Origin of the sequence: Streptomyces sp. NPDC002088 (assembly GCF_040296605.1) — a bacterium.
GTDB lineage: Bacteria > Actinomycetota > Actinomycetes > Streptomycetales > Streptomycetaceae > Streptomyces.
Genome location: NZ_JBEOXO010000020.1, coordinates 1 through 54,835 on the forward strand (window position 1 = coordinate 1; position 54,835 = coordinate 54,835).

55 protein-coding genes, 1 tRNA gene and 2 pseudogenes (1 of these 58 cut by a window edge) are annotated in these 54,835 nt (G+C 71.0%); 36 read left to right on the top strand and 22 right to left on the bottom strand.

The window, feature by feature from the left end; genetic code table 11:
- Window positions 1-158 precede the first annotated feature (158 nt).
- Together ABT114_RS33765 and ABT114_RS33770 are read left to right on the top strand one after the other, a co-directional pair.
- Complete coding sequence (locus ABT114_RS33765; RefSeq protein ID WP_351146730.1) at window positions 159-515, top strand: hypothetical protein; 357 nt, start codon at window positions 159-161, stop codon at window positions 513-515.
- A gap of 171 nt (window positions 516-686) precedes the next feature.
- Entirely contained in the window at window positions 687-1,799 is a 1,113-nt protein-coding gene (locus ABT114_RS33770) for an amidohydrolase family protein (RefSeq protein ID WP_351146731.1), read from the top strand.
- A gap of 71 nt (window positions 1,800-1,870) precedes the next feature.
- On the opposite strand, the gene ABT114_RS33775 is transcribed toward ABT114_RS33770, so the two are convergent.
- From ABT114_RS33775 to ABT114_RS33785, 3 genes are all read right to left on the bottom strand, one after another.
- The gene (locus ABT114_RS33775; RefSeq protein WP_351146732.1) at window positions 1,871-2,884 is read right to left on the bottom strand and encodes a COX15/CtaA family protein; all 1,014 of its coding nucleotides are present in this window, start codon (window positions 2,882-2,884) and stop codon (window positions 1,871-1,873) included.
- Window positions 2,885-2,994: 110 nt separating this feature from the next.
- Window positions 2,995-4,188 carry an FAD-dependent oxidoreductase gene (locus tag ABT114_RS33780; RefSeq protein ID WP_351146733.1) on the bottom strand — a complete coding sequence of 398 codons (1,194 nt, stop codon included), beginning with the start codon at window positions 4,186-4,188 and terminating at the stop codon, window positions 2,995-2,997.
- A gap of 102 nt (window positions 4,189-4,290) precedes the next feature.
- A complete protein-coding gene (locus ABT114_RS33785) occupies window positions 4,291-4,422 on the bottom strand; it encodes a hypothetical protein (protein WP_351146734.1) in 132 nt (43 codons plus the stop codon).
- Window positions 4,423-4,636: 214 nt separating this feature from the next.
- Between ABT114_RS33785 and ABT114_RS33790 the strand changes: the two genes are divergently transcribed.
- Both ABT114_RS33790 and ABT114_RS33795 read left to right on the top strand, forming a co-directional pair.
- The gene (locus tag ABT114_RS33790) at window positions 4,637-5,347 is read left to right on the top strand and encodes an IclR family transcriptional regulator (protein ID WP_351146735.1); all 711 of its coding nucleotides are present in this window, start codon (window positions 4,637-4,639) and stop codon (window positions 5,345-5,347) included.
- A gap of 326 nt (window positions 5,348-5,673) precedes the next feature.
- Window positions 5,674-6,927 (top strand): MFS transporter, encoded by a 1,254-nt coding sequence (locus ABT114_RS33795; RefSeq protein WP_351146736.1) that lies wholly within the window; start codon window positions 5,674-5,676, stop codon window positions 6,925-6,927.
- Window positions 6,928-7,098: 171 nt separating this feature from the next.
- On the opposite strand, the gene ABT114_RS33800 is transcribed toward ABT114_RS33795, so the two are convergent.
- Genes ABT114_RS33800 through ABT114_RS33810 form a run of 3 tightly spaced genes read right to left on the bottom strand, consistent with a single transcriptional unit; the run spans window position 7,099 to window position 9,639 of the window.
- Window positions 7,099-7,815 (bottom strand): ABC transporter permease, encoded by a 717-nt coding sequence (locus tag ABT114_RS33800; RefSeq protein ID WP_351146908.1) that lies wholly within the window; start codon window positions 7,813-7,815, stop codon window positions 7,099-7,101.
- 56 nt (window positions 7,816-7,871) lie between these two features.
- Window positions 7,872-8,795 (bottom strand): ABC transporter ATP-binding protein, encoded by a 924-nt coding sequence (locus ABT114_RS33805; RefSeq protein ID WP_351146737.1) that lies wholly within the window; start codon window positions 8,793-8,795, stop codon window positions 7,872-7,874.
- A gap of 31 nt (window positions 8,796-8,826) precedes the next feature.
- Window positions 8,827-9,639, bottom strand: a complete 813-nt coding sequence (locus tag ABT114_RS33810) for an AAC(3) family N-acetyltransferase (RefSeq protein ID WP_351146738.1) — start codon at window positions 9,637-9,639, stop codon at window positions 8,827-8,829.
- A gap of 161 nt (window positions 9,640-9,800) precedes the next feature.
- On the opposite strand from ABT114_RS33810, the gene ABT114_RS33815 reads away from it, so the two are divergent.
- The 8 genes from ABT114_RS33815 to ABT114_RS33850 are packed head-to-tail and all read left to right on the top strand — an operon-like array spanning window position 9,801 to window position 16,389.
- Window positions 9,801-10,562 (top strand): helix-turn-helix transcriptional regulator, encoded by a 762-nt coding sequence (locus tag ABT114_RS33815; RefSeq protein WP_351146739.1) that lies wholly within the window; start codon window positions 9,801-9,803, stop codon window positions 10,560-10,562.
- The gene (gene sufB / locus ABT114_RS33820) at window positions 10,559-11,980 is read left to right on the top strand and encodes a Fe-S cluster assembly protein SufB (protein ID WP_351146740.1); all 1,422 of its coding nucleotides are present in this window, start codon (window positions 10,559-10,561) and stop codon (window positions 11,978-11,980) included. Before ABT114_RS33815 ends, sufB begins: the two co-directional genes overlap by 4 nt.
- A 60-nt stretch (window positions 11,981-12,040) precedes the next feature.
- Complete coding sequence (sufD, locus tag ABT114_RS33825) at window positions 12,041-13,222, top strand: Fe-S cluster assembly protein SufD (RefSeq protein WP_351146741.1); 1,182 nt, start codon at window positions 12,041-12,043, stop codon at window positions 13,220-13,222.
- Window positions 13,222-13,551, top strand: a complete 330-nt coding sequence (locus ABT114_RS33830) for a non-heme iron oxygenase ferredoxin subunit (protein WP_351146742.1) — start codon at window positions 13,222-13,224, stop codon at window positions 13,549-13,551. The genes sufD and ABT114_RS33830 overlap by 1 nt, the downstream gene beginning before the upstream one ends.
- 7 nt (window positions 13,552-13,558) lie before the next feature.
- On the top strand, window positions 13,559-14,323 hold the full coding sequence (gene sufC / locus ABT114_RS33835; RefSeq protein ID WP_351146743.1) for a Fe-S cluster assembly ATPase SufC: 765 nt from the start codon (window positions 13,559-13,561) through the stop codon (window positions 14,321-14,323).
- The gene (locus tag ABT114_RS33840; RefSeq protein WP_351146744.1) at window positions 14,320-15,576 is read left to right on the top strand and encodes a cysteine desulfurase; all 1,257 of its coding nucleotides are present in this window, start codon (window positions 14,320-14,322) and stop codon (window positions 15,574-15,576) included. The genes sufC and ABT114_RS33840 overlap by 4 nt, the downstream gene beginning before the upstream one ends.
- A 16-nt stretch (window positions 15,577-15,592) precedes the next feature.
- Window positions 15,593-16,060: a Fe-S cluster assembly sulfur transfer protein SufU gene (gene sufU / locus ABT114_RS33845; RefSeq protein ID WP_351146745.1), complete on the top strand. Its 468-nt coding sequence runs from the start codon at window positions 15,593-15,595 to the stop codon at window positions 16,058-16,060.
- On the top strand, window positions 16,057-16,389 hold the full coding sequence (locus tag ABT114_RS33850) for a metal-sulfur cluster assembly factor (protein ID WP_094214784.1): 333 nt from the start codon (window positions 16,057-16,059) through the stop codon (window positions 16,387-16,389). The genes sufU and ABT114_RS33850 overlap by 4 nt, the downstream gene beginning before the upstream one ends.
- 89 nt (window positions 16,390-16,478) lie before the next feature.
- Here the strand turns inward: ABT114_RS33850 and ABT114_RS33855 are convergent, their stop codons facing one another.
- Window positions 16,479-17,315: an AbfB domain-containing protein gene (locus tag ABT114_RS33855; RefSeq protein WP_351146746.1), complete on the bottom strand. Its 837-nt coding sequence runs from the start codon at window positions 17,313-17,315 to the stop codon at window positions 16,479-16,481.
- A 243-nt stretch (window positions 17,316-17,558) separates the two neighbouring features.
- Here ABT114_RS33855 and ABT114_RS33860 point away from each other — a divergent pair, with 243 nt between their 5' ends.
- The gene (locus ABT114_RS33860) at window positions 17,559-18,575 is read left to right on the top strand and encodes a sulfotransferase family protein (RefSeq protein WP_351146747.1); all 1,017 of its coding nucleotides are present in this window, start codon (window positions 17,559-17,561) and stop codon (window positions 18,573-18,575) included.
- On the opposite strand, the gene ABT114_RS33865 is transcribed toward ABT114_RS33860, so the two are convergent.
- A complete protein-coding gene (locus ABT114_RS33865) occupies window positions 18,565-20,364 on the bottom strand; it encodes a DUF8508 domain-containing protein (RefSeq protein ID WP_351146748.1) in 1,800 nt (599 codons plus the stop codon). The two genes, ABT114_RS33860 and ABT114_RS33865, sit on opposite strands and share 11 nt — an antisense overlap.
- Window positions 20,365-20,556: 192 nt before the next feature.
- On the opposite strand from ABT114_RS33865, the gene ABT114_RS33870 reads away from it, so the two are divergent.
- On the top strand, window positions 20,557-20,877 hold the full coding sequence (locus tag ABT114_RS33870; RefSeq protein ID WP_351146749.1) for a DMT family transporter: 321 nt from the start codon (window positions 20,557-20,559) through the stop codon (window positions 20,875-20,877).
- The gene (locus ABT114_RS33875) at window positions 20,877-21,467 is read left to right on the top strand and encodes a TetR/AcrR family transcriptional regulator (protein ID WP_351146750.1); all 591 of its coding nucleotides are present in this window, start codon (window positions 20,877-20,879) and stop codon (window positions 21,465-21,467) included. The genes ABT114_RS33870 and ABT114_RS33875 overlap by 1 nt, the downstream gene beginning before the upstream one ends.
- Here the strand turns inward: ABT114_RS33875 and ABT114_RS33880 are convergent.
- Window positions 21,433-22,329: a winged helix-turn-helix transcriptional regulator gene (locus tag ABT114_RS33880; RefSeq protein WP_351146751.1), complete on the bottom strand. Its 897-nt coding sequence runs from the start codon at window positions 22,327-22,329 to the stop codon at window positions 21,433-21,435. The genes ABT114_RS33875 and ABT114_RS33880 overlap by 35 nt on opposite strands.
- Window positions 22,330-22,477: 148 nt before the next feature.
- Between ABT114_RS33880 and ABT114_RS33885 the strand changes: the two genes are divergently transcribed.
- Both ABT114_RS33885 and dapD read left to right on the top strand, forming a co-directional pair.
- Entirely contained in the window at window positions 22,478-23,686 is a 1,209-nt protein-coding gene (locus tag ABT114_RS33885) for an MFS transporter (RefSeq protein WP_502988434.1), read from the top strand.
- Window positions 23,687-23,756: 70 nt separating this feature from the next.
- Entirely contained in the window at window positions 23,757-24,746 is a 990-nt protein-coding gene (gene dapD / locus ABT114_RS33890) for a 2,3,4,5-tetrahydropyridine-2,6-dicarboxylate N-succinyltransferase (RefSeq protein WP_351146753.1), read from the top strand.
- Between the two features lie 76 nt (window positions 24,747-24,822).
- Here dapD and ABT114_RS33895 read toward each other — a convergent pair whose 3' ends face one another.
- A complete protein-coding gene (locus tag ABT114_RS33895) occupies window positions 24,823-25,326 on the bottom strand; it encodes an HAD domain-containing protein (RefSeq protein WP_351146754.1) in 504 nt (167 codons plus the stop codon).
- A 139-nt stretch (window positions 25,327-25,465) separates the two neighbouring features.
- On the opposite strand from ABT114_RS33895, the gene ABT114_RS33900 reads away from it, so the two are divergent.
- Entirely contained in the window at window positions 25,466-26,026 is a 561-nt protein-coding gene (locus ABT114_RS33900; RefSeq protein ID WP_351146909.1) for a SigE family RNA polymerase sigma factor, read from the top strand.
- Window positions 26,023-27,234 carry a WD40 repeat domain-containing protein gene (locus tag ABT114_RS33905; RefSeq protein ID WP_351146755.1) on the top strand — a complete coding sequence of 404 codons (1,212 nt, stop codon included), beginning with the start codon at window positions 26,023-26,025 and terminating at the stop codon, window positions 27,232-27,234. The genes ABT114_RS33900 and ABT114_RS33905 overlap by 4 nt, the downstream gene beginning before the upstream one ends.
- 12 nt (window positions 27,235-27,246) lie before the next feature.
- Here ABT114_RS33905 and dapA read toward each other — a convergent pair whose 3' ends face one another.
- Both dapA and ABT114_RS33915 read right to left on the bottom strand, forming a co-directional pair.
- On the bottom strand, window positions 27,247-28,149 hold the full coding sequence (gene dapA / locus ABT114_RS33910) for a 4-hydroxy-tetrahydrodipicolinate synthase (RefSeq protein WP_351146756.1): 903 nt from the start codon (window positions 28,147-28,149) through the stop codon (window positions 27,247-27,249).
- A gap of 65 nt (window positions 28,150-28,214) precedes the next feature.
- Complete coding sequence (locus tag ABT114_RS33915; protein ID WP_351146757.1) at window positions 28,215-28,970, bottom strand: class I SAM-dependent methyltransferase; 756 nt, start codon at window positions 28,968-28,970, stop codon at window positions 28,215-28,217.
- Window positions 28,971-29,082: 112 nt separating this feature from the next.
- On the opposite strand from ABT114_RS33915, the gene ABT114_RS33920 reads away from it, so the two are divergent.
- From ABT114_RS33920 to ABT114_RS33945, 6 genes are all read left to right on the top strand, one after another.
- Entirely contained in the window at window positions 29,083-29,223 is a 141-nt protein-coding gene (locus ABT114_RS33920) for a hypothetical protein (RefSeq protein WP_351146758.1), read from the top strand.
- A complete protein-coding gene (locus ABT114_RS33925; RefSeq protein WP_351146759.1) occupies window positions 29,220-29,912 on the top strand; it encodes a hypothetical protein in 693 nt (230 codons plus the stop codon). The genes ABT114_RS33920 and ABT114_RS33925 overlap by 4 nt, the downstream gene beginning before the upstream one ends.
- A gap of 55 nt (window positions 29,913-29,967) precedes the next feature.
- The gene (locus ABT114_RS33930; protein WP_502988435.1) at window positions 29,968-30,399 is read left to right on the top strand and encodes a phage holin family protein; all 432 of its coding nucleotides are present in this window, start codon (window positions 29,968-29,970) and stop codon (window positions 30,397-30,399) included.
- A complete protein-coding gene (locus tag ABT114_RS33935; RefSeq protein WP_351146760.1) occupies window positions 30,396-30,893 on the top strand; it encodes a DUF3618 domain-containing protein in 498 nt (165 codons plus the stop codon). Before ABT114_RS33930 ends, ABT114_RS33935 begins: the two co-directional genes overlap by 4 nt.
- A gap of 216 nt (window positions 30,894-31,109) precedes the next feature.
- Window positions 31,110-31,730, top strand: a complete 621-nt coding sequence (locus ABT114_RS33940; protein WP_351146761.1) for an ArsR/SmtB family transcription factor — start codon at window positions 31,110-31,112, stop codon at window positions 31,728-31,730.
- A gap of 13 nt (window positions 31,731-31,743) precedes the next feature.
- Window positions 31,744-32,499: an SRPBCC family protein gene (locus ABT114_RS33945; protein ID WP_351146762.1), complete on the top strand. Its 756-nt coding sequence runs from the start codon at window positions 31,744-31,746 to the stop codon at window positions 32,497-32,499.
- Window positions 32,500-32,559: 60 nt separating this feature from the next.
- Here the strand turns inward: ABT114_RS33945 and ABT114_RS33950 are convergent.
- Window positions 32,560-32,910 (bottom strand): annotated as a pseudogene (locus tag ABT114_RS33950) (endonuclease/exonuclease/phosphatase); the annotation flags it as partial.
- Between the two features lie 211 nt (window positions 32,911-33,121).
- On the opposite strand from ABT114_RS33950, the gene ABT114_RS33955 reads away from it, so the two are divergent.
- The 6 genes and pseudogenes from ABT114_RS33955 (at window position 33,122) to ABT114_RS33980 (ending at window position 40,168) form a co-directional block, all read left to right on the top strand.
- Complete coding sequence (locus tag ABT114_RS33955) at window positions 33,122-34,564, top strand: hypothetical protein (protein ID WP_351146763.1); 1,443 nt, start codon at window positions 33,122-33,124, stop codon at window positions 34,562-34,564.
- A gap of 173 nt (window positions 34,565-34,737) precedes the next feature.
- Window positions 34,738-36,186 carry an alkaline phosphatase PhoX gene (locus ABT114_RS33960; protein WP_351146764.1) on the top strand — a complete coding sequence of 483 codons (1,449 nt, stop codon included), beginning with the start codon at window positions 34,738-34,740 and terminating at the stop codon, window positions 36,184-36,186.
- A 42-nt stretch (window positions 36,187-36,228) separates the two neighbouring features.
- Window positions 36,229-36,304 (top strand) — tRNA-Met (locus ABT114_RS33965).
- A gap of 376 nt (window positions 36,305-36,680) precedes the next feature.
- On the top strand, window positions 36,681-38,261 hold the full coding sequence (locus ABT114_RS33970; RefSeq protein WP_351146765.1) for a TROVE domain-containing protein: 1,581 nt from the start codon (window positions 36,681-36,683) through the stop codon (window positions 38,259-38,261).
- Window positions 38,262-38,503: 242 nt separating this feature from the next.
- Window positions 38,504-39,091 carry an endonuclease VII domain-containing protein gene (locus tag ABT114_RS33975; RefSeq protein ID WP_351146766.1) on the top strand — a complete coding sequence of 196 codons (588 nt, stop codon included), beginning with the start codon at window positions 38,504-38,506 and terminating at the stop codon, window positions 39,089-39,091.
- 18 nt (window positions 39,092-39,109) lie between these two features.
- A pseudogene (locus ABT114_RS33980) lies at window positions 39,110-40,168 on the top strand (1-aminocyclopropane-1-carboxylate deaminase).
- Here the strand turns inward: ABT114_RS33980 and ABT114_RS33985 are convergent.
- On the bottom strand, window positions 40,143-41,588 hold the full coding sequence (locus ABT114_RS33985; RefSeq protein WP_351146767.1) for an MFS transporter: 1,446 nt from the start codon (window positions 41,586-41,588) through the stop codon (window positions 40,143-40,145). The pseudogene ABT114_RS33980 and the gene ABT114_RS33985 sit on opposite strands and share 26 nt — an antisense overlap.
- A 143-nt stretch (window positions 41,589-41,731) precedes the next feature.
- Here ABT114_RS33985 and ABT114_RS33990 point away from each other — a divergent pair, with 143 nt between their 5' ends.
- On the top strand, window positions 41,732-42,298 hold the full coding sequence (locus ABT114_RS33990) for a TetR/AcrR family transcriptional regulator (protein ID WP_351146768.1): 567 nt from the start codon (window positions 41,732-41,734) through the stop codon (window positions 42,296-42,298).
- A 94-nt stretch (window positions 42,299-42,392) separates the two neighbouring features.
- Here ABT114_RS33990 and ABT114_RS33995 read toward each other — a convergent pair whose 3' ends face one another.
- The 7 genes from ABT114_RS33995 to ABT114_RS34025 all read right to left on the bottom strand — a co-directional run bounded on the left by ABT114_RS33995 (window position 42,393) and on the right by ABT114_RS34025 (window position 49,800).
- On the bottom strand, window positions 42,393-43,613 hold the full coding sequence (locus ABT114_RS33995) for a TerD family protein (RefSeq protein ID WP_351146911.1): 1,221 nt from the start codon (window positions 43,611-43,613) through the stop codon (window positions 42,393-42,395).
- A 97-nt stretch (window positions 43,614-43,710) separates the two neighbouring features.
- Entirely contained in the window at window positions 43,711-44,700 is a 990-nt protein-coding gene (locus tag ABT114_RS34000) for a zinc-dependent alcohol dehydrogenase family protein (RefSeq protein WP_351146769.1), read from the bottom strand.
- The gene (locus ABT114_RS34005) at window positions 44,697-45,545 is read right to left on the bottom strand and encodes a carbohydrate ABC transporter permease (protein ID WP_351146770.1); all 849 of its coding nucleotides are present in this window, start codon (window positions 45,543-45,545) and stop codon (window positions 44,697-44,699) included. The genes ABT114_RS34000 and ABT114_RS34005 overlap by 4 nt, the downstream gene beginning before the upstream one ends.
- Window positions 45,542-46,477, bottom strand: a complete 936-nt coding sequence (locus ABT114_RS34010) for a carbohydrate ABC transporter permease (RefSeq protein WP_351146771.1) — start codon at window positions 46,475-46,477, stop codon at window positions 45,542-45,544. Before ABT114_RS34010 ends, ABT114_RS34005 begins: the two co-directional genes overlap by 4 nt.
- Window positions 46,474-47,844, bottom strand: a complete 1,371-nt coding sequence (locus ABT114_RS34015) for an ABC transporter substrate-binding protein (protein ID WP_351146772.1) — start codon at window positions 47,842-47,844, stop codon at window positions 46,474-46,476. The genes ABT114_RS34010 and ABT114_RS34015 overlap by 4 nt, the downstream gene beginning before the upstream one ends.
- Window positions 47,845-47,922: 78 nt before the next feature.
- On the bottom strand, window positions 47,923-48,693 hold the full coding sequence (locus tag ABT114_RS34020; protein WP_351146773.1) for a DeoR/GlpR family DNA-binding transcription regulator: 771 nt from the start codon (window positions 48,691-48,693) through the stop codon (window positions 47,923-47,925).
- A gap of 297 nt (window positions 48,694-48,990) precedes the next feature.
- Complete coding sequence (locus ABT114_RS34025) at window positions 48,991-49,800, bottom strand: NAD-dependent epimerase/dehydratase family protein (RefSeq protein ID WP_351146774.1); 810 nt, start codon at window positions 49,798-49,800, stop codon at window positions 48,991-48,993.
- Window positions 49,801-50,071: 271 nt separating this feature from the next.
- Here ABT114_RS34025 and ABT114_RS34030 point away from each other — a divergent pair, with 271 nt between their 5' ends.
- Both ABT114_RS34030 and ABT114_RS34035 read left to right on the top strand, forming a co-directional pair.
- The gene (locus ABT114_RS34030) at window positions 50,072-51,013 is read left to right on the top strand and encodes a 5-dehydro-4-deoxyglucarate dehydratase (RefSeq protein WP_351146775.1); all 942 of its coding nucleotides are present in this window, start codon (window positions 50,072-50,074) and stop codon (window positions 51,011-51,013) included.
- Window positions 51,010-52,176, top strand: a complete 1,167-nt coding sequence (locus ABT114_RS34035; protein WP_351146776.1) for a hypothetical protein — start codon at window positions 51,010-51,012, stop codon at window positions 52,174-52,176. Before ABT114_RS34030 ends, ABT114_RS34035 begins: the two co-directional genes overlap by 4 nt.
- Here ABT114_RS34035 and ABT114_RS34040 read toward each other — a convergent pair.
- A complete protein-coding gene (locus ABT114_RS34040; protein WP_351146777.1) occupies window positions 52,113-53,345 on the bottom strand; it encodes an MFS transporter in 1,233 nt (410 codons plus the stop codon). The genes ABT114_RS34035 and ABT114_RS34040 overlap by 64 nt on opposite strands.
- A 151-nt stretch (window positions 53,346-53,496) precedes the next feature.
- Here ABT114_RS34040 and ABT114_RS34045 point away from each other — a divergent pair, with 151 nt between their 5' ends.
- Window positions 53,497-54,081, top strand: a complete 585-nt coding sequence (locus tag ABT114_RS34045) for a TIGR03086 family metal-binding protein (protein ID WP_351146778.1) — start codon at window positions 53,497-53,499, stop codon at window positions 54,079-54,081.
- A gap of 51 nt (window positions 54,082-54,132) precedes the next feature.
- Window positions 54,133-54,835 carry the 5' portion of an MBL fold metallo-hydrolase gene (locus ABT114_RS34050; protein WP_351146779.1) on the top strand. It continues 47 nt past the right edge of the window, so 703 of the gene's 750 nt are visible here — the first part of the coding sequence; it begins with the start codon at window positions 54,133-54,135; its stop codon lies beyond the right edge, outside the window.

Sequence of the window (54,835 nt, forward strand, 5' to 3'; positions counted from 1 at the left end):
TTGTCGTCCCGTTTTGGGGGGGGCCGGGGGTCCCACTCTTATTCTTTAACCCCCCGGCCTTTTTTTTTTTTTTTTTTGTGGGGGGGGGGGGGGGGGGGGCCCCCCCCCCCCCCCCCCGCCCGTCGCCGTTTGATCTACTCGTCGGTAGCATCCTGGCCATGGCAGAAACCAAGCAGGTTGACGAGGGCACCGACGTCAAGCAGGCCGCGAAGGCCGAGCGCACCGCGGCCAAGCTCGCCAAGCGGATCAGCTCCTTCTCCAAGGAGCACGGCGGGGCCGAGGGCCACGTCGCGTACATCGGGGAGCGGGGCGCCCGGATCGTGCTCGTCGGCGAGGACGGCGGCTGGGGCGACCTGGTGGCGCCCTCCTACGCGGTCGCCGAGAAGGCCGTGCAGAAGTCCGGGATCACCGTCCACGAGGCGTTCGACGGCGAGTTCGCGGCCAAGGTGAAGACCGGGCCGTACGAGTGGAGCCGCATGGCGGGCATCCAGGTGGGCGGCCCGGCCAACGGCTGAACAGCCCACCCTGAGCGGCGCGGGCCGGTGACATCACGCGGCTCCGCCGCGAGGGCGCGACCAGCCACAGACGGCCCGCAACCGCCGAACGACCCATGGCCCCCGCCACCTGACACCTCGTTCACCCGTTAGGCCCCGCAGAACGACGTAGTCAACCCGCGGGGAGCCCGGATGATCGACACGCCGTCCCTCGTGGACCAGTACTGCCACGGCGTACTGAGAACAGAGCTGGGCCTCGGCACCTTCGAGGCCCAGCTGGCCCGCACCGAGGGCCCGCCCGCACCTGGCACCACCCTCTTCGACACGCAGACCGGGTTCGCGGTACGACGCTGGTGCCCCCCACTGCTCGGCCTGGAACCGCACTGCCCACCCGCCCGCTATCTCGCCCGGCGTCGTGAAATCGGCGTACTGGAGGCGGGCCGCCGGCTGCTGCGCGGCAGCGGCATCACGACCTACCTCGTCGACACCGGGCTCCCCGGCGACCTGACCGGCCCCCGGGAGATGGCGTCCGCCGGTGAGGCGAACGCCCACGAGATCGTGCGCCTGGAACTCCTCGCCGAACAGGTCGCCGACACCTCCGGCACCGTCGAGTCCTTCCTCGCCAACCTCGCCGAGGCGGTGCACGGCGCCGCCGCGCAGGCCGTCGCCTTCACCTCGGTCGCGGGGGTCCGGCACGGGCTGGCGCTCGCGCCCGAACCGCCCGGGCCGGGAGCGGTACGCGGCGCGGCCGGCCGCTGGCTGGCCGGACGGCGGGTCGGCGGGGAGCTCAGCGACCCGGTGCTGCTGCGCCACCTGCTGTGGATCGCGGTCGCCTCCGGGCTGCCCCTGCAACTGCACGCCGGGCTCGGTGAACCGGGGCTGCGCATCGACCGTACGGATCCGGTGCTGCTCACGGACTTCGTACGGGCGACGGCGGGCCTGGGCACGGACCTGGTCCTGCTGCACGGCTACCCGTACCACCGGCACGCCGCCCACCTCGCCGGCGTCTTCCCGCACGTGTACACGGACTCGGGGGCCGCGCTCGTGCGCACCGGCGCCCGCGCCGCGACCGTCCTCGCGGAGATCCTGGAGCTGGCCCCCTTCGGCAAGATCCTCTTCTCCAGCGGGGCGCAGGGGCTGCCCGAGCTGCACGTGGTCGGGGCCCGGCTGTTCCGCGAGGCCCTCGGCCGGGTGCTCGGTTCCTGGGTCGCCGAGGGGGCGTGGTCGCTGGCGGACGCGCAGCGGGTGGCGGGGATGGTGGCGGCGGGGAACGCCAGACGGGTCTACGGGCTGGAAAAAACGTGACTCACGCGCGCGTGGGGCACGACGTGGGAACGTGACTCACGCGCGCGTGGGGCGCGACATGGACATGTGACTCACGCGCGCGTGGCGACCGTCGCCTCGGCCGCCGGGTCCGGCAGCTCTGTCTCCGCCGTCCCCGGCCGCTCGCGCAGCGACAGGAGCACCCGCAGCACTGCGATCCACACCAGGCACGAACCGAGCATGTGCAGCCCGACCAGGACCTCGGGCAGGTTCGTGAAGTACTGGACGTAGCCGATGACGCCCTGGGAGAGCAGGACCAGGAACAGGTCGCGGGTGCGGTCCAGCGGGCCCTTGGGCGCGTCGACCGCCTTGAGGACGAACCACAGGGCGAACGTCAGCGTCACCACGATCCAGGCCAGTACGGCGTGCAGCTTGCTGATCGTCTCCCAGTCCAGCGGCATCCGCTCGACCTCGCTGGAGTCGCCCGCGTGCGGACCCGAGCCGGTGACCACCGTGCCGACGGCGATCAGCAGCACCGAGGCGGCGACCAGGAACCACACCAGCTGCTGCACCGACTTGCCGACCAGCGGCTTGGGCGCCCTGTCCCCCTCCCGGGTGCGCTGCCACATCACGGTGGCGACCGCGATCAGCGCGGAGGAGAGCAGGAAGTGGGCCGCGACCGTGTACGGGTTGAGGCCGACGAGCACCACGATGCCGCCGAGGACCGCGTTGCCCATCACGACCCAGAACTGAGCCCAGCCCATCCGGGTCAGGCTGCGCCGGTACGGCTTCTCGGACCGCGCGGCGATGATCGCCCAGCCGACCGCCGCGCACAGCACGTACGTCAGCATGCGGTTGCCGAACTCTATGGCGCCGTGGAAGCCCATCGCGCTGGTGGCGGTGAGGGAGTCGGTGGTGCACTTGGGCCAGGTCGGGCAGCCGAGGCCGGAGCCGGTCAGGCGCACGGCACCGCCGGTGACCACGATGACCACCGACATGACGAGGGCGGCGAGGGCCGCCCGCTGAACCGTCCGGGGCTGCGGGGTCCAGCGTGCGGCGATGAAGGCGAGCGGATTGCGCAGGGCCGCTACGGCGTCGGCACGGGTCACGTTTTGCACGCGCCCCATGCTAGGCCCGAGCTTGTGCGTGAATTCACGCGGGTGCGCATGTCGGGACAGACCGGCGGCGGGCAGCAGAAAGCGGGGCCAGGCGTACGCCGGACCCCGCTTCCGCGCGTTCACGCAGCTCGGTGGCCCCACAGCCAGGCGGCCGGGCTCAGATCGTCGGAGGCGCGGTTGCGGAACGCCTCGTCGCGCAGCAGCGCGGCGACGCCCTCGACGTGCCACATCTCACCCCAGACACGGGCGGTGGACTGCACGCGCGCGGTGCGCGGCGCGCGCTCCGCGGCGTACTCCTCCAGGGCGGACGGCCAGGCGACCGTGCCGTCGGCGGCGGTGTGCCGGGTGCTCGCGGCGGCCAGCGTGGCCGCGTCCTCCAGGGCCTGGCAGGCGCCCTGGGCGAGGTACTGGAGCATCGGGTGGGCGGAGTCGCCCAACAGGGCCACGCGGTCCTTGGTCCAGCAGGAGATCGGCTCGCGGTCGGCCATCGGCCACCACCGCTGCCGGCCTAGGCCGGGCAGCGCGCGGCGCACGGGCTCGCAGGCGGCCGCGAAGACCTCCTCCATCTCCTCCGGACCGCCCCACTTCTCCGCGCCGCGGTCGAAGCCGGGGCTGTGGAAGACGGCGACCTGGTTGTAGAGGGAGCCGGAGCGCAGCGGGTACTGCACGAGGTGCAGCTTCGGGCCCATCCAGACGAGGACGTCGCGCAGGTTCTCGCCGCCCTTCACGTCCTCGATCGGGATGGTGCCCCGGTAGGCGACATAGCCGGACTGGATCGGCTCGTCGTCGCTGAAGAGGGCACGGGTGCGCGAGTGCAGGCCGTCGGCGGCGATCAGCGCCGCGCCGGTGTACTCGGTGCCGTCCTCCGTGCGGACCGCGACGGAGCCCGGCCGCTGGTCGATGTCCTCGACGCGTGTGCCGGTCAGCAGCTCCACGCCCGCCTCACCGGCGGCCCGGACCAGGATGTCCAGCAGGTCGCTCCGGTGGACGACGACGTACGGGCCGCCGAAGCGCTCCTCGTACGCGGCGTCCAGGCGGACCCGCGTCAGCTCCTTGCCGTCGACCGCGTTGTGGAAGACCAGGTGCTCGGGCCGCACGCCCGCCTCGATGACCTGGTCCAGGACGCCCAGGTCGCGCAGGACGCGGGTGGCGTTGGGGGCCATCTGCAGGCCCGCGCCGACCTCGGTGAAGGCGGACGCCTGCTCCAGCACGGTCACCTCGTGGCCCGCGCGACGGGCCGCGAGGGCGGTCGCCACGCCGCCGATGCCGCCGCCGATGACGATGAGCCGGTCAGGGCTGTTCAGGCTGCTCATTGCTTGCTCCTTGCAAGATCGTGCGGGGCCCGGTCGCGAGCTTGCGCTCGGCGGCTCTCGGCGGGTGCGAGCCCTCGCGGTTGTGCTCGTTCTCGCGCTGGTTCAGAGCCAGCGGGGCAGCACGGCCTGAGCGGAGCCATACGCCGCCCGGGCGCCCTCCCGGTCGGTGGGCCGCAGCAGCACCGCCGGGCAGTCGTCCTTGGCGCCGACCGTCGCCGCTTCCTGTTCTGACATGAGGACACGTCCCTTCCTCGTACAGGCGCCGCCAGCTGCGGAACGGCGCCGTCTCGCATGGCTGAATCATTACGCAGAGATTTCTATGAGAAGAACAGAGTGGGATTAGAATTCCTCTATGAGGAACTCAGGCAGCTCCGGGAAGACCGGGACAACAACTGGCGCAGGGGACGCTCCTGGCGCATTCCAGGCCCACGGCCATGGCCTGGAATCCGTGGACAACGCCCTGACGCTGCTGCTCCTGCTGCGCAGCCGCGGCCGCGTCCGGCTCAGTGAGGCCGCCGACCACCTGGGCGTCGCCCGCTCCACCGCCCACCGTCTACTCGCCACCCTCCGTGGCCGCGGCTTCGCCGTGCAGGGAGCCGACAAGGCGTACCGGCCGGGGCCCGCGCTCTACCGCCTGGGCATGTCCCAGCGCTCCGACTACGAACTCGTCGAGACGGCCCGGCCGCACATGCTGTGGCTCAACGGCAAGCTGGGCGAAACCGTGCACCTGGTGGTGCGGGCCGGGGGCGAGGTGCGCTTCCTGCACAGCATCGAGGGCACCCACGCGCTGCGTGTCGGCAGTCGTTCGGGCGCCGTCCTGCCGGGGCACCGCGCCTCCGGGGGCAAGGCGCTGCTGGCCGATCTGAGCGTCGCGGAGCTCACCGAGATCTACGGGGCGGGCGACGACCGGGGCGAGGAGACGGATCCCGAGACGCTGCACCGCCGGCTCGCCGCGGTGCGCCGCCGGGGCTATGCGATCAACATCGGCGAAACCGAACGGGGTGTCTCCGCCGTCGGTGCGGCCGTCCGGGAGCCCGGCGGGCGCGCCGTCGCCGCGCTCACCGTGTCGGCGCCGTCGCTGCGCTTCACCCGGCCGCATCTGGACGAGGCGGCGGGGGTGCTGCTGGAGGCGGTACGGCGGATGGAGGCCGCGCTCTGAGGCGCTGAGCCGGGGCGCCTGCCGCGGCCGCCGCGGGCGGTGACGGCGGGACGTGCCGGAGGGAGACGGCGGCGGGAGCCGGCCGGGGAGGAACGGCTGCCCATGACGCGAGCGGCAGACATCGTACGGACGGGTTCCCTCCGCGCAAGCAAGTCGGCCTGGAGTGCCGCACAGCGGAATTACAGGGGCGCTCTGTTGCCCTGCGCGTAACGCCGCTGATTCCATCCCGGTCACCGACAGGTCGCCCGCGCGCCGCCGGAGGGACACCGACACGCGCGAACCCCGGCCCGAGGGTTCCCCGTCTCCCCGCGACAGGACGTGGCCGCATGATCACCGAGGCTCAGGCTTCCGCCACCAGCACCTCCGCCCCACCCCGCTCATCCGCACTGACCTGGGCCGTCATCGCCCTGTGCACGGCGGCGATCACGGTGGAGGGTTTCGACCTCATCGTCTACGGCGTGGCACTGCCCGCCATGCTCGACGACGGCTCACTGGGGCTCGACAAGTCCTTCGCCGGCACCCTCGGCAGCCTCGCCTACGCGGGCATGCTCATCGGCGCCGTCGTCTGCGGGCCGCTCGCCGACCGGCTCGGCCGGCGTCGCCTGCTGCTGGCCTCCGGCGCCGTCTTCACCGTGTTCACCGTGGCCTGCTCGCTCGCCGCCGAGTCCTGGCAGTTCGGCCTGTTCCGGCTGCTCGCGGGCATCGGCATGGGCGGTGTGATGCCGTCCTGCGTCGCGCTCGGCAAGGAGTACGCGCCGCGCGGGCGTTCCGCGCTGGTGGCGACCGTGGTGCTCGCCGGCATCCCGGTCGGCGGGGTCCTGGCCGCGCTGACCGCGACCGCCTGGGGTGAGCCCCTGGGCTGGCGCGGCCTGTTCGGCATCGGCGGCGCCCTGTCGGCGCTCGTGTTCGCCGCCGCGTACTTCCTGCTGCCGGATTCCCGCCCCGCACCCGCACCCACGGGCGAGGCCGGCCGCGAGGTCTCTCCCGACCGCGAGGCGACCGGGATTCGGACCGTGCTCTCCCATGCCTACGCCCGTCGCACCATCCTGTTCACCGTCGCCAACTTCGCGGTGCTGCTTGCCTGGTACGGCCTGAACACCTGGCTCACCCAGCTGATGCGGGAGATGGACTATCCGCTCGGCTCGGCGCTGCGCTTCACCCTTGTCCTCAACCTCGGTGCCGTCGTCGGCTCGTTCGCTCTGGCCGCTCTCGCCGACCGGATCGGGCCGCGCCTGGTCACCGCGGGCAGCGCCGTGCTCGCGGCGCTCGCCGTGCTGGGCCTGTCGCAGGGCGGCAGCACGGCCGTGATCCTCGGCGCCACCGCGCTTGCCGGCGTCGGCGCCCAGTCGGCGCTGACCATGCTCAACGACTGGGTCGCGTCCACCTATCCGGCGTCGGCCCGCGCCACCGCGCTCGGCTGCGTCTCCGGCTTCGGCCGCGGCGGCGCGATCCTGGCACCGCTGCTCGGCGGCTGGATCCTGGACGCCGCGCTGGGGCCGGCGACCGTGTTCTACGTCTTCGCGGGGTCCGCGTTGGTGTGCGGCGTCGCGCTGCTGGCGATCCCGGCCCGCCGGGACTGACGGTTCGCCGAGTTCGCCGAGTTCGACGAGTTCGGAGACTGACAGCGGGCCCGCGCTTCTCGAAGCGCGGGCCCGCTCATTCCCTGTGGAGCACGTACGCCCGCGAAGATTCCTGGTGGCGCACATGCTCCCGCGAAGATTCCTGGTGGCGCACCTGCTCCCGCGCAGGAGTCACTCCCAGCGGAAGAACTTCCCCGCCGCCCCCAGCGCGACGACCGCCCACACCGCGAGAATCCCGAGGTCGCCCCACGGCGTCCCCGCCCCGTGCTGCAGCACGTCCCGCAGCCCGTCCGAGAGAGCCGAGATCGGCAGCAGCCCGAGGACGTCCTGGGCGCCGGACGGGAACTTGTCCAGCGGCACGATGACACCGCCGCCGACGAGCAGCAGCAGGAAGACCAGGTTGGCGGCGGCCAGCGTCGCCTCCGCCTTCAGCGTGCCGGCCATCAGCAGGCCCAGGCCCGAGAAGGCCGCCGTGCCCAGGACCAGGAGCAGCAGCACGGCGACGGGGTTGCCGTGCGGCGACCAGCCCAGGGCGAAGGCGATCACCGTCACCAGGACCACCTGGAGGACCTCGGTGACCAGCACGGAGGCCGTCTTCGCGGTCATCAGGCCCCAGCGGGGCAGCGGGGAGGAGGCGAGCCGCTTCAGCACGCCGTACCGGCGCTCGAAGCCGGTCGCGATGGCCTGCCCGGTGAACGCCGTCGACATCACGGCGAGGGCGAGGACGCCGGGGGTGAGGAAGTCGACGGCCTTGCCCGCGCCGGTGTCGACGATGTCCACGGCGCTGAAGAGCACGAGCAGCAACGTCGGGATCACGACCGTCAGCAGCAGCTGCTCGCCGTTGCGCAGCAGCATCTTCGTCTCGAGCGCGGCCTGGGTCGCGATCATGCGGGGGAGGGGGGCCGCACCCGGCTTCGGGGTGTAGGCACCGGTGATGGTCGTCGTCACGAACGCAGCTCCTTGCCGGTGAGCTCCAAAAAGACGTCTTCGAGGGTGTGCCGCTCCACCGAGATCCGGTCCGGCATCACCCCGTGCTGCGCGCACCAGGAGGTGACGGTGGCCAGCAGTTGGGGGTTCACCTTGCCGGCGACCCGGTACGAGCCCGGCGTCAGCTCCGCGGCCGTACAGTCCGCGGGGAGTGCCTTGAGCAGGGACCCCACGTCCAGACCCGGTCGGCCAGTGAACCGCAGCGTGTTCTCCGCGCCGCCGCGGCACAGCTCCTCCGGGGAGCCCTGGGCGATGACCTTGCCCGCGTCGATGATCGCGACGTCGTCGGCGAGCTGCTCGGCCTCGTCCATGTAGTGGGTCGTGAGGATCACGGAAACGCCGTCCGTGCGCAGATCCCGGACCAGGTCCCAGGTCGCGCGGCGGGCCTGCGGATCCAGGCCGGCCGTCGGCTCGTCCAGGAACACCAGCTCCGGGCGCCCGACGACGGCCATCGCCAGCGCGAGCCGCTGCTGCTGGCCGCCCGAGAGACGGCGGTACGTCGTACGGCCGCAGCTGCCGAGCCCGAGGCGCTCGATGAGCGCGTCCACGTCCAGGGGGTGCGCGTGCAGCTTCGCCACGTGCCGGAGCATCTCGTCGGCCCGGGCGCCCGAGTAGACACCGCCGGACTGGAGCATCACACCGATCCGGGGCCGCAGCTCACCGGCCTGTCTCACGGGATCGAGGCCCAGGACGCGCACCGTGCCGGAGTCCGGCTTCCGGTATCCCTCGCAGGTCTCGACGGTGGTCGTCTTGCCGGCGCCGTTCGGACCGAGCACGGCGGTGACACCTGCCCCGGCCACCAGGTCGAGGCCGTTCACCGCGGTTTTCGTCCCGTACCGCTTCACCAGGGCCTGGACCTGGACGACAGGCTCACTTCGCATGGGTCCAGAGTCTAGGTACGCGCCGGTCGTCTCAGACGGGCGGGTGCAGGATCTCCTCCTCACGGGGCCGGTGCAGTGCCAGCCACCGCTCCGCGTACGTCACCGCGTCCACCACGGGGAACAGCCGTACGTCGGCCGCGCCCACCGTGCCCCGTACGACCGGGCGGTCCCGCTCGAAGTCATGGCCCAGCTCGTCGAAGCGGTCCGAGGAGATCGACACCTCGGTCACCACCTCCCAGCCGGCCACGCCCGGCCGTCCCACCTCGACCTGCGGGGACGGGATCCGGTACTCGGCGAGGTGGAAGCCGGTGCAGGTGTCGTAGCCCGCGCCGAGGAGCAGCACCCGGGCGCCGAGGGCCTCCAGCCGGGCGAGTGGGCTGCGCTCGCCGAGGCGGCAGTCCGGCGCGTGGCCGTCAGTGATCACCTCCGCCCGCGGGCCGATCGCCGCGAACGACGTCTGTGGATGCGCGCTGCGTACGGCGCCGGGCCAGGTGCGGACGGTCTCCGGGATCACGCCGACCCCGCGCGAGGGCGTGACCAGCGGGTCGTACGCGGGCATGGACGCCCGGATCGTCTCCCACCACTCCTCGGGGACCGGGGGACTGCCCCAGATCGCCGGGTCCGAGAGGTCGCCGGACTGGGTGGGAACCACCAGCGTGCCGTCCGGGCCGAGCGCGTCGAGCAGTCCCCGGACGACCGCGACGGCACCTCCGCAGACCCAGCCGAGCGAGCTGAGGGAGGAGTGGACGAGAAGGGTCTCACCCTGCTGGACGCCCAGCGTGCGCAGCTGCTCAGCGATCGTGCCCCGGGTGACAAGTGGGCCGGTGGGAGGGGGTGTGGGCATGGTTCGGGAGTGTTCCGGAAGGGGCGTGCCGGCGCCACCGGTTTGATCGATCAAAGATCGTTTCCCCAGGTCAGCTTAGGTATACCTAAGTGATGCAGGGCACGGTACGGCCGTGCGGACGCGGCTTGCCTGGCTCTGAGGAATTACGCAACAATGGTGTTGTGAAATACGACGGCGAGGCTCGGGAGACCCCCACGGGGGCCCCTCAGGAGGAGCTCGCGACCGGAGAGCGCTCGACGCGCAACCGGGTCGCGCGGTCCATCCTGGACCATGGGCCGTCGACCGTCGCCGAGCTCGCCGGGCGGCTCGGGCTCACCCAGGCGGCCGTACGGCGGCATCTGGACGCACTCGTGGCCGACGACGTCGTGGAGCCGCGGGAGCAGCGGGTGTACGGCGCACGCACGCGTGGCCGTCCCGCCAAGGTGTTCGCCCTGACCGACTGCGGCCGGGACGCCTTCGACCAGTCGTACGACGAGCTCGCCGCGGACGCCCTGCGCTGGATCCAGGAGCGGTTCGGCGGGGACGAGGCGGTCGTCGCCTTCGCCCGCGCGAGGATCGCCGAGCAGGCCGCCGCGTACCGCAAGGCGATCGAGGCCGCCGCCCCCGAAGAGCGCACCGAAGCCCTGGCCAAGGCCCTGAGTGCGGACGGGTACGCTGCTACGGCGCGTAGCGCGCCCTTCCCGCAGAAGGGTGAGCAGCTCTGCCAGCACCACTGCCCGGTCGCCCATGTCGCGGAGAAGTTCCCGCAACTGTGCGAGGCGGAGACCGAGATCTTCTCCCAGCTGCTCGGCACGCACGTGCAGCGGCTGGCGACCATCGCGCACGGCGACGGCGTCTGCACGACGTTCATCCCCAAGATTTCCCACACGCAACTCAATAGCCATAACGCATCTGCAAGCACGGCCGGGAGGAACCCCGCATGACTCTCCCCACGGAGACTGCTCACCCCGAACTCGAGGGTCTGGGCAAGTACGAATACGGCTGGGCCGACTCCGACACGGCCGGCGCCTCTGCGAAGCGCGGCATCAACGAGGACGTCGTCCGCGACATCTCCGCGAAGAAGAACGAGCCGGAGTGGATGACCAAGCTCCGTCTCAAGGGCCTGCGCCTCTTCGAGAAGAAGCCGATGCCGAACTGGGGATCGGACCTGTCGGGGATCGACTTCGACAACATCAAGTACTTCGTGCGCTCCACGGAGAAGCAGGCGGAGTCCTGGGAGGACCTGCCCGAGGACATCAAGAACACGTACGACAAGCTCGGCATCCCGGAGGCGGAGAAGCAGCGCCTCGTCGCGGGTGTCGCGGCCCAGTACGAGTCCGAGGTCGTCTACCACCAGATCCGCGAGGACCTGGAGGAGCAGGGCGTCATCTTCCTGGACACCGACACCGCGCTGAAGGAGCACCCGGAGCTCTTCAAGGAGTACTTCGGCACCGTCATCCCGGTCGGTGACAACAAGTTCGCGTCGCTGAACTCGGCCGTGTGGTCCGGTGGCTCGTTCATCTACGTCCCGCCGGGCGTGCACGTGGAGATCCCGCTGCAGGCCTACTTCCGGATCAACACGGAGAACATGGGCCAGTTCGAGCGGACCCTGATCATCGTCGACGAGGGTGCCTACGTGCACTATGTCGAGGGTTGTACGGCCCCGATCTACAAGTCGGACTCGCTGCACAGCGCCGTGGTCGAGATCATCGTCAAGAAGAACGCCCGCTGCCGCTACACGACCATCCAGAACTGGTCGAACAACGTCTACAACCTGGTCACCAAGCGCGCCGTGGCGTACGAGGGCGCGACCATGGAGTGGATCGACGGCAACATCGGCTCCAAGGTGACGATGAAGTACCCGGCCGTCTACCTGATGGGCGAGCACGCCAAGGGCGAGACCCTGTCCATCGCCTTCGCGGGCGAGGGCCAGCACCAGGACGCCGGCTCCAAGATGGTCCACATGGCGCCGAACACCTCCTCCAACATCGTCTCCAAGTCGGTGGCGCGCGGCGGCGGCCGTACCTCGTACCGCGGTCTGGTCGAGATCGGCGAGGGCGCCCACGGCTCCAAGTCGAACGTGCTGTGCGACGCGCTGCTCGTCGACACCATCTCCCGCTCCGACACGTACCCCTACGTGGACGTCCGCGAGGACGACGTGTCCATGGGCCACGAGGCGACCGTCTCCAAGGTCAGCGACGACCAGCTCTTCTATCTGATGAGCCGGGGCATGACCGAGTTCGAGGCGATGGCGATGATCGTGCGCGGCTTCGTCGAGCCGATCGCCAAGGAGCTGCCCATGGAGTACGCCCTCGAGCTCAACCGGCTGATCGAGCTGCAGATGGAAGGCGCGGTCGGCTAAGACCGCCCTCCGGAACCAGCTAGCGAATTCTGACGTAGGAAAGAGAGCAGACCGACAGCCATGGCTGAGGCTCAGAACATCCCCGTGGGCTCCACCACCGCGGGCCAGATCGCGGTGGCCGCCGAGTCGACCGTCGCCACGCGCATGAGCGCGCCCCCGTCCTTCGACGTGGCGGACTTCCCGGTCCCTCACGGCCGTGAGGAGGAGTGGCGGTTCACCCCGCTGGAGCGCCTGCGCGGGCTGCACGACGGCACCGCGGTCGCCACCGGCGACGGCGTGAAGGTCGACGTCCAGGCCCCCGAGGGCGTCACGGTCGAGACCGTCGGCCGTGACGACGCGCGGCTCGGCAAGGCCGGCACCCCGGTGGACCGCGTCGCCGCCCAGGCGTACTCGGCGTTCGAGAAGGCCGGTGTCGTCACCGTCCCCAAGGAGACGGTGCTCACCGAGCCCATCCGTATCGCCGTGCACGGCGAAGGCGGGGTCGCCTACGGCCACCAGGTCGTGGAGCTCGAAGCCTTCGCCGAGGCCGTCGTCGTCATCGACCACACCGGTGACGCGGTGCTCGCCGCCAACGTCGACTACATCCTGGGCGACGGCGCCAAGCTCACCGTCGTCTCCGTCCAGGACTGGGACGACAAGGCCGTGCACGTGGGCCAGCACAACGCGCTGATCGGCCGGGACGCCACCTTCAAGTCGTTCGTGGTCACCTTCGGCGGCGACCTCGTACGCCTCCACCCGCGTGTCCAGTACGCCGGCACCGGCGGCGAGGCCGAGCTCTTCGGTCTGTACTTCACGGACGCCGGTCAGCACCAGGAGCACCGTCTCCTCGTCGACCACAACACCCCGCACTGCAAGTCGAACGTCGCCTACAAGGGCGCGCTCCAGGGCGACAACGCCCACGCGGTGTGGATCGGCGACGTCCTCATCGAGGCCAAGGCCGAGGGCACGGACACGTACGAGATGAACCGCAACCTGGTTCTGACCGACGGCGCCCGCGTCGACTCCGTGCCGAACCTGGAGATCGAGACCGGCGAGATCGTCGGCGCGGGGCACGCGAGTGCGACCGGCCGCTTCGACGACGAGCAGCTCTTCTACCTGATGGCCCGTGGCATCCCCGCCGAGGAGGCCCGTCGTCTGGTGGTCCGCGGCTTCTTCGCCGAGCTGGTCCAGCAGATCGGCGTCGACGACATCGAAGAGCGCCTTCTCGTGAAGATCGACGAGGAGCTGGAGGCGTCGGTCTGATGGCTGACTCTTCGACGTTCCTACGCGTCTGCGGGCTGAGCGAGCTGGAGGAGGACACCCCGAAGCGGGTGGAACTCGACGGCACGCCGGTCTCGGTCGTGAAGACCGAGGGGGAGGTGTTCGCGATCTACGACATCTGCTCCCACGCGAACGTCTCGCTCTCCGAGGGCGAGGTGGAGGACTGTCAGATCGAGTGCTGGCTGCACGGCTCCAGCTTCGACCTCCGCACCGGCAAGCCGTCCGGCCTTCCCGCGACGCGCCCCGTCCCCGTATACCCCGTAAAGATCGAAGGGGACGATGTGCTCGTCTCCCTCACCCAGGAGTCCTGAGGCACCCATGGCAACGCTTGAAATCCGAGACCTGCACGTCACCGTCGAGGCCGACAACGCCACGAAGGAGATCCTCAAGGGCGTCGACCTCACCGTGAAGCAGGGCGAGACGCACGCCATCATGGGCCCCAACGGCTCCGGCAAGTCGACCCTCGCCTACTCCCTCGCGGGTCACCCGAAGTACACGATCACCAGCGGCACCGTCACCCTCGACGGCGAGGACGTCCTGGCGATGTCCGTCGACGAGCGCGCCCGCGCGGGCCTGTTCCTGGCGATGCAGTACCCGGTCGAGGTCCCCGGCGTCTCGGTCTCCAACTTCCTGCGCACCTCCGCCACGGCGATCCGTGGCGAGGCCCCCAAGCTGCGTACCTGGGTGAAGGAGGTCAAGGAGACCATGGAGCGCCTCCACATGGACCCCGCCTTCGCCGAGCGCAACGTGAACGAGGGCTTCTCCGGCGGTGAGAAGAAGCGCCACGAGATCCTTCAGCTGGAGCTGCTCAAGCCGAAGGTCGCGATCCTCGACGAGACCGACTCCGGCCTGGATGTCGACGCCCTGCGCATCGTCTCCGAGGGCGTCAACCGCGTCCGCGAGACCGGCGAGGTCGGCACCATGCTGATCACCCACTACACGCGCATCCTGCGCTACATCAAGCCCGACTTCGTCCACGTCTTCTCCGCCGGTCGGATCGTGGAGTCCGGCGGCGCCGAGCTCGCCGACAAGCTGGAGAACGAGGGCTACGAGGCATACACGAAGGGTGGCGTATCCGCGTGACGCAGCTGCCGGGCCTCCTCGACACCGAGGCGATCCGCAAGGACTTCCCCGTCCTGGACCGACTGGTCCACGACGGTAAGAAGCTTGTGTACCTGGACAACGCGGCGACTTCGCAGAAGCCGCGCCAGGTGCTGGATGCCCTCAACGAGTACTACGAGCGGTACAACGCCAACGTCCACCGCGGTGTGCATGTGCTCGCCGAGGAGGCCACGGCGCTGTACGAGGGCGCGCGCGACAAGGTCGCCGCGTTCATCAACGCGCCGAGCCGCGACGAGGTGATCTTCACCAAGAACGCCTCCGAGTCGCTCAACCTCGTGGCCAACATGCTGGGCTGGGCCGACGAGCCCTACCGGGTGGACCACGAGACCGAGATCGTCATCACGGAGATGGAGCACCACTCCAACATCGTGCCCTGGCAGCTGCTGTCGCAGCGCACGGGCGCGAAGCTGAAGTGGTTCGGCCTGACCGACGACGGCCGCCTCGACCTGTCCAACATCAACGAGATCATCACGGAGAAGACGAAGATCGTCTCCTTCGTCCTGGTGTCGAACATCCTGGGCACGGTCAACCCGGTCGAGGCGATAGTCCGCCGCGCGCAGGAGGTCGGGGCCCTGGTCCTGATCGACGCCTCGCAGGCCGCGCCGCACATGCCGCTGGACGTGCAGGCCCTCCAGGCCGACTTCGTGGCCTTCACCGGCCACAAGATGTGCGGCCCGACGGGCATCGGGGTGCTGTGGGGCCGCCAGGAGCTCCTGGAGGACCTGCCGCCCTTCCTCGGCGGCGGCGAGATGATCGAGACGGTGTCGATGCACTCGTCGACGTACGCTCCCGCTCCGCACAAGTTCGAGGCGGGCACCCCGCCGATCGCGCAGGCGGTCGGTCTGGGCGCGGCGATCGACTACCTGTCCGCGATCGGCATGGACAAGATCCTCGCCCATGAGCACGCGCTCACGGAGTACGCGGTGAAGCGGCTCGCCGAGGTCCCCGACCTGCGGATCATCGGCCCGACGACGGCCGAGGACCGGGGCGCGGCGATCTCCTTCACGCTCGGCGACATCCACCCGCACGACGTGGGCCAGGTCCTCGACGAGCAGGGCATCGCGGTCCGGGTGGGCCACCACTGCGCCCGCCCCGTGTGCCTGCGCTACGGAATTCCTGCGACTACGCGAGCGTCGTTCTATCTGTACTCCACGCCGGCCGAGATCGATGCTCTGGTCGACGGTCTGGAGCACGTACGGAACTTCTTCGGCTGAGGGGCGTGCTGAAAAGGTGAAGCTGGACTCCATGTACCAGGAAGTCATCCTGGACCACTACAAGCACCCGCACGGGCGCGGTCTCCGGGATGGCGACGCCGAGGTGCACCATGTGAACCCGACGTGCGGTGACGAGATCACGCTGCGCGTGAAGTACGACGGCACGACGATCGAGGACGTCTCGTACGAGGGCCAGGGCTGCTCGATCAGCCAGGCCTCGGCGTCCGTGCTGAACGACCTCCTCGTCGGCAAGGAGCTGGCCGAGGCGCAGAAGATCCAGGAGACCTTCCTGGAGCTGATGCAGTCCAAGGGCCGGATCGAGCCGGACGACGCGATGGAGGAGGTGCTGGAGGACGCGGTCGCGTTCGCCGGTGTCTCCAAGTACCCGGCCCGGGTGAAGTGCGCTCTCCTCAGCTGGATGGCGTGGAAGGACGCGACGGCCCAGGTGCTGGGCGGAGCCGACGCCGAAAGGAAGACGGCATGAGCGAGACCGTTGAGATGAAGCCCGCCTCCGAGGAGGAACTCCGCGAGGCGCTGTACGACGTCGTCGACCCCGAACTGGGCATCGACGTGGTCAACCTGGGCCTCATCTACGGCATTCACATCGACGACGCGAACATCGCGACGATCGACATGACGCTGACCTCGGCGGCCTGCCCGCTGACGGACGTGATCGAGGACCAGGCCAAGTCGGCCACGGACGGCCTCGTGAGCGAGCTCCGCATCAACTGGGTGTGGATGCCGCCGTGGGGCCCCGACAAGATCACGGACGATGGGCGCGAGCAGCTTCGGGCGTTGGGCTTCAACGTCTGAGTCCGTGTCGTCCGAGTCCGTGCCCGCGGACATGCGACGGACATGCAGTGGCCCCCGGCAACCGCCGGGGGCCACTGTCGTTCCCGGTCTCAGCTCAGGCCGTCCACCAGCCGGAACGTCGAGTCGGCGCGGTACAGGTCGGTGTTCTGGTACGGGTCCAGGCGGAGCTGGAAGTTCTTGTGGCGTAGGAAGCGGCCGGGGTAGTTGACCGACTCCAGCATGACGGCGCCGGAGGCGGAAGCGGACGTGCGGGGGCAGAAGGTGGCGTCCTGCTCGAAGAGGGTCGAGCCGTCGTCGCTCTCGGCGCGGGGGACGAATTCGCGGTGGCGGAGATAGGTGCCGTCGGCCGTGGCGAAGGAGTAGCAGGACGCGTCGGCCAGGCCCTTGACCCGTTTGAAGGTGGCGTTCTGGCGGGCCCCGGACGAGGTGACGGTGTCGAGCTTCACCAGGCCGCCGCTCACATGCCAGTAGCGGTCGGGGTAGTTGACCGAACGGATGGACGTCCAGGTCGTCGACGGCTTCGACGTGGACGGCGAACCGCCGCTGGAGTCCGAGGACTTGGTCGGCTCGGCGGAGGCTGTGGGGCTCGCGTCGCCGGTACTGGCCGTGGGTGTAGGTGCCGTGGTCGTCGCCGTCGGGTCGCCCGCCTTGCCGGGCGTCCTGGCGCCGGGCGTGGACGGCGTGGCGAAGGAGATGAGGCCGGGCAGCGTCGCCCCGGGTCCCGGCGAGGCGCTCTTGGTCATGGGCGACGCCTCGTCAGATTCCTTCTTGGTGACGGCTATCGCGGTGACGCAGGCCGCGATGGTCGATATCGCGAGAACGCCGGCCAGCCACAGGCGGCGCGTTCCCGGAGCCCGGGTGGTGTCCGGGGCCCAGCCGTTCTCCCACGGTTGCTGCTGAGGGGGCTGGGGCTTGTCTTCTGGCATGCGCGGTTCCTCCGGCGACGCACCAGGGTGACGGCTGCGGCCGTGATGGTGGGGGGTGTGAGTGGTGAAAGAGTAGTGGAGGTGCGGGGCTCCGGACAGCTGTTTCAGCGAGCGGTTTCCATGGGAGAGCGGTGGACTTCTGTGCCGCACGTGACTTTCGCACGTGACTTTCGCACGTGACTTCACACTGCATTCTCAGCGCCGTCCAAGTTCCGGCTCATGGTCGTTCGGCAGCGTGGGAACGTGGCTACCTGCGCATCTACCTCCGTACGACCCGTCTTCGTCCTCGGCTGTCCCCGCTCCGGGACGACCATGCTCCAGCTGATGCTGCACGCGCACCCGAGAATCGCGCTTCCCCCGGAGACACGCTTCGTCCTGCCCGCCTACGAGGACCGGCTGCGCTTCGGGGACCTGCGGGAGCCGGGCAACCGGGCCGGACTGGCGCAGTGGATCACCGGGCGGAAGGAGACCCGGTTCCACGAACTGGGCCTGGACGCGCACAGTGTCGCCGAGCGGATCGCCGACGCGCCGCCGACGCTGGGCTCCGCGCTGGGGGTCCCGCTCCAGGCGTACGCGGAGCGGCACGGCAAGGTGCGCTGGGGTGACAAGCGGCCTGCCTACGCCCTGCACGTGGACGCCATCCTGCGGCTCTTCCCGGACGCGCAGTTCGTCCACCTCGTCCGCGACGGGCGTGACTGCGTCGCCTCGCTGCTGGGGATGCCCTGGTGGCACCGTGGGTTCCACGAGGCCGTCGCCACCTGGGCGCAGGTGATGGACGTGACCCGGCGGTACGCGCGCCGGCTGGGACCGGACAGCTGGCGCGAGGTGCGCTACGAGGACCTGCTCGCCGACCCCGAGACCCAACTACGCGGAATCTGCGCCTACTTGGGTGAGGAGTACGCCCCCGAGACCACCGAACCGCACCGCCTGGCCGGTACGGCCGTGCCCGCCCGCAAGACCTGGCACCAGCGCACCCACGGTGCGCTGGACGCCTCACGGGCGGGCAGCTGGCAGCAGCGGCTGACGCCGGACCAGATCCGGCTGTGCGAGGCGGTGCTGGGGGAGCGGCTGGTCCGCAACGGCTACGAGCTGAGCGGAGCCGTCCGCCCCGACCCTGCCGAACTGCTCCACTACCGCAGGGTCGAGGCCCTGCGTCGCGCGGCCCACGCCAAGCGGCGGATGCTCGACCGCCTGGCGCGGGTACGCGAACCGGGCCCGGTGGCGGCCCGGCCGGTCACCACCTCCGAGTTCAGGGCGTGATCCGTACGACCTGCGGGTCGTGGTCGCTGGTCTGGTCCGGGAACTCACTGTTGATGTGCACGATGTCGTAGTCGTACGACGTGACCGACGAGCTGACGAGCGTGTGGTCGAGCACCTGCGAGTTGCCGTCGTAGACGTAGGTGTACTGCTGCGCGGCCGGCAGCGTGTCCACCAGGTCGGTCAGCACCCCGCCCTCCAGGTTGGAGACGGCGGTGGAGAACTGGTAGTCGTTCAGGTCGCCGAGCACGATCACGTTCGCGTCCGACTGGGCGGCGAGGATCGAGTCCACGAAGGAGTTCACCACCGAGCCCTGGCTGCCCCGCTGCGTCTCGGAGGACCGGGCCGGCGGCTGGTACTGGCTGTGCAGCGAGTAGTCCCCGCCCTTCGAGACGAAGTGGTTGGCGATCACGAAGTACTTCTCGCCGTTGAAGGTGAACTCCGCGGCGAGCGGCTTGCGGCTGGCCGACCAGGCCGAGTTCGACGGCGCGATCCGGCCCGGGTTGTAGGTCAGCTGAGCGAGGCCGCTGCTCGTGGTCACCGAGTCGGCCGTGGTCGCCGTCGCGCTGCCGCGTGCGGTGAAGCCCACGCGCGCGGAGTTGTACAGGAACACCTGGCGGATGTTGCCGCCGGTCTCCCCGCCGTCCGCGTCGTTCGTCGGGTTGATCTGCGTGTACGAGTACGTCGGGCCGCCCGCCGTCTTGATCGCGGAGATCAGCGTGGACAGGGTCGTGCTCGCGGAGACCGTGCCGTCGTCCGTCGCGCCGTTGTTGTCCTGGACCTCCTCCAGGGCCACGATGTCGGGCGACTTCAGGTTGTTCACGATGCCCGAGGCCAGCGCCGAGAACTTCGAGGCGGCGTCGGTCGGGTCGAGGTTCTCCACGTTGTAGGTCGCCACCGACAGCTGGCCCGTCGACTGGGCCGTCGTCGTCTCCTTGGCGACGCCGCCCGACGTGAGTGTGCCGAGCGAGGTGGCCTGGAGGGTGTAGCCGCCGTACGCGATGTAGTCGAGGACGCCGGTCGCACCGGAAAGCGTGTCGCCCACGGTCGCCGTCGGGAACGTCGACGACAGCAGCGTGCTGACCTGGAGGCGGCCGGAGTTCTGGCTGCTGTAGGAGGAGTAGAGCGAGCCGCCGCGTGCCGACGTCACCTGCGAGGGTTTGACGTTGACCCACAGCTCGCTGTACTCGTCGGTCCGGCCGACCACCGGCGCGGAGCCGATGGCGACCCGCATGCCCTCCAGGGACTCGTAGTAGTCCAGGGCGTACGTCGTCGGGGCGAGCGTGTACGAGTTGATCGAGCCGCCGCTGTTGGTGCGGGTGTAGGTCGCCGGGACCGTCGAGTCGCTGATCGTGACCGCCGAAGGCAGTGTGTTCCCGGTCGAGTTGGTGGTCCAGGTGGCGCTGCCGAGCTCGGTGAGCGACTGGCTGCCGGAGGACGAGTCGGGGTAGTACTCGGAGACCTTGCCGGTGACCGTGACGCTGTTGCCGACCGTGGTGCTCGGCGTCGTCGACCCCGTGTAGACGAAGATCGCGTCGCTGGTCGCCGTGTTGCCGTCGCTGCTCGCGCTCTGGATCCAGAAGCCGCGCGAGGAGCCGGTGGAGCGGATCGCGGTGACGATGCCGGTCGTGGTGACCGTCGAGCCGTTGTACGGGGAGATCCGGGTCGAGCCCTGGATGGCGGAGATCGTGTAGGTGGCCGCGTGCGCGCTCGCCGGGAGGGCGATCAGCGCGGCCGACGCGAGGAGGCCGGCGGCCAGGGTGCGGGTACCGAGCGCGAGTGTTCTGTCCATGTGCGTCCCTTCAACGGTCAGTGGGGTGAGCGCAGGTGGTGCATGGACGTACGTGAGCGACTGGTCGGGGAGAGTTCTAAGCGCCCAGCGTTACGTCTCCATGTACGGAACGTGTTCTACGCGTGTCGTCTACGCGCGTCATCAGTTCTCTGTGGAAGAGCTGTGCGGGACCTGTTATGTACACTTGTACACATGGGGTATCTGACGCTCGCCGGCGCCATAGCCGCCGAGGTGGCCGCGACGACTGCCATGAAGTACAGCGACGGCTTCAGCAGGCTCTGGCCCTCGCTGCTGACCGCTCTCGGCTATGTCGTCGCCTTCGCGCTGCTCGCGCAGACGCTGAAGACCCTCTCGGTCGGTACGGCGTACGCGATCTGGTCCGGGGCCGGCACCGCGACGATCGCCGTCATCGGACTTGTCCTCTTCGGCGAGGCGCTGACCCTCACCAAGGTCGCCGGCCTCGTGCTGATCGTCGGCGGAGTGATGGTGCTCAACATGGGAGGCGCGCACTGATGCCTCGCCGCTACGACCCCGAGCGACGGCAGCGGATCATCGACGCGGCGATCCGGGTGGTGGGGGAGAAGGGCCTGGCCGGGCTGAGCCACCGGTCGGCCGCGGCCGAGGCGGACGTCCCGCTCGGCTCGACGACGTACCACTTCAAGACCCTCGACGAGCTGATGGTCGCCGCGCTGCGACAGGCGAACGAGGGTTTCGCCAAGGTGGTCGCCGCGCGCGGCGGCCTCGCCGATCCGCGCACCGACCTGGCCGCCGAGCTGGCCGCGCTGCTGGGCGAGTGGCTGGCCGGCGACCGTACCGGCGTCGAGCTGGAGTACGAGCTCTACCTCGCCGCCCTGCGCCGCCCCGCCCTGCGGCCGGTCGCCGCCGAGTGGGCCGACGGCCTCGCCGCCCTGCTGGCGTCCCGTACGGACGCCGCGACGGCGCGGGCCCTGGTCGCGCTGATGGACGGGATCTGCCTTCAGGTGCTGCTGACCGACTCGCCGTACGACGAGGAGTACGCCCGGGAAGTGCTGGCGCGGGTCGTCCCCCCGGGGACGGCGCGCCCGGACGTCATTCCCCCGGGTCCGGCTCGCCCAGACGCCTGACCGTCGCCAGTGCCGCCTCCACGCTCCCCGCGACATCCGTGACCGGGTACTGCACGTCCCGGACGACCCGGTCCCGGTCGACGACCAGGGTGAGCCGCTTCAGGCGGCTCGTGCCCGCCGCTCGGAAGGTCGGCAGGCGCAGCGCGGCGATCAGGGACAGCTCGGCGTCGGACAGCAGCGGGAAGCGCAGCCGCTCCTTGTTCGCGAACGCCCGCTGCTCGTCCGGGCGTTGGGTGGAGACGCCGTGCACGGTGGCGCCGGCCGCGGTGAACTCGGTGAGCCGGTCGCGGTAGGTGCAGGACTCGAGGGTGCAGCCGGGGGTGCCGGGGATGTCGGTCCACCCCGGCGGGTAGGCGTCGGGGCGGGCGTAGGCGCCGGGGAAGCAGTACAGGACGGTGTACGGGGTGTCCGCGGCGACCGGGTCGCGCCACTCGCCCTGATGGTCGAGGAGTCGGAGCTCGGGAATCCGGGTGCCCAGCAGTTCGTGGACCCGCTGGGCCTCCCGTGACGCCTCCCCCGCCGTGGCCGTCGCCGTCCCGTCACCCAGGACCCAGGCGTCCCCCCAGTCCTGGAGGGCGATCAGGACGGGTAGCAGGGCGCGGCCGCGCGGAGTGAGGCGGTACTCGTGGCGCACGGGACGCTCCTGATACGGCACCCGGGTCAGTACGTCCGCCTCGACCAGGAGGCGCAGCCGTTCGGTCAACACCTTGCGTGACAGGCCGAGTTCGCGCTGGAGGTCGTCGAAGCGGTGCACTCCGCGCGCGGCGTCACGCACGATCAGCAGAGTCCACCAGTCGCCGACGACGTCCAGGGCCTGGGCGATGGCGCAGGTGGCGTCCTCCAGGCTCGTTCTGCGGGCCATGGGCTCCCGTCCCTTCGCGCACCCGGTCGTCGTTGACCCGAGGCTGCCATGCTGCCATAGTGAGTTCCCAAAAGAAACTAACTCGCTGGTCGGTCGGTCGGTCGGTTGGTTCGGGGGAGGGCGGGGACGGGTGCGAGGGCTGCGGGACGTGCCGCGAACGGTGTGGCTGCTGGCCGGCGGCACCTTCGCCAACATGGTCGTCAGCGTCGGTTTCGCCTACCTCTTCCTCTACCTGACCGGACCGCGCGGACTGGGCGCGGGCGAGGCGGGCCTGCTCAGCGGCGCCGGGGGCGTCGGGCTGGTCGCCGGCAACTTCACCGGTGGCTGGTACGGGGACCGGTTCGAGCACCGGCGGGTGCTGCTCGTGGCCGCGGCGGGCTCGGGACTGCTGCTGGCCGCCGTACCCCTGCTCCCGACCCCTGCCCTGTACCTCGTACTCCCGGTCGCCCAGTACGCGTCCGGAGCGCAGCGCGCCGCCAACTCCGCGCTCGTCGCGGTGATCGTGCCCGAGGGGGCGCGGCGACAGGCGTTCGCGGTGGTACGGGCCGCGTCCAACGGAGGGTTCACCGTCGGGCCCGTGCTGGGCGCGCTGGTCGCCACCCGGTTCTCGTACGACTGGCTCTACGTCGCCGAAGGGCTCGGCAGTCTCGGGCTCGCCTGCTGGACGGCCCGGGTGGTCCCGGCGCGCGGGGCGGTGAAGCGGGCGGCGGGGCCGGACCGTGGGGAGGGCGGAGTGTGGCCGGCGCTGCGGGCCCGGCCGGCGGTACTGGTGCTGCTGCCGGCGATCCTCGTCGTCGACGTCGTCTACCGGCAGCAGTACTCGACCTTCCCCGTCTACCTCGCCGACCACGGCCTCGACGCCCGCGTGTACGGATCCCTGCTCGCGATCAACGGCGGGGTCCTGCTGTGCCTCGAACTGCCCGTGGCGCTCGCGCTGCGCCGCCGGTCGCCGCTGCACATCGTGGGCGGCGGGCTGCTGCTGGTCGGCGCGGGCTACGCGGTGCTGCCGACCGGGGCAGGCCTCGGCACGGCCATCGTGATGATGACCCTCCTCACGCTCGGCGAACTCCTCTACAAGACCACCGCCACCGCGTACGTCGCCGACCGGGCCCCGGAACACGTCCAAGGCCGTTTCCAGTCCCTCTACGCCGGGGTGTCCATCAGCGGAGTGGTCCTGGCGGCACCGCTCGGGGGCGCGCTGTACGAGGCGGCCCCGGGGGTGCTGTGGCCGGTGTGCGCGGGGCTGGGGCTGGCGGCCGGGGGCGCGGTGCTGGGAGCGGGGCGGTTGAGGCGTGGGGCGGACGGCGAGGCGGAGGCGGAGGCTCCGGTGGTGCGAGTTGCGGAGCGGCGGGTGTGACGGCGCCCGCCACCTGAGACGGCCCCCCACTGGTTGGCCTCCGCGGCCCCCGTCCGGTTAGGTTGCCCTTATGACCGACACGACTGCTCCTCGTACCACCGGCGCCGTGGCCGCCGGGCTTGCTACCGTCGCCGCCGACGGCACCGTTCTCGACACCTGGTTCCCCGCGCCCGAGCTGTCCGCCGAACCGGGCCCCGCCGGCACCGAGCGGCTCGACACCGAGCGCACCCGCGAGCTGCTCGGTGAGCACGGCGTCGCCGCCCTGTGCAAGGACGAGGTGCGGGGCGTGGAGATCGTCGCGGTCCGTACGGTCATCTCCTCGCTCGACGACAAGCCGCTCGACACCCACGACGTCTACCTGCGGCTGCACCTGCTCTCGCACCGCCTGGTCAAGCCGAACGAGCAGAACCTGGACGGCATCTTCGGCTTCCTCGCCAACGTCGCCTGGACCTCCGTCGGCCCGGTCGCCGTGGACACCCTGGAGACCGTACGGCTCGCCGCACGCGCGCGTGGCCTGCACCTCAGCGTGTTCGGCGTGGACAAGTTCCCGCGGATGACGGACTACGTGGCCCCGGCCGGTGTCCGGATCGCCGACGCCGACCGTGTCCGCCTCGGCGCTCACCTCGCGGCCGGCACCACCGTCATGCACGAGGGCTTCGTCAACTTCAACGCCGGCACCCTCGGCACCTCCATGGTCGAGGGCCGCATCTCCCAGGGCGTCGTCGTCGGCGACGGCTCGGACATCGGCGGCGGCGCCTCCACCATGGGCACCCTCTCCGGCGGCGGCAAGCAGCGTGTCGCCATCGGTGAGCGCTCCCTGGTCGGCGCGGAGGCCGGCGTCGGCATCGCCCTCGGCGACGACTGCGTGGTCGAGGCAGGCCTGTACCTCACCGCCGGCACCCGCGTCACCCTGCCCGACGGCACGATCGTCAAGGCCCGCGAGCTGTCCGGCGCCTCCAACATCCTCTTCCGCCGCAACTCGGTCACCGGCGCGGTCGAGGGCCGCCCGAACAACGCGGAGTGGGGCGGCCTGAACGACGTCCTGCACAGCCACAACTGATCCCCCGCAGCACCGCACGCGCGCGTGAGCGCCCTTCCGCCCCGGAGGCGGGAGGGCGCTTTCGTCGTCCCGGCGGTCAGCCTGGCAGTCTCGCCGCGAACTCCGCCAGCGCCGCGAAGTCGTCGTCCGTCAGCCCGATCCGCGGACTGACGTGGTGCAGCAGCGCGGGGCCGGGATGGCGGGTGGCCACATACGCGTCGTCGGCCGGGCTCTGCTCGTCGTCCACCCAGGCGAAGGGCCGGCCCTCGGCGTACGCCACGATCGCCTCGGTCTTCCAGTGCACCCCGTCGGGCCGCTCCGCGAACAGGTGCGTGCCGAAGTCGACGTACGGCAGTGCGGGCAGCCCCACGACCGGTGCGATCCAGCGGTTCGCCGCGTCCATCCACGTCGTGGCCCAGCACAGCTCGAACGGCAGGCCGAGCAGCGCCGCGCCGTGCTCGGGATTCAGCCAGACCCGCAGCGCCCTGCCCGGGTGCAGGGCGACCCTGATCGTCGTATAGCCCTCGGGCCGCCGCTCCGGCTGCGCGGCGTACGGGTTGAGGGGACCGTCGACGTCGAGGAAGAGCAGGGGGCGGCTCACCCGGCCACCGTACGGCAACGTGGGTGCGGAGCACGTGGAGAATTTCCTGCCGGGACAGGCATAGCCGCGGCCCGCCGCGCGCGTCACATGGGACACAGGGGCTGGACATCGGGGCCGCCCGGGGGAAGAGAAGGTGACGATGGATGCCGAACGGCTGGCGGGTTTCAGGGAGTTCGTGGACAGCAGGTCGTCGGCGCTGCTGAAGACCGCCGTGCTGCTCAGCGGCGGCGACCGGCACGCGGGCGAGGACCTGTTGCAGAACGCCCTGGTCAAGGCGGCCGGGCGCTGGCACCGCATCGACGAGCCCGAGGCCTACGTACGGCAGGTCCTCTACCGCCAGCAGGTCAGCCGATGGCGGCTGAAGTGGCCCAGACGCGAGGTCAGCGTCGCCGAACCGCCGGACGGCGGAGCGGGCGTGGACGCCTCGTCCGCCGCGGAACTGCGCGTGGTGATGCGCGGTGCGCTGTCCCGGCTCACTGCCCGCCAGCGCACCGTGCTGGTGCTGCGCTACTTCGAGGACCTGCCCGAGGCCGACGTGGCGCGGCTGCTGGGCTGCTCCGTCGGCACCGTACGGTCCACCACCCACCGCTCCCTCGCCCGGCTGCGCACCCTCGCGCCCGAACTCGCGGCACTCGGCGCCGCCGACGCCGAGCAACAGCCGTCGTCCCGTGACTTCTCGCCCGTGGAGGTGCGTCCGTGAACGTCGAGGAACTGGTGCGCGCGTCCCTGCGGGAACAGGCTGCTGGGCAGCCGTCGGCGGGACCGGGGTTCGCCGACCGGGTACTGGCCGCCCGCCGGCGAAGCCGCACCCGCAGGCTCGCCTCCGTCGCCGCGGCCACCGCGGCCGTGGTCGCCGTCGCGGTGGGGGTGCCGCTGCTGGATTCCGGCAAGGGCGACGTACGTCCGGCGGGCGTGGTGGACGGGGGCGGGACCAGCGCTCACCCCGACCAGTCGCCGCCGCGCGACCTGATCGCCGCCGGGGACGTGGCGCTGGCCGCGTACTACACGTCGGAGATCGTCAAGCAGGCGGACGACACCGGCGTCGTCGTCCGTACCTACTGGCTGCTCGACCCGAAGACCGGCACGTACGTGAAGACCACCAAGTGGTCCTACGTCGCCGTCGCCCCCGGCATGAAGACGGCCGCCGTCCTGGAGCAGGACCTCCCCGCCCGGCGGATCGGCCTGCTCGACCTCGCCACGGGAAAGGTCGAGCGCTGGATCCCGGTCGACCAAGGGGTCGGCGGACTCGCGTTCTCGCACGACGGGAGGAAGCTCGTCGCGACGACCTACGGCGAGAACCCGGATCTGCGTGTGGAGGTGACGAGTACCTCCGGGGAAGTCGGCTGGATGGCGCCCTACGGCAGATCGAGCCGGACCGGCTTCCGCGTCCTCGACGTGGCCTCCGGGGGAGGTTCCTGGGCCCGTGTCGCGCCCCGCCGCGATGTCAACGGCCGCGAGGACTTCGCCTTCAGTCGCGACGGCAGCCTGGTGTTCTCGAGGATCGTCGGGGAACGCGACGGCATGCAGCAGTACTACGACCTCCTGGGCAATGAGGTCGCCGCGCCCGCGAAGGAGCGGTACCTGCGCTGGGACGTCGGCGCACGGCTGTCCCCGGACGGCAGGCTCGCCGCGGGCGGTCTGACGAAAGAGGTCCCCGACAAGTCGTACTCCGCGATCCGCGATCCCCGCACCGGAAAGGAGATCGTCAAGGTCCGCGGTGCGGAGCTGCTCGCCTGGGCGGACGACAAGCGGCTCATCGCGTGGGAGCGCGCCGCGGGCTCGGAGGTGTACCGGCCCATGCTCGTGCTGGTCACGATCGGCAGCGACAAGGTCGTACAGCTGAGTGGCCCTCGCGAGCAGACGGAAGACCCGGGCCGGCAGTGGGAGCCTGTCTTCGCCGAGCGCTGAGCAGAGCTCGGATCAGCCGGCCACGAGCCGCTCGTACTCCGCCAGCAGCCCGTCGACGGCCTCGCGGCCGGCGGGCAGCAGCGGTGCGCGGACCGGGCCGGCCGGCATTCCGAGGGCGCCCAGGAGCGCCTTGGCGGTTACGGTGCCGGGCAGGCCCGCCGACATCATCAACTCGATGAGCGGGGTGGCCCGTTGCTGGAGGCGGGCCGCCTCAGCCGTGTCGCCCGCGTCGAACGCGTCCAGGACCGAGCGGAGTTGGCGCGGGACCACGTTCGCGACCGTGCTGACGTATCCAGCGGCGCCCACCGCGTACAGGGCGAGGTTGTGCTCGTCGCAGCCCGCGTAGTACGCCAGGTCCGTGCGGGACAGCACCTTCTGGGTGCCGAGGAAGTCGTAGGAGCAGTCCTTGACGGCGACGATCCTCGGGTGTTCGGCGAGGCGGATCATCGTGTCGGGTTCGATGCGGGTGCCGGTGCGGCCGGGGATGTCGTACAGCACGACCGGCAGCCCGGAGGCGTCCGCGACCTCCCGGAAGTGCGCCTCGACCGCGTCCTGCGGGGGCCTGCTGTAGTACGGGGTGACCACCAACACCGCGTCGGCGCCCGCCTTTTCGGCCTCCAGGGCGAGCTCCACGGTGTGCCGTGTGTCGAACGTGCCCACGCCCGCCACGAGGGAGACCCGGTCGCCCACCGCCTCGCGCACGGCCCTGATCAGCGCCGACTTCTCGGCGTCCGTCGTGGTCGGCGACTCACCCGTCGTGCCGGACAGGACGAGCCCGTCGCACCCCTCCGCCACCAGTCGGCCGGCGAGCCGCTGCGCGCCGTCGAGGTCGAGCGCGCCCGCCTCGGTGAACGGCGTGATCATGGCGCAGAGGGCGCGGCCGAAGGGAGGGTTCGAGGAACCTGCGTTCGTCATGGGAGTAGTCTCGGCAAGGCAATCGTGAAGCTCCACTTAATTCTTCTACGAGGTATTCGTAAGGGTTACTGAGAGGTGGGTGTGTCCTGGGCATCATGGACTGCCCGTGCGACGAAGACGAGCTCGCGGCCGGGGCGGTCGGGCGCGTCCCGCACGTCCTCCACCATGTATCCCTGGGCGACCAGGTCCGCCTCGACCTCCTCCCGCTCGCGGAAGCGCAGCGTCGAGGCCGAGGTCAGCACCTGCCCGTCCGCCGCGAACACATGGGTCCAGCGGAACGTCACCAGCGGCCCGCTCACCTCGGTCACCTCCACCCACCTCTCCACCGCACCGACGCCCGGGATCTCCGTCACCGCGTACGAGGCCTCGCGGTTCCACTCCTCCCATGCCCGCCGCGCCGGATCCCGTGTCTCGAAGACCAGACGCCCGCCGGGCCGCAGCGCCGCGTGGGTCCCTTGCAGGGAGCGCCGCCATGCCTGCGGGTCGGTGATGTGCTGGGCGACGTTCGCCGTCATCGTCGCGAGGTCGACCCGCAGCGGCGGCAGAGCCGTCGCGTCACCGCAGATCCAGCGCACCCGCCCGCCGCCCGGCTTGGCCCGGGCCACGTCCAGGGAGGCCAGGGCGGGATCGACCCCGACGACCTCGATGCCCCGGTCGGCCAGCAGCAGCGCGAACACGCCCGTCCCGCAGCCGATGTCCAGTACGCGCCGCACCCCGAACTCCTCCGCCACGCGGACGTACGCGTCGAGATCACCGCGATCGGGGTCGAGCGGGTCGTAGATCGCGGCGAGCCGCGGATGCCGGAAGCCCTCGTCAGCCATGGGGCGACGGTACGCGGAGCTGGTGGGGTGGGCGGAGGCCCTGTGTCCAATTCGGTCACTCATGGGTCACTATGGGCAGGACGGTCATCGACCCCTGGTCATGGGAGGCGTCATGAAGCTCGGCAAGGCACTCGCCACCGGCGTCGCGGAGGAGCGGCCGCAGGTCCGGCCGGAGGAAGCGGAACTCGAGCTCCCCGAAGAGGCACAGGAAGTGCGCGCCGCCGCGCCCGAAGAGGTGCCGGCCGCCCGATGAGGCTGCGGCTTCCGGAGGAACGCCCGACGGAGCCGCCGACCGGATTCAAGATCGCCCACCCGGTGCTGTCCCAGGACGGCACCCGGGCCGGGTTCACCGGCGTGTCGCTCGGCGGCGCGCTGCCGTACGGAGTCGTGGCCGACGCGTCCTGCGTCTACGGCCTGCGGCACCGGGCACCGCACCGCCGCTGCGACTGCGGCTTCCACTGCGTACACGACCGCACGGCGGCCGAGGCGCTGCTGTGCACGGCCGAGCACCGGGCGGCCGTCCTGCTCGAGGTCTCCGTCCTGGGCGCCTACATCCGCTTCGAGCGCGGCTTCCGCTACGCCCGCCAGCGGGTGCGCACGGCGACGGTCGGACCGTGCGCGTGCGGCACGGTCCCGGCCACGCTCGCCGACGCCGGTTGGGGCCGACCCGGCTGGCGTGCCCTGGCGGCCGCCTGCACGGGCTGCGTACGCGGCCGTACGTCCCTGTCGCTCGCGGCATTCGCCCGGCTGGCCGGCGACGGGCTACGGGTCGGGTCCGGCACCGGTGGCCCGGCGTCGGCGGCGGACCTCGTCGCCCCCGACGGCCTCGGCGTGCCCGAACTCGTCGCCGAGGCCGCCCTGTTGCAGGCGCGGTTGGACTGGTTCCAGACCCAGCTGGCGCGGTTGGGCGAGGGTGGGCCTGGTGGGGAGCCGCGGGGATAGGAGGGCCCCGCCCGGGTACCCGATTGTTCCGTGACCGAAGAGGAGGCGGGACATCGTGACCGGGACCATGGACGCCCGGCCCGTGCGGGGTGGACGGGACGCGGAGCGCCGCTCCGTGGCCGAACTCGTCGGACAGGCCACCGAACAGCTTTCCCGGCTCGTACGGCAGGAAGTGATCCTTGCCAAGGAGGAGTTGACCGAAAAGGTGCGGCGTGCGGGGCGTGGCGGCGGACTGCCGGGCGCCGAGGGTGCCGTCGCCTACGCGGGTCTGCTCGCCCTGGCCGGCGCGGCCACCGCCGCCCTCTCGCTGACGTTGCCCGTGTGGGCCGCGGCGCTCATCGTGACGGGGGTGCTGTTCGTGTTCGCGGGCCTGCCGGCCGCGACCGGTCGTGCCCGACTGCGCCGGGCCGCACCGCCCACGCCCGAGGAGGCCCTCGGCAGCGTCAGGGCCGATGTCGAGGAGATCAGGGGAAGGGCCCACCGATGACGACAGGCAGGACAGCGCAAGGCGCGGCCGGGGCCAAGGGGCCCGACGGGCTGCGCCGCCAGATCGAGCGGACCAGGAGCCAACTCGGCGACACCGTCCATGAATTGGCGGCGAAGGTGGACGTCAAGGGTCGCGCGAAGGCCCGTGTGGCCGACCTCGGGGACCGGGTCGGCGCGATGACCGTCCAGCTGCGCAGCAGCGCCGCACAGGCCGGTCAGGGCGTGCAGGACACGGCGGTGCACGCCGGCCATGGTCTGCAGGACACGGCCGCATGGGCGGGGCACAGTCTCCAGGACACCGCCGCGCGAGCGGGACACAGCCTCCATGACACGGCGACGCGGGCGGGACGCTCGGCGGAGCACGTGCTCCCGGGTCCGTTCCGCCGCGCCGTCCGGGCCGGGCGGCGGCATCCGCGGCCGGTGCTGATCGTCGGTGCGGCGGGGGCGGCGATCGTCGCGGCCGGCGTGCTACGGAGACGGCACGACGGGCGGTAGCGGCACAGGGCGCAACTGCGGGGCAGCGCACGACTGCGGCACAGGGTGCAACTGCGGGGCAGCGCACAATCGCGGCACAGAACCCAACCGCGCGTCGCGGCCCGGGTCGGTTCTCCGGCCCGGGCCGAGCCCTGTCCGGTCGGCCTCCGCGTCCGCGCCGCCACCGAACACTCCAGCCGCCTGGACAAAAAAAGTTTTCGGTGAGACGGTGGACGCATGCTGGATGTCACCGTGATCGAGGACCCCGAGGCCGCCGCCGTCTCCCTGGACCCCATCAGGGCCGGGCTGCTCGCCGAGCTGGCCGCAGGCCCCGCCTCGGCCGCCATGCTGGCCGGCAAGGTCGGGCTGCCCAGGCAGAAGGTGAACTACCACCTCAAGGCCCTGGAGCGGCACGGCCTGGTGGAGCTGGCCGGCGAGCGCCGCAAGGGCAACGTCACCGAGCGGCTGATGCGCGCGACGGCGGCGTCGTACGTCATCTCGCCGCTCGCGCTCGCCGCCGTGCAGCCGGACCCGGACCGCTTCCGCGACCAGCTTTCCGCGCGCTGGCTGCTCGCCCTCGGCGCCCGGCTGGTCAGGGACGTCGGCTCGCTGATCACCGGCGCCGCGAAGGCCCGCAAACGGCTGGCGACGTACGCGCTGGACGGCGAGGTGCGCTTCGCCTCGGCCGCCGACCGGGCAGCGTTCGTCGAGGAACTCACGGCCGGGGTGAGCGCCCTGATCCGCAAGTACGACGCCCCCGACGCCGAGGACGGCCGCGACCACCGGATCGTCGTAGCCCTCCATCCCACGGTCAAACCCCAGCCACCCGCCACCATCCCGGAACTCGACGAGAAGTAGCCAGGAGCCAGTCATGTCCAAGGAATTCGAGATCACCCGCGAGTTCGAGGTCGACGCCACGCCCGAGGAGGTGTGGGAGGCGATCACCGACGGCACCGGCGGATACCTGTGGCCGATGGAGCCGCCCGAGCCCAAGGTCGGCGGCAAGGCGGCCTTCGGATCCACGGTCACCACCTACGACCCCCCGCACCACCTCACCATCCGCAGCGAGGACGTCGGTTTCCCCGTCCAGAGCGTGAACCAGCTCGAGCACGTCATCGAGTCACGCGACGGAGGCCGGCGCGCCTGGGTGCGGTATGTGCACAGCGGGATCTTCACCGACGACTGGGACAACCAGTACGACGGCGCGAGCAAGCACACCGACTTCTACCTGCACACCCTGCGCGAGTACCTGACCCACTTCGCGGGCCGCCCGGTCGCCTTCGCGACGCTCGACGGTCCCGGGGCGTCCACGGCCGCCGACGCCTTCGCCGCCGTGGGCCGGGCCCTCGGCCTCGCCGAGGACACGGCACAGGGCGCGCGGGTGACGGCCCGCGGGCCCGCCGGGCAGGCGTTCGACGCCGTGGTCGACTACCGCAACCCGTACTTCCTCGGGCTACGGACCGACGGCGCCCTCATCCGCTTCTTCGGACGCAACCACTGGGGTGCGCCGGTCGGCATCTCCGTCCACGACTTCGCGCCGGATGCCGACGCGAAGGTGAACGAGACCGCCTGGCAGGACTGGCTGAACGGGGTGTTCAGCCGGTCCCAGTCCGAGTCCCGGTCCTGAGTGCGGGCTACGGCTTGAACCGCAGCACCTGCGGGTCGTGGTCGCTGATCTGGTCGTTGTCTTGACGAACGCGTTGGCGGCCGTCGCCTGGAGGTGGCGCTGGGTCTCCGAGCTGCGTACCACCGGCTGGTACCGCGAGGTCAGCCCCTGGTCGCCGCCCTTGGGGTTGAAGTGGTCGGCGATCACGAAGACCGTCCTGTCACGGAAGACGAACTCGCCGACCAGCGGCTTGTGGCTGGACGACCCGGCCGTGCCGGCCGGGTCGATCCGGCTGGAGGAGGCCGTCGGCTGCGCCTTGCCGTGCACCTTGGTGACGCCGACGGCGGTCGTGGCGTCGCCGCCCGCCCGGTCGGTGAAGGAGACCCGCTCCGGGTCGAACAGGAACACCTGGCGGAGGTTGCCGCCCGGCTCAGTGGTGACGCGCGTAGAATTGCGGTGAACAGATGTCCGTCCGGTTTCTACGCGCGTCAATCTCCGGCCTGCTCAGGCCACTTGTCAAGGTTTCAGCCGTGTACGGACCCGACGAGCAGATGAACCGGGCGGCATGGGTGGAAATCCGTCTAGGCTGAGTGGTTGAACCGTGATACGTACGGCCGTCAAGGCGCCCTAGGAGAACCAACCGATGTCAGACAGCTCCAGCTCCTCCCTGCCACCGGTGCGGCTGCACCCCGAAGCGGAGCTGGCGCGGGACGCCCTGTCCACGCCGTTGCTCTCCCGGGCCGCCCGGCTCGCCCGCTGGGCCGGACCCGGCACCCGGGTCGACGCCGGAGGCGGCCTTGCCGAGGAGCAACTGCCCGCGGCGGCCGAGACCCTCGGGCTGACCGGCGACGACGCCGCCGCCCTCGCGAGCGAGGCCTGGGGGATCGCCGTGGACACCGGGCTCGTCGAGGTCGTCGACGAGGAGGCGGGCACCGTGGCGGCGGGCGAGGACCTCGCCCTGCTCAGCGGCGGCTCGCCGCACGACGTGCTCGGGGTGTGGCTGGCCGCGCTGGAGACCGTGCTGGCCGATGCGAGCGTGCCCGACCTCGACGACCTGGTCGCGGCGATGAGCGAGGGCGGCGAGATCGACCTCTCCGAGCTGGAGTGGGACCCGGAGGCGGAGGCCGAGTTCCTCGAGGGCGTCCTGGGCAACCTGTACCTGCTGACGGTGAGCGAGGACGGCCCCGGCGACAGCCCCGTACCGCTCCCGGCGCTCGCCGCGTCGATGATCGTGCCCGGCGACATGGGCGAGCCCACCAACGACGTGCTGGAGCAGGTGTCCGACGCGATGATGCGGCTGGACGACCAGTTCCGGCTGCTGGAGCCCGTGGGGCTGGTGGACTACCAGCCGGTCGACGAGACGCTCATGGCGGACACCGAGGACGCCGCCGAGGAACCCTCGGCGGCGGTCGACGACACCGATGTCTCCCGCTACGGCATGGTCCGCCTCACGCCCCTGGGCCGGTACGGGCTGCGCGCGCGGCTGCTGGAGGCCGGCTTCGAGGCACCCGCCGTCGGTGACCTTTCGGACAAGGGCGCGGACGCGCTGCTCGACGGGACGGCCACGTTCCCGCCGGCGGCGGCACACGCCGAGACCGAGCACTGGCTGGCGCACCGCGAACCCCTGGCGGCGGCACGGGAGTTGCTCGCGGCGGCACGCGGCACCGATGCCGGCGCACCACTGCGGCGACTGCGCTGCCAGCAGGCCCTGTCCCTGGTCGGCGCGGAGGCCGAACCGGCGCTGCGCGAAGTCCTCGACGACGCCGAACTGGGCGGTCTCGCCCGGGTGTGGCTGAGCGAGCGGGGCGCCCCCGACGTGCCGGTGCCGTCGGAGGCCATGGTCTTCTGGCTCACCATCGACACCGTGGCCGCACAGCTGGCGGCCGAAGGCAACTCCGAGGAACTCCAGGCCCTCGTGGAGGGACTCGCCGAGCAGCACAGCGGTTTCTTCGCCGCCGCCTGGCGGGTGGACCACCCGGCCACGGCCGACGTCCTGGAGGCGATGGGCCGCCTCCACCCCGACAAGAAGGTGGCCAAGCAGGCCCGGAAGGCGGCCTTCAAGGCGCGGTCGCAGCAACAGGGCTGAGCAACCGCCACAGTACTCATTTTGCTTCCTGTGGGGCGGGCCCGTACGGATTCATGGAACGGAGCCCGCCCCGGACGCCCGGTGTTCAACTCCCGTTCAGACGCGGGCGGGACGGTGGCGCCGAACCGAGGTCCGCCACCCTCCACGGCACAGCCACCGTCACAGGAGACACCATGTCGCTCACCCGCAGGGACTTCGCCAGAAAATCCGCGATCACCGGTGCCGGGGTCGCGCTGGCGGGCAGCGTCGGCGCGCTCGCCACCGCGCCGAACGCCCTCGCGTCCACAGACACCGACAGTGCCGGGGAGGAGTCGGCCGGCGCGCACGGCGGGGTCGGCTACGGACCGCTGATCGCCGACCCCGAAGGCCTCCTCGCCCTGCCCGCCGGGTTCAAGTACCGCGTCATCACCTACAGCGGCCAGACCAAGCTGGAATCAGGCGAGTTCACCCCCTCCAACCACGACGGCACGTCCACCTTCGACGGCCCCCGTGGCACGACCCTCCTCGTCAACAACCACGAGCTGGCCGGCCCCCGCGCTCAGTGGCCCCACCCGGTCCCGCTCACCGAGGGCCTGGTCTACGACCCGGCCGCGGCCGGCGGCTGCACGGTCGTCGAGATCCGCCCCGGCGGCCACGTCGCCGAATGGGTCGGCATCGCGGGCACCGCCACCAACTGCGCGGGCGGCAACACCCCTTGGGGCACCTGGCTCACCTGTGAGGAGACCGAGGACAAGACCGGCACCAACGGCTTCACCAAGGACCACGGCTACGTCTTCGAGGTCGACCCCACCGACCGCCGCGCCAACCACAACCCCCAGCCCATCAAGGCGCTCGGCCGCTACGCCCACGAGGCCGTCGTCGTCGACCCCAAGAGCGGCCACCTCTACCTCACCGAGGACGCGGCCAACCCGAACGGCCTCCTGTACCGCTGGACCCCGCCCGAGGGCTTCCGCCACGGCCACGGCAAGCTGCGCACCCTCGCCGAGGGCGCGGGCGTGCTCCAGGCCTTCAAGTGCTTCGACTCCGGCGGCCAGTTCGTCGACGACCTCTCCCGCGCCACCAAGATCGGCACGGTGTACGGCGTCGACTGGGTCGACGTCCCCGACCGCGACGCGAAGACGGTCTCGGTGCGCAAGCAGTTCGGCACCGGCGAGGTCACCCGCGCCCGCAAGCTCGAAGGCATGTGGTGGGGCGACGGCGGCACGTACATCGTCTCCTCGTACGCCCGCACCGAGAGCCCCGTCCAGCACGACGGCGCGGTCTGGTTCTACAACCCCAAGCGCCGCACCCTGACCCTCAAGGTCCTGATCGGCGTCAACCCCGACCCGTCCGTCGACGGCGCCTTCGACGGCCCCGACAACATCACCGTCTCCCCGTACGGCGGCCTCGTCATCGCCGAGGACGGCGAGGGCGTCCAGCACCTCTTCGGCGCCACCGACAGCGGCCGCACCTACCCCATCGCCCGCAACGAGCTGAACATCGGCACCGCGGAGAAGCCCGAGTACAGCGAGTTCACCGGCGTCACGTTCTCGCCCGACGGAAAGACGCTGTTCGCCAACATCCAGACCCCCGGCATCATGCTGGCCATCACGGGGCCCTGGAAGCGCCAGAAGCGCGGGTAATTAATTCGGTCGCTCGTCCCGCGGTACGCCTCCTAGAGTGATGCCTGTCCAGGTGCGAAGGCAGGACCTACTTCCACTCATAATGGGGCGGCCGCGGGTTCGAGTCCCGTCACCGGCACAACAGGCCGGTGTAGCTCAGGGGTTAGAGCACCTACGTCGGTTCCGCCGACCTGAACTCTGGACACCACAACTTCATGCACCTCCCGGTGCGCAGGCTGCGGCTACTTCGATCGTAAAACATCTCAGGCCGCAGCCGACTCTGATCTCGGGAGGCGCAGCTCATGGTGGGTGCCCGGTGCGCAGGCAACGGTTACTTCAGGGATCGGAAGGTTGCGGGTTCAAGTCCCGTCATCGACTTCGGGTCGGTGTAGCTCAATCGGCAGAGCATCTGAATAAAGTCCGTCGCCGACCCCTGATCTCGGGCACCCTCCTTTTTCTGCGCCTCCCTCTGGAACACGACTGGAAAGTCGTAGAAGAATTCGGGGGAATTCACCATGGCGCGATTCAACACCCGGGCCGCGAAGGCTCAGCCGACCTCGCGGGTGACATCGACGGGGCGTGTGCTCCGCACCTATGAGGGCGGCCGCGGCCACGAGCGGGACGCGCGCTCCGAGCTCTTCCTGCTGGCGGTGTCCCACTTTGCCGCGGACACCTTCTACGAGCGCGCCAAGGATCGCGACGACCGCTTCGCCGAGCTCGTGCGCCGGCTCGCCGTCGAGGACCCGGCGTGGACCGCCGGCCTGCTGGGCTGGCTGCGCGGCGAGGGCAACCTCCGCACGGCCTCGATCATGGGCGCCGCCGAGTACGTGAAGGCGCGACTGGACGCCGGCGCGACCGACGGCCCGCCGAACCGGCAGGTCGTGGCCTCCGTGCTCCAGCGCCCGGACGAGCCCGGCGAGCTGCTCGCGTACTGGACCTCGGTGTACGGCCGTGCCGTCCCGAAGCCCGCCAAGCGCGGCATCGCCGACGCCGTACGACGCCTGTACAGCGGCAAGTCGCTGCTGAAGTACGACACCGCGTCCAAGGGCTACCGCTTCGGCGACATCCTCAACCTGGTGCACGCGGCGCCGGACCCGGACAAGCCGTGGCAGGGCGAGCTGTTCCAGTACGCCCTCGACCGCCGGCACAACCCGGACACCGCCGTGCCGCCCGTGTCGAACCGCGTCCTGACCACGCACCGCGAGCTCATGGCGCTGCCGGTCGAGGAGCGGCGCGCGGTCGTCACCTCGGAGGGTGGCGCCGAGCGGCTCGCGGCGGCCGGGATGACGTGGGAGGCGCTGGCGGGCTGGCTGCAGGGCCCGATGGACAAGGCGGCCTGGGAGGCCGTGATCCCGTCCATGGGCGCGACGGCGCTCGTGCGGAACCTGCGGAACTTCGACCAGGCGGGCGTGTCCGACGAGGTGGCGGCCACGGTCGCCGCCCGGATCAGCGACCCGGCGGAGGTCGCCCGCTCCCGGCAGTTCCCCTTCCGGTACCTCGCCGCGTATCAGCACGCGCCCTCGCTGCGCTGGTCGTACCCGCTGGAGCAGGCGCTCGGCCACTCGCTGGCCAACGTGCCCGCGCTGCCCGGCCGCACGCTGGTGCTCGTGGACCGCTCGGGCTCGATGTTCTACTCGCGGCTGTCCGACCGCTCGGAGCTCAACCGGGCCGACGCGGCGGCGATCTTCGGCACGGCGCTCGCGCTGCGGGCGGCGGACGCGGATCTCGTCGAATTCGGTACGAGCAGCAACGCCGTGAAGTTCCGCAAGGGCGAGTCGGTGCTGAAGGTCCTGGAGTGCTTCGGCGACCTGGGCGGCACCGACACCACAGCGGCGGTGCGCCGCCACTACCGGAAGCACGACCGCGTACTGATCGTCACGGACGAGCAGTACGCGTACAGCCACCACGGCGACCCGACCGAGCAGGTCCCGGCCGACGTCCCGGTCTACACCTGGAACCTGGCCGGGTACCGGGCAGGCCACGGCCCGTCCGGGAAGGGGAACAGGCACACCTTCGGCGGGCTCTCGGACGCGGCCTTCCGGATGGTCCCGTTGCTCGAAAGAGGAAACTCTGGGCGTTGGCCATGGCTTGAATAGCGTTTCTTACGGCCATATGTTCGTCGGCCATGAACAGTGTCTGCTCCATCGTCGGTTGTGTCCGCCCTCGAAAGGCACGAGGGTGGTGCAGTACCCACTACAGGCGATGGAGTATCTACGGTGATCCGCACAAGAAGGTGAAGGCCTGGACGCCGAAGGGTACGCCGTGCGGATTCGACTTATGCGAACGAGACCGCAGAGGGGGAGCTCAGGGGTACTGCCGCAAGCACTACGCCCTGCTCATGCGGCGGGGTGATCTGACAGCTGCTGAAGCGCAGCACCGGGGCAAGGAGACGCGCCTGTGCAAGCGCGACGCCTGCGGGAAGCGCTTCAGTGTCCACGTCTCCTCGAACAAGCGCTACTGTTCCCCCGGTTGCAGATGGACCTGTCCGAAACTGCGGCAGCTGCTACAGCCGAGTACGGCAAAGCACCGATTGTCAGATGTTGACGAGGCCACGCGTGCAGCCGTCTGTTCGGTGTGCGGCCCAACGTCAATCCGGCGCCGAACGTCGACCAAGGGGTCTGACGTGCAGACGGGTTGGCGTTGCCGCACAGCGGAAAGGGCCCGCGAATGGGCCCGTCAATACGGGCTTGATGTGGCCACGGTGCTGGCGATGCTGGAACGGCAGCAAGGCTCCTGCGCCATCTGCGGTCGGAACGTTGCCGAAAGATTTTACATCGATCACTGCCATACCACTGGAATGGTCCGTGGAATCCTGTGCTCGAACTGCAACACCGCGCTGGGCTTGTTCGGAGAAGATGTAGAGCGCATGAAGGCGGCGATTGAGTACTTGACGAACACGCATGCAGTCGCAACGGACGTGAGATGATCGGGAGGCCCCGTATCCCTGCTCTCGTACCAGTGGTACCCCCTCCTCTTCGGCCCCTCGCCGGTTCACCCCCTGGAGCGGCTCACCCGGCACCTCGGCGGCGCCTCCCTCTGGGCCAAGCGCGAGGACTGCAACTCCGGGATCGCGTACGGCGGGAGCAAGACCCGCAAGCTGGAGTACCTGGTCGCCGACGCGCTCGCGCAGGGCTGCGACACGCTCGTGTCGATCGGCGGGGTGCAGTCCAACCACACCCGGCAGGTCGCCGCCGTCGCGGCCCGCGCCGGGCTCAAGTGCGTGCTGTTGTAGGAGAGTTGGGTGGAGTGGCCCGACTCGGTGTACGACAAGGTCGGCAACATCCTGATCGGCCGGCTGGCCGGGGCCCGGGTACGGCTGGTGAAGGCCGGGTTCGGCATCGGGTTCAAGGAAAGCTGGGAGCAGGCGCTTCGGGAGGTCGAGGAGTCGGGCGGGAAGCCGTACGCCATTCCGGCCGGTGCCTCTGACCATCCGCTGGGTGGACTGGGATTCGCCGGGTGGGCGTATGAGGTGGCTGAGCAGGAGCGGCAGTCGGGGGTCTTCTTTGACACGGTGATCGTGTGCTCGGTGACCGGGCCGACCCAGGCGGGCATGGTCGTCGGGTTCCGTGCGCTGGAGGAGGCGGGCGGGCGGCAGCGGCGCGTGATCGGCGTCGACGCATCCGCGGAGCCCGCCCGCACCCGGGAGCAGATCGCCCGGATCGCCCGCAACACCGGTCAACTCCTCGGTGTGGAGAAGGAGTTGATCGAGACGGACATCGAGCTGGACGAGCGGTACCACGCGGGGACGTACGGGGTCCCCGACGAGTCCACTCTGGAGGCCATGCGGCTCGCCGCGCGGACGGAGGGCATGGTCACCGATCCCGTCTACGAAGGGAAGTCGATGGCGGGCCTGATCGATCTCGTCTCGCGGGGCGAGATCGGCCGGGACTCCACCGTGCTCTATGCGCACCTGGGCGGGCAGCCGGCGCCCAACGCGTACAGCGCGTTGTGCCGGCGCGTTGCTCCATCGCGTAGCTTCAGGTGGCCTGCCGCCTGCCCGTGATCACGAACGCCGACACCAGCAGGGCGGCCAGCGCGATCAGGGCGGCGACGCCGAACGCGCGGGCCGCTCCCTCGGTGAGGATCTCGGCAGGCGATCCGGTCGCGTGCCGGGTCGCCGTGCCGAAGACCGTGACCAGGATGGCCAGCCCGAGGGTGCCGCCGAGCCACTGGAGGGTCTGGAGCAGACCGGAGGCGGCGCCGGCCTCGCGCGGCTCGATGCCCGCGAGGATGGTCGCGTTGAGCGGCATGAAGCTCAGGCCGACGCCCAGGCCCAGCAGCAGCAGTGGACCGAACAGGCCGGCCAGATAACCGTCTCCGGGTTCGAGTCGCCACAGCCACGCGGCCGCGGCGATGAGCAGGGTCGTGCCGGTGAGCAGAAGCGGCTTGGCGCCGAGGCGCGCCAGGAGTCGTGGCACGAAGCGCACGGTCGTGAACATCGCCAGGGTCATGGGCAGGAAGGCGAATCCCGCGCGCAACGGGCTGTACGCCAGGACCTGTTGGCTGATCAGGGTGAGGAAGTAGAACGCGCCGAACATGCCCGCGGGCAGCAGCAGGACGCCCGCGTAGCCGCCCGCGCGGTCGCGGCTCGCGAACAGACGCAGCGGCAGGATCGGCTGGCCCGCGCGGGACTCGATCAGGGTGAAGCCGGCCAACAGGGCCGCCGCCGCGCTGAAGCCGAGCTGCGCCTGGGTGTCGCTCCAGCCGTCCTCCGAGACGCGGATGAACGCGTACACGAGCGAGGTCATCCCGGCCGTGCCGGTGAACGCGCCCGCCGCGTCGAACCGGCCCGCGTGGCGTGGGGTCTCGGTCACGAAGCGGGGGAGGGCGGCGGCGACCGCGATGCCGATCGGCACGTTGATCAGCAGGGCCCAGCGCCAGGAGGCCCAGGAGGTGAGCATGCCGCCGAGGGCCAGGCCGAGGGAGGCGCCGATGCCCCCCATGGAGGAGTAGATGCCGAGGGCGTGGTTGCGGCGCGGGCCTTCGGGGAAGTTGGTGGTGATCAGGGCGAGGGTGCTGGGTGCGGTGAGGGCGGCGCCCACGCCCTGGAGCGCGCGGGCCGCGAGCAGCCAGGCGCTCTCGGTGGCCAGGCCGCCGAGAAGGGAGGAGCCGGCGAAGAGCAGCACGCCGACCGTGAGCGTACGGCGGCGGCCGGCGATGTCGCCGACGCGTCCGCCGAGGAGCAGCAGGCCGCCGAAGGTGAGCGTGTAGGCGTTGAGGACCCAGGACAGGCCGGTGGGGGAGAAGTCGAGGTCCTGCTGGATGTCCGGGAGGGCGACGTTCACGACCGTGGAATCGACTCCGACCATGAGATAGGCGGTGACGATGACGAGGAGGACGGTACGCAGTCGGGCGCTTTCGCGCGGCGTAGGGGACGCTTCGGTGGCCGTGGAGCGGGTGGACGGTGCGGACGGGGTGGACATGGAGTGCTCCCTGTCTGGTGTCCCCGGGTGATGTGGTGGAACATGCGGGCAGCACGGACTGCCCGCAGAGATAAGCGGGGACTGTCTCCGTTTAATGCTCGATAAGATACGGAGAGGGTCCCCGGTTTGCAAGGAGTAACTGGATGACGCAGGTCAAGCCCATGCGTGCGGACGCTCGGCGCAACTATGAGCGGTTGTTGAAGGCGGCGGCGCAGGCCTTTGCCGAGCATGGGGAGGGCGCGTCGCTGGACGACATCGCCAAGCGGGCCGGCGTCGGGTCCGGCACGCTCTACCGCCACTTCCCGACGCGGCAGGCGCTGCTCGAGGCCGCGTACGTGGACCGCATCGAGGCGCTGGCGGTACGGGCCGAAGAACTCGGGAAAGAACTGCCGCCGGGCGAGGCGCTGGTGGAGTGGCTGAACGAGCTCTGCGTCGGGACGATCCAGGTGCGCGGCCTGAAGGCCCTGCTGGGCTCGGCCGTCACGGACGGCAGCGTGGCCGCGGTGACGGCGTGCGGCACCTCCGTGAGGGGCGCGGCGACGCGGCTGGTCGAGGCGGCGCAGGAGGCGGGGACCCTGCGCCGGGACATCGAGCCGATCGAGGTCCTGCGGCTGGCCCACGGCGTGGCGACGGCGTCGGAACTGGCGAACGAACAGGGAAAGTCCATCCGCCGGTATGTGTCGCTGCTGACGGAGGGGCTGCGGGCGTAGGCGGTGAAGCGACTGCGGGTGGGGGCGGTGGAGGGGCTCGTACGTCGCCGGCCGAGCCCCTTGTCACCGCGTGCCCCCTTCGGGGCCCGAGCGGCTACAGCGCCTGGGCCGCCGGCTTCACCATGTTCCGTACGGTGCGTGCCTTGACGAAGTCACCCATCGCGGTCATCTCCCACTCGCCGGAGAACTGCCTGATCAGCTTCGCCATCAGCACGCCCGTCTGCGGCTCGGCGTTGGTGAGGTCGAAGCGGACGAGTTCCTCGCCGGTCGCGGCGTCCAGCAGGCGGCAGTAGGCCTTGGCGACATCGGTGAACTTCTGGCCCGAGAAGGAGTTGACCGTGAAGACCAGGCCGGTGACGTCCTGCGGCAGGCGTCCGAGGTCCACGACGATCACCTCGTCGTCGCCACCGCCCTCACCGGTGAGGTTGTCACCGGAGTGCTTGATGGCGCCGCCCACGATGGAAAGCTTGCCGAAGTAGCAGCTGTCGACGTGGTTGCGCTGCGGGCCGAAGGCGATGACCGAGGCGTCCAGGTCGATGTCGCTCCCGCGGTACGCGGGCTCCCAGCCGAGGCCCATCTTGACCTGGGAGAGCAGGGGGCGGCCGCCCTTGACCAGGGAGACGGTCTGGTTCTTCTGGAGGCTGACCCGGCCCTTGTCGAGGTTGATCTTCCCGGTGCCGGGGGCGGCGGCCGGCGGCGCGGGCGGGGCCGGGGGAATGGGCGGGGCCGCGGGAGTGGAGAGAGGCGGCGCGGGCGGGGTGGCCGGGGGCTGCATGGTGGGCTGGGGCGGGGCGACCGGCTGCGCGGGGGCGGGCGCGGCGGGTTCCTCGACCGACACGCCGAAGTCGGTGGCGATGCCGGCCAGGCCGTTGGCGTAGCCCTGGCCGACCGCGCGGGCCTTCCACGCGCCGTTGCGGAGGTAGACCTCCACGACCACCAGTGCGGTCTCGGTGCCGAGCTGCGGGGGCGTGAACGTGGCCAGGACGCTGTTGTCGTCCGCGTTGCGGATCGTGGCCGTGGGCTCGACACCCTGGAAGGTCTGGCCCGCGGCGTCCGGGCTCGCGGTGATGACGATCTTCTCGATGCCCGGGGGCACGACGGAGGTGTCGACCGTGATCGCGTCGGGCGCCGCGCCGCCGCCCGAGCGGTAGGTCACGCCCGGGCCGGTCGGCTGGTTGTAGAAGATGAAGTCGTCGTCGGAGCGCACCTTGCCGTCGGCGGTGAGCAGCAGGCCCGATACGTCGAGCCGCACGGGGGCGGCGACGTCCACCGTCACGCGGGCGGCGGACAGAGGGATGTTCGAGCCGGGGGTCATAGCTGTCATGCCGGGTGAACGAGCGGGGTCGCTTTACCGTTCCCTTACCCGGCGGCCAATTGGGTGCGGCGGAGGGGCTGGATTTTCGCCGGCTCCCCTACGGCACCACCACGATCTTCCTCCCCGCCCCCGCGGCGAACTGCTCCAGCGCCTGCGGGTAGCGGTCCAGGGGGATGCGGTCGCTGATGAAGACCTCCGGGTCCAGCACTCCGTTCGCGAAGAGTTCCGCTGCTCGTTCGAAGCTGTGGAGGACTGCCATGGAGCCGGTGATGGTGATCTCCTGGTTGTAGATGCGGTACGGGTCGATCGTCACGCGCGTCGCGTAGTCGGCGACCCCGAACTGAAGGAACGTGCCCGCCTTCGCCACCCGGTCCAGGCCGTCCTGGATCGCGGCGGCGTTCCCGGTCGCGTCCACCACCACGTCCCAGCCCTGTGGCCGGTCCAGTTCGTCCGCGGCGGCCGCCGACGCCGAGACCCCCAGCCGTTGCGCCGTTTCCAGGCGCGCCGGGTTCACATCCACCACGTCCACGCTCGCCGCACCCGTGCGCTTGGCCAGCTCCAGCATCATCAGCCCCATCGTCCCGGAGCCGTAGATCAGGACGTGCGCGCCCAGGCGTGACCGCAGGACGTCGTAGCCCCGCACCGCGCACGACAGCGGCTCCACCAGGGCCGCGTCCTGGGGGCGGACGTGTTCGGGGAGCCGTACGCAGTTGGCCACCGGAGCCACCGCGTACCTCGCCGCGCCTCCGGCCGTCGTCACACCGATCGCCGCCCACCGCTCACAGAGGTTGTTGTGGCCCGTACGGCAGTACCGGCACTCGTAGCAGTAGAGGGATGGGTCGACCGCCACCTGGTCGCCGACCGCGACCTCCGTGACCTGGGTGCCCACCGCCACCACCGCGCCGGCGAACTCGTGCCCCGGCACGATCGGGAGCTTGGGTGCGAACTCGCCTTGGAGGATGTGCAGATCGGTGCCGCACAGGCCGCACGCCGCGACCTCGACGACGACCTCCCGCGGGCCCGGCGTCGGGTCCGGGACCTCGATGACGACGGCCCTGCCCACGGACTCGATGACGGCGGCCTTCATTTCACGGCTCCCAACGACAGGCCCTGGACCAGTTTGTCCTGGGCGGCGAACCCCGCGGCGAGCACCGGCAGGGAGATGACGAGCGACGCGGCGCACACCTTCGCCAGGAACAGGCCCTGGCTGGTGATGAAGCCGGTCAGGAAGACGGGGGCTGTTTCGGCGACCACGCCCGTCAGCACCCGGGCGAACAGCAGCTCGTTCCAGCTGAAGATGAAGCAGATCAGGGCGGTTGCCGCGATGCCGGGCAGTGCGATCGGGGCGACCACGCGGGTCAGGACCGTCGGCAGTCGCGCGCCGTCCACTCGGGCCGCCTCGATCACCGCCACCGGCACCTCGGCCAGGAACGACTGCATCATCCACACCGCGATCGGCAGGTTCATGGATGTGTAGAGGATGACCAGGAGCCAGATGTTGTCCAGCATTCCGGCGTTCTTCGCGAACAGGTAGACCGGCAGCAGGCCGGCCACCGCGGGCAGCATCTTCGTCGAGAGGAAGAAGAACAGGACGTCCGTCCACTTCCGTACCCGGCGGATCGAAAGCGCGTAGGCGGCGGGCAGCGCCAGGAGCAGGACCAGCGCCGTCGACACCACCGAGGCCACCGTCGAGTTGACCAGCGCGGGCCAGGGGCTCGCCCCGCCGCCGGTGCCGAAGAACTCCCGGTAGCCGTCCAGTGTCAGTGCGGCCCCGAAGGACGGCGGGTTCGTCGCCGCGTCCTGCTCCGAGTGGAAGGACGTCAGCGCCATCCAGGCGATGGGGAGGAAGAACAGGATCCCGGCCAGCCAGGCCAGCAGGCCCAGCCCGGCTCCCTTGCGGCGGCCGCGTACTCGTACGGCTGTGGCGCTCATGCGCGTGACACCTCCTCGCGGAACAGGGACGACACCACGCGCAGGGCGAAGGTCGCGATGACGATCGAGCCGATGACCACCAGGACGCCCGCGGCCGAGGCGAGGCCGTTCTCGTGGGCCTGGTAGAAGCTCTGGTAGACGGTGTAGGGGAGGTTCGCCGTGCCCAGGCCGCCGGACGTGATCGTGAAGACCGCGTCGAAGTTCTGGACGATGTAGATCGAGCCGAGCAGGGCGCCCAGTTCCAGGTAGCGGCGCAGGTGCGGGAGCGTGATGTGGCGGAAGATCTGCCAGTCGCTCGCGCCGTCCACCCGGGCGGCCTCGAGCTGCTGCGGGTCCCGGCTCTGCAGGCCCGCCAGCAGGATCAGCATCATGAACGGGGTCCACTGCCAGACCAGGGACGCCTCGACCGCCAGCAGTGGTGTGTTGGAGACCCAGTCCGGCTGGGGTCCGCCGACGTAGTGCAGCAGGCCGTTGAAGAGGCCGTATTCGGGGTTGTAGAGCACGTGCTTCCAGAGGAGGGCCGCCGCCACCGGTACCACCAGGAACGGCGCGATCAGCAGGGTGCGGACCATGCCCCGGCCCGGGAACCTCCGGTCGAGGAGCAGTGCCAGGGCCAGGCCCAGGACCAGGCTGGCCAGGACCACCGCGGCTGTCAGCAGCACCGTCGTCCACACCGAGTGGCGCAGGTCCGCGTCCGTGAGGACTTGGCGGTAGTTGTCGAGGCCTGTGAAGTGGCGGGCCTTCGGGTAGAGGGCGTTCCAGTCGAAGAAGGAGATCACCAGCGTGGCCACGAACGGGAGCTGGGTCACGGCGATCATGAAGATGAGGGCGGGGAGGAGCGGGGCCCGGGTCGCCCAGGCGCGCAGCCGGGCCGAGGGCCGGCGCATCGTGCGTACGGGAGTGGTGGCCAGAGGGGCCGTCGTCGCTGTCATCGTCCCTCGTACTCCTCGGAGATCTTCTCGGCGAGCTTCTGGGACTTCTTCAGGGCCGATTCGACGGACTGTCGTCCGGCGATGGCCGCGCTGATCTCCTGGGAGACCTTGGTGCCGAGGTCGGTGAACTCGGGGATGCCGACGAACTGGATGCCGGGCGCGGGACGCGGCTGCACCCCGGGGGCGTTCGGGCGGGCGCCCTCGATGGCCTCCTTCGTCATCTCCTGGAAGGCGGCGGCCTCCTTGCGGTAGGCGGCGTTCTGGTACGTCGACGCCCGCTTGCCGGCCGGTACGTCGGCCCAGCCGATCTGGTCGCCGACCAGCTGCTCGTACTCCTTGCCGGAGGCCCAGGAGACGAACTTCCAGGCCTTGTCGGGGTTGTGGGACGCCTTCTGGATGCCCCAGGCCCAGGTGTAGAGCCAGCCGGAGGAGTCGGTTTTCTCGACGGGCGCGGGGGCGTAGCCGAGCTTGCCCTTGACCGGGGAGTTCGCCGCCTCCAGTGAACCGGCGGCGGACGTGGCGTCGTACCACATGGCGACCTTGCCCTGGGTCATGTTGTTGAGGCACTCGGCGAAGCCGGACTGGGCCGCTCCCGACTCGCCGTGCTTGCGCACCAGGTCGACATAGAACTTCGTCGCCTTCTCGAACTCGGGAGAGTTCAGCCGCGCCTTCCAGTCCTTGTCGAACCACGTGCCGCCGAAGGTGTTCACGACGGTGGTGAGCGGTGCCATCACCTCGCCCCAACCCGGCAGACCACGCAGACAGATTCCCTTCATGCCCGGCTCGGCGCCGTCCACCTGCGCGGCGAGGTCGGCGACCTGGGCCCAGGTCGGATGCGCGGGCATCGTCAGGCCCTTCTCGGCGAACACGTCCTTGCGGTACATCAGGAAGGACGACTCGCCGTAGAAGGGCTGGCCGTAGAGCTTGCCGTCGTCGGCGGTGAGGGACTGACGCATCGGCGTCAGGACGTCCTGTTCGTCGTACGCCGGGTCCTTGGCGACGTACGGGTTCATCGGCTCCAGCCAGCCGTTCTTCGCGTAGATCGGTATCTCGTAGTTGGAGAGGGTGGCGACGTCGTACTGGCCCGCCTGGTTGGCGAAGTCCTGGCTGATCTTGTCGCGGACGTCGTTCTCAGGCAGGACGGTGAAGTTGACCTTGATGCCGGTCTCTTTGGTGAAGTGGGCGGCGGTGAGCTTCTGCAGCTCGGTCATCTGGGGGTTGTTGACCATCAGCACGTTGATCGAGTCGCCGCCCGATCCGGCCCCGCCCGCCCCGACCCAGCAGCCGGAGAGCAGCGGGGCGAGCAGCGTCCCTGCGGCGGCCGCGGCGAGCGTGGCTCGCGGCCTCCGTCGGCTCTGGGTTCGCATGGATCGCTCCTGGACGTATAGGGAGATAAGGGGTACGAGTGGGTGGAGAGGTGCCCTATGAGGTGGTGGGTTGGTTTTTCAGACGCGGATGACCTGTGGCCCCAGCAGTGAGTAGCGATGGGCCTCGGCCGCCGGCAGCAGCGTGCTCGTCACGATTGCCTCCAGCGCGCCGACCTCGGCGAACCGGCAGAAGCTGACGGCCCCGAACTTGGTGTGCACGCCCGCGAAGACCGTGCGCCGTGCGGCGCGGACGGCCTGGGCCTTGACCTCGCTGACCGCGGGGTCGGGGGTGGTCAGACCGTGCTCGCGGGAGATGCCGTTGGCGCCGATGTAGGCGAGGTCGACGACGAAGCCGGCCAGCATCTTCGTCGTCCAGTGGTCGACGGTCGCCAGCGTGCCGGAGCGGACCCGGCCACCGAGCAGCAGGACCGAGACGTTCCCGGTCCCGGCGAGCGCGCCGGCGACCGGCAGGGACGCGGTGACCACGGTCAGCGGCCGGTCCCTCGGCAGTGCCTCGGCGATGAGCTGCGGGGTGAACCCCTCGTCGACGAAGACCGTCTCGGCGTCCCCGAGCAGCTCGGCCGAGGCAGCCGCGATCCGGCGCTTCTCGGGTACGTGGCTGGTGGCGCGGAAGGCGAGCGTCGTCTCGAAACCGGCACTCTCCACGGGATAGGCGCCGCCGTGCGTGCGGCGCACCAGGCCGTGGTCCTCCAGGGCGCGCAGGTCCCGCCGTACGGTCTCCCTGGCCACGCCCAGCTCGGCCGCGAGCGCGGTGACGTCGACCGAGCCGGTGGCGCGCGCGACCCGCACGATCTCCCGCTGGCGTTCTTCCGCCGTCCTCATGCTCATGGCCGACACCTGCCCTCTTGCCTTCCTGCCCGTTCGGGCCCGGTGGGGCCCATGGGGGAAGTTCTACAGCGGGCGTGCGGCAGTGACCAGGCCTGTTGCAGGCCCGATGGTGCCCGTCTGGGCCCGTTTCGCCCGGGTCGGTGCCCGCCGCGGACCTGCGGGGCAGCGGGGGAGGGCGTGAGATCGGGCAGTGCTGATGCCCGAACAGGGGAGCGGGCGGGCCCGTTCGGTGCCCGCCCGCCCTCTCGATACGACGTGTTTCGGTCAGTACGGCCGGCTCAGTGCGGCACGGTCAGCTCAGTACGGCCAGATCGGCGGGTCGCTCACGAAGTGGCCGCCCAGGTGGGCCTGCGCGATGTTGTCCGGGTCCAGCTCGCCCTGCTCGGCGATCAGCTTCTCGGCGTACGGCTCGGAGTCGTCCTGCGGCTCGTAGCCGAGCGCCCGCGCGGTCGACAGGTCCCACCACAGGCGCGTGTTGGCGGAGGAGCCGTAGACGACGGTGTGGCCGACGCGCTCGGCGGTCAGGGCCGCGTGGAAGAGGCGGGCGCCGTCGGCGGGGCTCATCCAGATCGACAGCATGCGCACGCTGGTGGGTTCCGGGAAGCAGGAGCCGATGCGTACCGAGACGGTCTCCAGTCCGTGCTTGTCCCAGTAGAGCTGCGCGAGGTCCTCGCCGAAGGACTTGGACAGGCCGTAGAAGGTGTCCGGGCGGCGTGGGGTGTCGATCGGGACCAGGGGGTCGTCTCCGAAGGGTGCGGGCGTGAAGCCCACCGCGTGGTTGGAGGAGGCGAAGACGATGCGCCCGACACCCTCCTCGCGGGCGGCCTCGTACAGGTTGTAGGTCCCCTCGATGTTCGCCCTGAGGATCTTCTCGAAGGGGGCTTCCAGGGAGATGCCCGCGAGGTGGATGATCGCGTCGACGCCCCGGACGGCCTCCCGCAGGGCCTCCCGGTCGGCCAGATCCGCCGTGATCGCGTCCGGCTCGCCCTCGATCGGGCGCATGTCGAGCAGGCGCAGCTCGTAGCCGTGGTCCGGGAGCAGGTCCCGCATCAGGGTGCCGAGCCCGCCGGCGGCGCCGGTGAGCAGAACGGTGCGGGGAGCGGGCATCCTCGGGTCTCCTTGGGTCCGCCGCCTAAGACAGGTGGCCGCATGTGTGGACGGTATTCACATTCATGGACACGCTAGGGATCGTCGGCGTGCGCCGTCAAGTGTCGCGCGTATGGGGCGCGAACCTGGTGAATCCGCTTCTGTGTCGGGGATTTGGGCGCTTGACCGGCCCGGAGGGGCCTCCATAGGGTGGGTGTGTTCAGAAATGTAGACGCCGATCAGAAGCATGAGCGCGGATCGGAAACGTGAGCGCCTGTCCCAGGGAGAGCCCGTGACGCCAGCCCCTCTCGCCGCTCGACTCGGCATCCCCAGCGGTCCGCTGTTCTTCCCTGTCACCGCCTACGGCCCCGACGGCTTCGTCGACCTCGACGTCTACCGCACGCACGTGCGCCGTGGAGTCGAGGCCGGTGCCGCCGCCGTCTTCGCCTGCTGCGGCACCGGCGAGTTCCACGCGCTGGCGCCCGAGGAGTTCGGGGCGTGCGTACGGGCGGCCGTGGAGGCGACCGACGGGCGTGTCCCGGTGGTCGCGGGCGCCGGGTACGGGACCGCGCTCGCCGTACGGTACGCGCGGCTCGCGCAGGCGGCCGGCGCGGACGGGCTGCTCGCCATGCCGCCGTACCTCGTGGTCGCCGGCCAGGAAGGGCTGCTGCGGCACTACCGGGAAGTGGCCGCGGCGACGGACCTGCCCGTCATCGTCTACCAGCGGGACAACGCCGTGTTCACCCCGGAGACCGTGGTCGGGCTGGCGCGCACGGACGGGATCATCGGCCTCAAGGACGGCCTCGGCGACCTGGACCTCATGCAGCGGATCGTGAGCGCCGTACGGTCCGAGGTCCCCGGCGACTTCCTGTACTTCAACGGCCTGCCGACCGCGGAGCAGACCCAGCTCGCCTACCGCGCCCTCGGCATCACCCTCTACTCCTCCGCCGTCTTCTGCTTCGCCCCCGAGATCGCCCTCGCCTTCCACCAGGCACTCCAGTCGGGCGACGACACCACCGTGCACCGCCTCCTGGACGGCTTCTACCGGCCCTTCGTCGAGTTGCGCGCCCAGGGCCGGGGCTACGCCGTCTCCCTGGTCAAGGCCGGCGTACGGCTGCGCGGGCTCGACGTGGGGGAGGTACGGCCGCCGCTGCACGAGCCGACCGAGGATCATGTGAAGCAGCTCGCTCAGGTGATCGAACGCGGTTACGCGCTGCTGGAGGAGGACAAGTGAAGGCGTCGGCATTCGTCTACCCCTGGGATGTCAACGGCGATCCGGAAGCGCCCGCGCGCATCGCCGCGCTCGGCGTCGAGCAGGTCACCCTCGCCGCCGCCTACCACTCCACCCGCGCCCTGACCCCGCGCCACCCGCGCCACCGCATCGTCACCGCCGAGCACGCCGCCGTGCTCTACCCCGCCGGCGACCGTTGGGCGGGCCGCACCCTGCGCCCGTACCCGTCCGGGGACTGGGCCCCCGGGGACGCCTACGGCGAGGCGGCCGGCGCGCTCGCGGACGCCGGTCTGGAGGTGCACACCTGGGTGGTCCTCGCGCACAACTCGCGCCTGGGCGCCGAGCATCCGGACACCTCGGTCGTCAACGCCTACGGCGACCGCTACCCCTGGGCGCCGTGCATCGCGCAGCCCGCCACGCGCGCGTACCTCGTCGACCTGGCCGCCGAGGCCGCCGTACGCCCCGGCGCGGGCGGCACCGAGCTGGAGTCGCTCGGCTGGTACGGGCTGCCCCACCTGCACGCCCACGACAAGACCGGCGGGGTCGGCCTCGGGGACGCCGGACAGTATCTGATGGCGCTCTGCTTCTGCCCGGCCTGCCGGGCAGGGTACGGGGAACAGGGCCTGGACGCGGACGAGTTGGCGACCGCCGTACGTGACGCCCTTGAGCCCCTGTGGCAGGGCGCGGCCGACGACGACGGAGGGTGGGCGGGCGTCGAGAAGTTGCTCGGCGAGACCTACGCGGCCGCCACGCGCGCGTGGCGCGACGAAACGGCCCGCACGCTCCAGGAGGCGGCCGTCGCCGCGGTCCGCGCGGCCGCGCCCGACGGTTTCCAGGTCCTGCTGCACGCGGACCCGGTGCCGTACCACTGCGGCGCGAACGCCGGCGTCGACCCCGCGCACATCCTGTCCGTCGCGGACGGCGTGGTCGTGCCCTGCGCCGGCGGCACCGGCCTCCTGACCCCCTTCGCGGAGCAGAGGCGGGAAGGGGCGGTCATCGCCGCCAACTTCACCGTGGTCTCCGGGATGGGCGGCAGCCCCGACACCCTGGCGACGGACGCGGCACGGGCGCGCGACCTCGGCGCCACGCAACTGCGCCTCTATCACGCGGGGTTGGCGTCGGACGGCGACCTGGCTGCGGTGCGCGCGGCACTCGCCCCCCGCTGAAACAGCGGTCCGACCGCCACCAGCAGGGTCACGCCGAACAGCACCAGCATCGGCTGGTAGGGGACCAGTTCGACCAGGCCCGCGCCCACGGCCAGCCCGATCGCGTTCGGCGCGAACATCAGGGCGTTGGCGGTGGCGACGACACGCCCCAACAGCGGGCCGGGCGTCTCGCGCTGTACGGCGGTGAGCGCGGCGATCAGCACGCAGGGCAGCCCCACGCCGATCGCCGCGCCGCACACCAGGGCCACCGCGTCCGAGGGGACCGCCCGCAGCGCCACCGCGACGGCGGTCACCGCGATCCCGGTCGCCGCGAACCGGCACTCACCGAGGCGGCGCAGAGCGGGACCGGAGGCCAGCCCGACCGCGACCGACCCGGCGCCCTGTACGGCGGCGAGCACACCGGTGAACGCGGGGGAATGTCCGAGGCCGTCCACGACGGCGTAGACCAGCGCGCCGTTGAGCCCCGCGAAGAGCATCGTCGTACCGCCCGCCAGGACCAGGCCACGCAGCCGGGGGTGCGCCCACAGGTGGCGGGCGCCCTCGGCGGTCCGCTCCGGCCAGCCGGTCGTGGGCGGCTCGGGCCTGCTCTCGCGGACCCGGACGCAGGAGTACAGGAGGGCCGCGCACACGAAGGTCACCGCGTCCAGGAGGGCGACGCTCGGGCCGCCGTACGCCGCGTAGACCCCCGCCCCCGCCAGCGGGGCCACCAGCTTCATGCCCTCCACGGCGGTCATCCGCAGCCCGTTGAAATCGCCGAGCAGCGCCCGGTCCACCGCGGCAGCGACCAGCGCCGACTTGGCCGCCTCGTGGACGACGGACGCCGCGCCGTACACGAACAGGACCGTGAAGAGCAGCCACAGACCGCCGGGGGAGTCGACGGTGAGGAGGGTGGGCAGCAGCGCCGCCATGAGCAGGTCGACCGCGATCAGCAGCGGCTTGCGGCGGGTACGGTCGGCCAGGGTGCCCAGCAGGGGACCGGCCAGTGACGGCGCCCACATGGCGAGCATGCACAGCGCCGCCAGCCCGTCCGAGCCCGTCAGGTCCTTGACCCACACGCCGGCCGCCAGCCACAGCGCCGACGTGCCGAATCCGGAGACCACCAGAGCCGCGAGATACAGCGCCGCATTGCGGTCCCGCAGCACGCGCACCACTGTCCAGGTTGTCGTCATGCCTGGTCACCGTGGTGCTAAGGCGGGTGCGTGAGCATCGGGCAGGTGCCGTAGAAGCAGCGATGAGTTCGGCGGTCGCCGCCGGTCTACCCCCATAGGGCCGATAGGACCCATAGGACCCATAGGAAGATCGCACCCCGGAGGAGCAGCGATGACCGCCACCACGACCCTCGACCTCGGACCGCAGACCCGGATCCTGACGGCCCTCGTGGCGGGCGTGCGCGACGAGCAGCTCGCGGACGGCACGCCGTGCCCGGACTACGCCGTACACCACATGCTGGGCCACCTGTCCGGCCTGGCCACCGCCTTCCGCGACGCCGCGCGCAAGGATCTCGGCGTCACGACCGACACCAGCCCGGAGGCCGCCGTGCCTGACATCGGCCCCGGTTGGCGCGAGCAGCTGCCCGAGGTGCTCGACGAACTCGCCGACGCCTGGCGCGACCCCGCCGCCTGGATCGGCATGACCCGCGCGGGCGGCGTCGACCTGCCCGGCGCGGTCGCCGGCGCCGTCGTCGCCGACGAACTGGTCATCCACGGCTGGGACCTGGCACGGGCGACGGGCCAGGAGTACGACCCCGACCCGGACGCGCTCCGGGCGGCGTACGGCTTCCTCCTCGCCGCGGCCGACGACCCCGACCGCGGCATCTTCGGCCCCGTCGTGCTGGTCCCGGACGACGCCCCGCTCCTCGACCGGGCGCTGGGACTGAGCGGCCGGGACCCGGGCTGGAAGCCGTAAACGATTTCGATGGGGGAGCGGGCCGGGGCCGGGAAACGTAGTCTCCCGTCCATGCCCCTGAGCCTCACCGTCCTCGGCACCGCCTCCCCTCACCCACAGCCGGACCGCCCCTGCTCCGGCTACCTGCTGCGCGGCGGAGGCGCCGAGGTGTGGGTGGACGCCGGGCCCGGCACGTTCGCCGAATTGCAGCGGCACACGGATCCCGCGCGGCTCACGGCGATGTGGATCTCCCACCTGCACGCCGACCACAGTGCCGATCTGCTCTCCGCCGTCTACGCGTTCGCCTACGGCGGTCTCACCCCGCCGGCCCCCATCCCCGTGTACGCCCCGGAGGACTGCGCGCGCCGCCTCGCCGGGTTCTTCGGGCGGCCGGACGTGCGCTTCCTGAGCGGCGTCATCGACCTCCGTCCCCTGCATGACGGTCATGCCGTACAGCATGGGAGCCTCCGGCTCACCTCGCGAGCCGTCGTCCACGACACGGAAGCGTACGGACTGCGCGCCGAGTGCCAGGGGAGCGTTCTGGCGTACTCCGGGGACAGTGGTCCCTGTGACGCGCTCACCGAACTCGCCCACCGTGCGGACGTGTTCCTCTGTGAGGCCGACATCGACCGCCGTCGCGAAGGCGAACGCCAGGTGCATCTCACGCCCGAGGACGCGGCCGCGTACGCGAAGGGCGCGCGAGAACTCCTGATCACCCATGTGGGACCCACGCTCACCCGCGAAGCGGCCGTCGAACGCGCCGCCGCGCTCTTCG

Bases quoted from the DNA above. Each gene is read 5' to 3' on its own strand.
- ABT114_RS33765 (WP_351146730.1), top strand. From the start codon at position 159: ATGGCAGAAACCAAGCAGGTTGACGAGGGCACCGACGTCAAGCAGGCC.
- ABT114_RS33770 (WP_351146731.1), top strand. From the start codon at position 687: ATGATCGACACGCCGTCCCTCGTGGACCAGTACTGCCACGGCGTACTG.
- ABT114_RS33775 (WP_351146732.1), bottom strand. From the start codon at position 2,884: ATGGGGCGCGTGCAAAACGTGACCCGTGCCGACGCCGTAGCGGCCCTG.
- ABT114_RS33780 (WP_351146733.1), bottom strand. From the start codon at position 4,188: ATGAGCAGCCTGAACAGCCCTGACCGGCTCATCGTCATCGGCGGCGGC.
- ABT114_RS33785 (WP_351146734.1), bottom strand. From the start codon at position 4,422: ATGTCAGAACAGGAAGCGGCGACGGTCGGCGCCAAGGACGACTGCCCG.
- ABT114_RS33795 (WP_351146736.1), top strand. From the start codon at position 5,674: ATGATCACCGAGGCTCAGGCTTCCGCCACCAGCACCTCCGCCCCACCC.
- ABT114_RS33800 (WP_351146908.1), bottom strand. From the start codon at position 7,815: ATGATCGCGACCCAGGCCGCGCTCGAGACGAAGATGCTGCTGCGCAAC.
- ABT114_RS33805 (WP_351146737.1), bottom strand. From the start codon at position 8,795: ATGCGAAGTGAGCCTGTCGTCCAGGTCCAGGCCCTGGTGAAGCGGTAC.
- ABT114_RS33810 (WP_351146738.1), bottom strand. From the start codon at position 9,639: ATGCCCACACCCCCTCCCACCGGCCCACTTGTCACCCGGGGCACGATC.
- sufB (WP_351146740.1), top strand. From the start codon at position 10,559: ATGACTCTCCCCACGGAGACTGCTCACCCCGAACTCGAGGGTCTGGGC.
- sufD (WP_351146741.1), top strand. From the start codon at position 12,041: ATGGCTGAGGCTCAGAACATCCCCGTGGGCTCCACCACCGCGGGCCAG.
- ABT114_RS33830 (WP_351146742.1), top strand. From the start codon at position 13,222: ATGGCTGACTCTTCGACGTTCCTACGCGTCTGCGGGCTGAGCGAGCTG.
- sufC (WP_351146743.1), top strand. From the start codon at position 13,559: ATGGCAACGCTTGAAATCCGAGACCTGCACGTCACCGTCGAGGCCGAC.
- ABT114_RS33850 (WP_094214784.1), top strand. From the start codon at position 16,057: ATGAGCGAGACCGTTGAGATGAAGCCCGCCTCCGAGGAGGAACTCCGC.
- ABT114_RS33855 (WP_351146746.1), bottom strand. From the start codon at position 17,315: ATGCCAGAAGACAAGCCCCAGCCCCCTCAGCAGCAACCGTGGGAGAAC.
- ABT114_RS33865 (WP_351146748.1), bottom strand. From the start codon at position 20,364: ATGGACAGAACACTCGCGCTCGGTACCCGCACCCTGGCCGCCGGCCTC.
- ABT114_RS33870 (WP_351146749.1), top strand. From the start codon at position 20,557: ATGGGGTATCTGACGCTCGCCGGCGCCATAGCCGCCGAGGTGGCCGCG.
- ABT114_RS33875 (WP_351146750.1), top strand. From the start codon at position 20,877: ATGCCTCGCCGCTACGACCCCGAGCGACGGCAGCGGATCATCGACGCG.
- ABT114_RS33880 (WP_351146751.1), bottom strand. From the start codon at position 22,329: ATGGCCCGCAGAACGAGCCTGGAGGACGCCACCTGCGCCATCGCCCAG.
- dapD (WP_351146753.1), top strand. From the start codon at position 23,757: ATGACCGACACGACTGCTCCTCGTACCACCGGCGCCGTGGCCGCCGGG.
- ABT114_RS33900 (WP_351146909.1), top strand. From the start codon at position 25,466: ATGGATGCCGAACGGCTGGCGGGTTTCAGGGAGTTCGTGGACAGCAGG.
- dapA (WP_351146756.1), bottom strand. From the start codon at position 28,149: ATGACGAACGCAGGTTCCTCGAACCCTCCCTTCGGCCGCGCCCTCTGC.
- ABT114_RS33915 (WP_351146757.1), bottom strand. From the start codon at position 28,970: ATGGCTGACGAGGGCTTCCGGCATCCGCGGCTCGCCGCGATCTACGAC.
- ABT114_RS33920 (WP_351146758.1), top strand. From the start codon at position 29,083: ATGAAGCTCGGCAAGGCACTCGCCACCGGCGTCGCGGAGGAGCGGCCG.
- ABT114_RS33925 (WP_351146759.1), top strand. From the start codon at position 29,220: ATGAGGCTGCGGCTTCCGGAGGAACGCCCGACGGAGCCGCCGACCGGA.
- ABT114_RS33935 (WP_351146760.1), top strand. From the start codon at position 30,396: ATGACGACAGGCAGGACAGCGCAAGGCGCGGCCGGGGCCAAGGGGCCC.
- ABT114_RS33940 (WP_351146761.1), top strand. From the start codon at position 31,110: ATGCTGGATGTCACCGTGATCGAGGACCCCGAGGCCGCCGCCGTCTCC.
- ABT114_RS33945 (WP_351146762.1), top strand. From the start codon at position 31,744: ATGTCCAAGGAATTCGAGATCACCCGCGAGTTCGAGGTCGACGCCACG.
- ABT114_RS33955 (WP_351146763.1), top strand. From the start codon at position 33,122: ATGTCAGACAGCTCCAGCTCCTCCCTGCCACCGGTGCGGCTGCACCCC.
- ABT114_RS33960 (WP_351146764.1), top strand. From the start codon at position 34,738: ATGTCGCTCACCCGCAGGGACTTCGCCAGAAAATCCGCGATCACCGGT.
- ABT114_RS33970 (WP_351146765.1), top strand. From the start codon at position 36,681: ATGGCGCGATTCAACACCCGGGCCGCGAAGGCTCAGCCGACCTCGCGG.
- ABT114_RS33975 (WP_351146766.1), top strand. From the start codon at position 38,504: ATGCGGCGGGGTGATCTGACAGCTGCTGAAGCGCAGCACCGGGGCAAG.
- ABT114_RS33985 (WP_351146767.1), bottom strand. From the start codon at position 41,588: ATGTCCACCCCGTCCGCACCGTCCACCCGCTCCACGGCCACCGAAGCG.
- ABT114_RS33990 (WP_351146768.1), top strand. From the start codon at position 41,732: ATGACGCAGGTCAAGCCCATGCGTGCGGACGCTCGGCGCAACTATGAG.
- ABT114_RS33995 (WP_351146911.1), bottom strand. From the start codon at position 43,613: ATGACCCCCGGCTCGAACATCCCTCTGTCCGCCGCCCGCGTGACGGTG.
- ABT114_RS34000 (WP_351146769.1), bottom strand. From the start codon at position 44,700: ATGAAGGCCGCCGTCATCGAGTCCGTGGGCAGGGCCGTCGTCATCGAG.
- ABT114_RS34005 (WP_351146770.1), bottom strand. From the start codon at position 45,545: ATGAGCGCCACAGCCGTACGAGTACGCGGCCGCCGCAAGGGAGCCGGG.
- ABT114_RS34010 (WP_351146771.1), bottom strand. From the start codon at position 46,477: ATGACAGCGACGACGGCCCCTCTGGCCACCACTCCCGTACGCACGATG.
- ABT114_RS34015 (WP_351146772.1), bottom strand. From the start codon at position 47,844: ATGCGAACCCAGAGCCGACGGAGGCCGCGAGCCACGCTCGCCGCGGCC.
- ABT114_RS34020 (WP_351146773.1), bottom strand. From the start codon at position 48,693: ATGAGCATGAGGACGGCGGAAGAACGCCAGCGGGAGATCGTGCGGGTC.
- ABT114_RS34025 (WP_351146774.1), bottom strand. From the start codon at position 49,800: ATGCCCGCTCCCCGCACCGTTCTGCTCACCGGCGCCGCCGGCGGGCTC.
- ABT114_RS34040 (WP_351146777.1), bottom strand. From the start codon at position 53,345: ATGACGACAACCTGGACAGTGGTGCGCGTGCTGCGGGACCGCAATGCG.
- ABT114_RS34045 (WP_351146778.1), top strand. From the start codon at position 53,497: ATGACCGCCACCACGACCCTCGACCTCGGACCGCAGACCCGGATCCTG.